We start from the raw sequence: 57,671 nt of genomic DNA, 5'->3' as shown, positions 1-57,671 counted from the left end.
TTAAATAGTGAAAAGGTATCCCGATGGCAAATTTGTAAGTTATTTTTATTTTTGCTTAAGAGACATTGCTGCATAATAAGCCGCTCCGAGTAAAGCTGTATTATCGTTAAGAATAACATTTATAGGAACCATTTGTAAAAGAGAATTCATACGTCCAGATTGCATAAAATTATCAGTAAATACTTCACGATTTATTCCTTTTATAATTTTAGGCATAATACCTCCACCAATATAAATACCTCCAGTAGCTTTGAATTTTAAAGCAAGTTGGGCAGATTCTATAGCTAAAAACCGAACAAAAAGATCTAAGGTTTCTCCGCAAATAGTATCCGCTCCTTCTAAAGCCGTTTTTGTAATTACAGCTGCAGGGTCTTCTTTAGCCATTTTCGCTTTAAAAGCATCAGTTTCTTTTTCTCCACTAATATTACGTAATAGCTGATAGGTGTCGCGTATGCCTTGGCCAGAAAGTAGACGCTCCCAACTTACGTGCCCATATTTTTGTTGAAAATATTTCCAGACTTCAATATCAAAATCATTTCTTGGGCTAAAATCACAATGGCCTCCTTCGGTAGCGAAAGGATGATAAGCCTCACCATCCCAATACATACCAGCTTCACCCAAACCAGTACCTGGAGAAATAATTACAGCATTGCCTTCTATTTTTGAACCATATTTTAAAGGATCTAAATCTTTTTCTTTTAACGAGGCCAATCCATAGGCATTAGCTTGCATATCATTTATTAAAAAAATGGATTCTAAATTTAGTGCACTAATAAGTTCTTCGGTATCAATTTTCCAAGGGAAGTTGGTACCATGTACTTTGCCATTAGTTATAGGGCCTGCAACACCAAAACAAATACTATCTATTTGATCCATTTCTGCAACTTCAAAATCTTTTATAATTTCTAATAGTGAAGTATAAGTTTTTGTTTTATATGAATTTTGTTTAATTAGATATAGGTTGCCATCCTTGAACTCAAAAAGGGCGAGATTTGTTTTTGTACCGCCTATATCGCCTGCGAGAATGTTTCCTTTTTTATGACTTAAATTCGTTTTAGACCCTACAGCTAAAGGAATCAAAGGTTCATGAAGTATGGATAATGGGTGGTTTTCCTGAATTTTCATGATGTTGTGTTTTTAAGCTATGGTTATCGATGGATCTAAATAAATATCTTGAATAAGGTTAAGTAGTTTAACACCTTCTTTCATAGGTCTTTGAAATGCTTTTCTACCTGAAATTAATCCCATACCACCAGCTCTTTTGTTAATAACGGCCGTACGCACTGCAGCAGCAAAATCATCCTTACCAGAAGCGCCACCAGAGTTAATAAGTCCTGCTCGTCCCATATAGCAATTCGCGACTTGGTATCTCGTTAAATCAATAGGGTGATCGGTAGTTAATTTGTTATAAACAAGGTCGCTAGTTTTTCCAAAGTTTTTTAAAGAAAGAAAACCACCATTATTACTTGGTTGTTTTTGTTTAATAATATCCGCCTCAATGGTTACACCAAGGTGATTGGCTTGGCCAGTTAAATCGGCACTAACGGAATAATCTTTATCTGTTTTAAAGGCATCATTACGTAGGTAACACCAAAGTACTGTGGCCATACCTAACTCATGTGCACGTTTAAATGCTTTGCTAGTTTCTTGTATTTGTCTATCAGATTCTGGAGAACCAAAGTAAATGGTGGCTCCTACAGCTACAGCTCCCATGTTCCAAGCTTGTTCTACTTCGGCAAAATAGATTTGATCAAAAGTGTTTGGATACGTAAGTAGTTCGTTATGATTCAATTTTACTAAAAAAGGAATTTTATGGGCGTATTTTCTAGAAACTGCTCCAAGTACTCCAAGTGTTGAAGCTACGGCATTACAACCGCCTTCAATAGCTAGTTTCACTATGTTTTCTGGGTCGAAATACTCAGGGTTTGGTGCGAAACTAGCCCCTGCGGAATGTTCTACGCCTTGATCTACTGGTAAAAGCGAAAGATGTCCTGTTCCAGCAAGTCTTCCGTTATCAAATAGCTGTTGTAAGCTTCCTAAAACACGGTTTGATCTATCAGTTGATGCCATAATCCGATCATTGAAATCAGGGCCTGGTAGGTTAATCTTATCTTTAGAAATGGTTGTACATTCATGATCGAGTAGATATGATGTTTCTTCTTTTAAATATTTTTCAAGTTCCATAACTTTTGTTTTAATTTGTTTTTGTAATTGGTTTTTGTTCATTTATCCAATCGTAGAGTTTATCTGCATCTTCTTTATTGCAAAGTTGTGTGCCGTGATGCATTGTAGCAGCAGTACCGCATGCTACGCCATACCTTACCATATCTCCTAAAGTTCTACCCCATATTAAGCTCATAACCATACCAGCAACCATACTGTCGCCTGCGCCAATAGTACTTTTTTGGTGAACTACAGGAGCTGGAACATGAACTATTTCATTTTTAGTGGCTAGTAAGGCTCCTTTTGGACCAAGGGATACTACAATAATTTCGCAATCATGATTTTCTAAAAACTGTTTAGCTAAGGGTTTCAAGTCTAGGTGAGTTATAGAAGGAACTCCAGTGAGTACTCCTAATTCTGCTAAGTTGGGTTTTAGCATATAAACATGTGATTTTGCAGCTTTCATAAGTGCTTCACCTGAGGTGTCAAGAATAAATCGAGCTTCTTTTTTTTCTGCTATTTGGCTTACTTTTACATAAAAATCGTCCGGTATATGAGGCGGTAAATTTCCACTAGCTACTAAATAATCTCCTTTATTAAGAATACCTTCTAATTCCTTTAGAGCATTTTGCCATTCTTTTTCTTTTATAGCTGGGCCAGGCATTCCAAATCTATATTGCTGATTTGTGGTTGTGTCTGTAACTGCAAGATTTTCGCGCGTCCAACCTTCAATAGAAATTATAGATTGTTCTATATTTTGTTCGTTTAAAAGTTTTTTTAAATTTTCTCCAGAAGGGCCACCGGCAAAGTAGATGCAAAGCGATGAGCCTCCTAATTTATGAATGGCTCGAGATATGTTAATTCCACCACCACCTGCATCGAAAGTAGGTTCGGAACAACGTAATTTTGTATTGGGGCCAATTCCTGCTACGGTTGTACTTTTGTCAATCGCAGGGTTTACAGTAAGAGTGATTATTTTAGTCATTTTAAATCCTGTTTTTTTTGTGCTCTATTTTAATTGATAATGATCTGTTACGTTCAATTTGCTGTCAAACTCATACATATGGGGAACTCCTGTAGCGACTTCAACTTTAGCAATCTCGTCTGATGATATATGTTCTAGGTATTCTATAAGAGCTCTTAGTGAATTTCCGTGAGCTGATACTAATACCGTTTTATCTTTAGCTATTTCTGGAGCGATGGCTTCAAAAAAGTAATTGACTACTCTTTTTGATGTATCTTTTAGGGATTCTCCTAAGGGTAAGCCAGATACATCTAAATCTTTATAATTTGGGTCGAATTTTGGATTTCGCTTATCATTGCAGGAAAGGCTAGGAGGAGCAGCATCGTAACCTCTTCGAACACTTAGAAAGTAATCTTCTCCTACCTCTTTTAGCACTTCATCTTTATTTTTGCCTTGCCAATCTCCATAATGTCTTTCGTTCAGTTTCCAGCTATATTGGCAGTTTACATGCATCATTTCTGCTGTTTCTAATAAAAGCCATGCTGTTCTAATGGCTCTTTTTAGGTATGAAGAAAAACAAATGTCAATATCAATATGATTTGATTTTATAAGTTTTCCTGCTTTTTTTGCCTCATTAATTCCTTCTGGAGCTAAGTCGACGTCTGTCCATCCTGTAAAAACATTTTTTACGTTCCATAGACTTTTTCCATGTCTTACTAATATTAATCTTCCCATAATGGTTGTATTTTAATTTTTTTAATTGAAGAATTAATCTTTATTATCGGGATTTACAAACGTTTTAGCTTCATCTAATTGAGAAATATCAAAATAACGTTCTTGTCTTCCTTTACTCGCTCTGGCGAAAAAAATGTTATCAATAGGAACCAATGCCTTCAAAACTTTATTATGAGCAACTATTGCTAATTGGCCTAATGCTTTATAATTTCTAAGTAGCCAAAGTGAATCTTCAAAAAAGGCTTTTATATTGCTATTTGAAATTTTCATTTCATCTAATTTTACCAATACATTTATCTGTTCAAAGCCCTGTTTTATTTTTTTATTAAAGAGCTTTTGGCAAAGCTTTTCGTCGGTTTCTGTAAATCCATCGATAACTTCAATGAATAGTACATTGTTATCGAATTTTTCAATTTGTTCTATCATGATTATTATATTTAAATCTACTTTCAGTTTTAAACTAAAAAGTAGATTCTTTTAATTTAAATACATTTAATTTCATTTGAACAGATTTGACCTTTTTCAAAGTGTCCCAAATTTTCAAAAGTAGTATTCGCTATATTTTTTAGTGCCGTATCTGTCAAGAAAGCTTGGTGACTACTAATTAAAACATTTTTAAGCGTCATCAATCGCGCCATGGAGTCATCAAGAAGAATATCGTCAGAATGGTCTTCAAAATAAAGTCCTTTTTCCTCTTCATAAACATCCATTCCAAAATAGCCAATTTTGCCAGATTTAAGTCCGTTGATAACATCTTGTGTTTTTACTAAACCTCCACGACCAGCATTGATTAGCATCACACCTTTTTTCATCGTTAAAATTCTCTCTTCATTTATTAAATGGTGAGTTACGGTATTTAGTCTAGCATGCAAGGTTATAATATCAGATTGTTTACAAAGTTCATCTAGACTGGTATAAGTCACGCCGTATTGTAGGGATAAAAGGGGGTCTTCTATAAAATCATAGGCGAGTAGTTTACAACCAAATCCATGTAAAATCTTGGCCACGATATGACCTATTTTACCCATACCAATAATACCAACCGTTTTACCGTTCATATCAAAACCGACTAGCCCGTTCAAAGAAAAATTCATTTCCATAATTCTATAGTGGGTACGAATTAATTTTCGATTCAGCGCAAGCATAATACCTACAGTAAATTCGGCAATAGCATAAGGAGAATATTCGGGTACTCGAGCCATGCGAATACCTAGTTTTTGTGCATGTGGTACATCTATATTATTATAACCTGCGGAACGTAGCGCTATATAACGAACACCAAGTTCATGCAATCGATCTAAAACAGGGGTAGATGCATCATCTTCGGTAAAAATGCATATAGCCTTACAACCTTTTGCTAGCTCAACTGTATCTTTAGATAAGTATGTGTCGAACATTTTTAAGGTATGCTTGCCATTATTGGCACTTTCTAAATATTCTTTTTCCCAATTGTGGGTATTAAATATGGCTATTTTCATTTTTAATTATTAGGTGCTCAAATTAAACAAACTAGAAACTAATACCCTGTAAGTGTTTTACGCAAAGCATGAAAACTGTAGGGTATAAGTGCTTTTTGTAATTTTTCTAAAGTGATTACTTTATTTGTGCTTACCGTCATTTCTTCTGGGTAAGCTTCTGTATTAAATATTACATCTGCTATTTCAGGCATTTTTAATAAAACTTTTTTCACTTTTGCTCTGTCTTTTTCATTTTTAGTGTTGATAGTAAAGACCATACCGTGAATGCCTGGTATTAAATTTTTTTCTAGAAATCCCATGACTTTGGTTTTTAAGGTTCTTAATTAAAGTGGTTTAGTTACTACTTTCTGCCATGCCAAATGTGGCTTTGTTTTTCTCTGCGCTATTAATGTTTTTAATACCTGAAATCAACGCATCTGGATTAAAGGATATAGAGTTTATTCCTTTTTCTACAAGAAACTGGGCAAACTCGGGAAAATCACTTGGTGCCTGACCACAAAGTCCAATTTTAGTGTTGGTTTTATGTGCGGATTCAATGACCATTGCAATCATTTTTTTAACTCCTATATCATTGATGTCAAAGATGTCACTCAATAATTCAGAGTCTCTATCTACACCTAATGTCAATTGTGTCAAATCGTTTGAGCCAATTGAAAATCCATCAAAGAATTCAGCAAATTGTTCTGCTAAAATGATGTTATTAGGTATTTCGGTCATCATATAAAGCTGAAGTCCATTTTCACCTCGTTTCAAACCGTTTTTTTCTAAAACCTCTACCACTTTTGCAGCTTCTTTTAGTGTACGGCAAAATGGAATCATAACTTTTACGTTGGTTAATCCCATAGTTTCTCGTACTCTTTTTAATGCTTTACATTCTAATGCAAAAGCATCTTGGTATTTAGGATTGTAGTATCTAGAAGCACCTCTAAAACCTAACATTGGGTTCGATTCTACGGGTTCAAACTCAGTGCCGCCTATTAAGCTGGCATATTCGTTGGTTTTAAAATCACTAGTACGAACAATGACGTCTTTTGGATAAAAGGCTGCTGCTATAGTTCCGATACCTTCAGCAAGTTTGTGTACAAAATAATCTGACTTGTCTGGATAGTGATGTGTTAGTTTCTGGATTTTATCCTTAACCGCTTGGTCTTTCAATGTATCAAAATGCTTCAAGGCCATAGGGTGAATTTGGATAGAGTTGTTAATAACGAACTCCATTCTCATCAATCCAACTCCTGCGGAAGGGTAAAACGAAAATTTGAATGCTTGGTCTGGATCTGCCAAAATAAGCATAGGTTGGGTTTTTGGTTTTCCTAAGGTAGTTAGGTCTATTTCGGTTTCATTCCATTCTAAAAGTCCATCGTAAACGATACCTGTATCTCCTTCTGCGCAAGAAATAGTTATTTCTTGTCCGTCTTTAATCACTTCTGTAGCATTGTTACTTCCTACTATTGCAGCCGCACCTACTTCACGAGCAACGATAGCCGCATGGCTGGTTCGTCCACCTTGATTTGTAACAATACCTGCTGCTTTTTTTAGAATTGGATCCCAATCGGGGTTGGTGCGTTCGGTAACCAATATTTCACCTTTTTGAAGCTTATCAGATTCTTTTGGGCTATGTAATATTCGGGCTTTACCCGATGCTATTTTGTTTCCCAAACCCATTCCATGAGTAATTTCTTTACCTTTTTTTAGTAAGGTATAGGTGTTGATTTTTAATTTATTCGTTTTGGCACTCTGAACAGTTTCGGGTCTAGCTTGAACAATGAAGAGTTCGTTTGTTTGTCCGTCTTTTGCCCATTCAATATCCATAGGGCGTTTGTAGTGATCCTCAATAATTAATGACCATTGTGCCAGTTTTATTACTTCGGCATCCGTAAGTACATATTGTTCTTGTTTCTCCATAGGAGTATCAAGATTTATTATTCCACTACCAGATTTATCATAAACCATGGTTTTTTCTTTGCTACCTAAATGTCTAGAAACAATTGGTTGTTCTACATCATTTTTTAAGGCAGGTTTAAAGACGAAATAATCATCAGGATTAATGCTACCCTGAACAATATTTTCACCAAGACCATAAATACTCGAAACCATTACTACTTGGTCGAAACCAGTATCTGGATCTAAAGTGAAGTTTACTCCAGAAGCTCCTAAATCTGAACGTACCATCATTTGTACACCAATGGAAAGAGCCACTTTGGTATGGTCAAAGCCATTGTCTTCTCTGTATTTAATTGCACGATCTGTAAATAGTGATGCGTAACATCTTTTACAGGCATCAATAAGATCTTTTTTGCCTTTTATGTTCAAATAACTCTCTTGCTGGCCAGCAAAACTGGCAGTGGGTAAGTCTTCGGCTGTAGCACTACTTCGCACCGCCAATGAAATATTACCTTTATATTTTTTAGATAGAGCATCGTACCCTTCTTCAATATCATCTTTAATATCTTGAGGAAGTTCTGTATCTAGAATAGCCTTTCTTACAGTAGCTCCAATTGCTTTTAAATTAGAAAATTTTTTGGTATCTAATTTTGCTAAGTAGCCAAAAATCTCATCTTGTATATGTACTTCTTGTAAAAAGTGCCAATATGCTTCTGCGGTAGTAGCAAAGCCATCGGGAACCTGAACACCTTTAGAGGTGAGCTTTTGAAACATTTCCCCAAGAGAAGCATTTTTGCCTCCTACAATTGGTACATCGTTAATGTCAATTTCGTCAAAGTAACGTATGTAATTTTTCATCTCTATTTTTTTTGGGGTCGTTCCCGACCAAGATTAACTATACGAATATCCGATATTTTTATGCCTACCAAAATGACCTAGGTCATTTAAGAAAAAATAAGTAGCATGACCTAGGTCATGCCTATTCGCCATTAAGAGCTATAATTTTACACTTCATTTATAAGTAAAAAAGTATGGCAACGGTCTTGAAAAATAACAGTAAGTCTATTTTAGGTAAAGTAGTTGCTGTGAGAGGAAGTGTGGTAGATATTTGGTTTGATAATAACCTGCCATCTATTAATACTTTAATTCACACAGGGCCAGATAACGCCATTGCTATTGAGGTTTTGGCTCAATTAGACGAGAATAGAATTCGGGGTATTGCTTTAACTCCAACACAAGGATTGGCAAGGGGTATGCAGGCTGAAACAGATGGCGAACAGTTGTCCGTTCCTGTAGGCAAAGAAATCATGGGGCGTATGTTCGATGTCTTTGGTAATACTATTGACCACGGAGAGGTTTTGCCAGAGTTGCCACGGAAAAGTGTACACCAACTGCCTCCACCATTATCTAAACGATCTACAAAATCTGAAATTTTTGAAACAGGAATAAAGGCTATCGATGTTATGGTACCCTTACAACATGGTGGTAACGCCGGTTTGTTTGGTGGTGCAGGTGTTGGTAAAACCGTATTGCTTACCGAGATGATACATAATATGGTAGGCTACCATCAAGGTATAAGTATGTTTTGCGGTATTGGCGAACGTTGCCGTGAAGGCCATGAGTTATACCACGATATGAAAAAAGCCAATGTATTGAAAGACATGGTAATGATGTTTGGACAAATGAACGAACCACCTGGAGCTCGTTTTAGAGTAGGACATGCCGCTCTGACTATGGCTGAATATTTTAGGGATGATGAGCATCGTGATGTACTTTTACTTATAGATAATGTGTTCCGTTTTATTCAAGCAGGAATGGAAGTTTCTGGTCTTATGGGGCAAATGCCATCAAGATTGGGTTACCAGCCTACTTTGGGTACAGAACTTTCTAAACTAGAAGAACGTATTGCAAATACTAATACAGGAGCTATTACTAGTATACAAGCGGTTTATGTACCTGCGGATGATCTTACAGATCCTGCAGCTGTGCATACGTTTTCTCACCTTTCAGCTTCATTAACCTTGTCAAGAAAAAGAGCAGGAGAGGGACTTTTTCCAGCTATAGATTTATTACAATCTAGTTCTAAAATGGCTACACCAGGAATTATAGGTGAACGCCATTATCATCTTTTACAGCAAATAAAGCAAACATTAGCTCAATATGAAGAGTTGAAAGATATCATTGCCATGTTAGGTTTAGAACAACTTTCCGTAACGGATCGTGCTACTGTAAACCGAGCAAGACGTCTAGAACGGTTCTTTACGCAGCCTTTCTTTACAACGGAACAGTTTAGCGGACTAAAAGGAAAAGGAGTGAAATTAGCAGATGCGCTTGACGGTTGCGAACGTATTCTTAAAGATGAATTTAAAGATTTGCCAGAGCGAGCTTTCTATATGGTAGGAACAATTGATGAAGCCATAGAAAAAGCAAAAAAAGAATCAAAGAAAGAAGAAACGAAACCTGATGAAGAAAAAACAAGCACTACTAAAAAGGAAACAGCTAAAGTATAAACTGAGAATTAAAAATAATGGATCTACATATATTACTTCCGTTTAAGATATTTCTGAAAATTTCAGGAGTACGGCGTATTGTGGTAGATACCAATGCCGGTTCATACGGTTTTTTACCAAATCGATTAGATTGTGTTGCTGCTCTAGTTCCTGGAATATTGATTTATGAAACAAAGGAAGGCGAAGAGCATTTTGTAGCCATGGATGAAGGTTTACTGACAAAGCGAGAAGGTTTTGTTGAAATATCTGTACGAAATGCAATTGCGGGAGCTAATCTAGGAAAACTTAGAGATGCCGTAGAAAGCGAGTTTGTAAACTTAGATGAAGAAGAAAGGGATGTACGGAAAGCTGTAGCCAAATTAGAAAGTGAATTTATTCATGGTATTAAAAAACTACATCAATCATGAAACCAAATACAGAAGATAAGAAAAGCGAAAAAGGCTTTTTAGAAGAGGTTAGAAATAAAGAACAATACATGCTGAATGCTCGAGAAGAAGAAAAAAGGAGTGAGTGGAGAGGTTTTGGGGTATTTGGTATTATAGGTTGGTCCGTATCGGCACCTACTGTATTTGGAGCTGTTTTGGGGATGTGGTTAGATAAGAACTATCCGCAAACGTTTTCCTGGACATTAACCTTGCTAATAGCTGGTTTATTTGTGGGTTGTGCTATTGCTTGGCAGTGGGTAGACAAAGAAAATAAATCAATGCACGAACATAAAAAAAATAAAGATGAATGATTTAGTTATAACAGTATTAGTCCTTTTTGGAGGCTCTTGTTTAGGATTTCTATTCTTTGGTGGACTTTGGCTCACTTCAAAAAAAATGTTGCATTCTAAAAATCCAGTATTATGGTATTTGGGAAGTTTCTTTGTAAGATTAAGTGTTACCCTTTTAGGGTTTTATTATATGGGTCAAAACAATTGGAAGTATATGGTATGCTGCCTTTTGGGCTTTATAACGGCACGTTTTATTGTTATTCGTTTAACGAAAACTAAAGTAATGAAACCCATTAATTAAAAAAATAATAAGATGGAACTAAGTCCCGACGAAACAATTTTTTGGCAACATGGTTTTATAACCATAAACCTTACGCTAGTAACCACATGGGTTTTAATACTTATATTGGTTTTAGCTTCTATTTTGGTAACCAGAAAATTGCGTACAGATTTAAAAATATCACGGTGGCAATGTGTTTTAGAAATGTTAGTAACCACTATGAACCAACAGATAAAGGAAGTGGGACTTAAAAATTCTGAAAAATTTCTTGGGTTTATTGGTACCATGTTCATTTTTATCGCCTTTTCGAATTTATGCATCATTATTCCAGGTTATGAACCTCCTACAAGTTCGCTTTCCACTACTGCAGCTTTAGCTATATGTGTTTTTCTAGCGACACCTATTTTTGGAATTTCAGAAAGTGGGATTTTAGGGTATTTAAAAACCTATATAGAACCCACATTTATGATGCTTCCGTTTAATATTATTAGTGAGCTGTCTCGAACGTTGGCATTAGCAGTACGTCTCTTTGGTAATATTATGAGCGGTGGTCTTATTATAACAATTCTTTTGAGTATTGCACCGCTGTTCTTTCCGGTTTTAATGACTGTTTTAGGACTTTTAACAGGAGTTATACAAGCTTATATATTTAGCATTTTGGCAACTGTTTATATCGCTGCAGCAACCGAAGAATCTGATAGGCATAAGGAGAGAAAAAATAAAATTAAGAATACATCTAAAATGGTAATTGAAGCTAAATAAGTAGTGGCTAAAATGGTCTTGAAAATTTAATTCAAAATAAAAATTTAAAAATAAAAAAAACAAATATTATGGATAATTCAACATTAATCGCGGTGGCCTCAATTGTTACTGCAGGTTTAACAACAGGCATTGGCTGTATGATTCCAGCTTTGGGGCAAGGAAAAGCTATTTCATCGGCCTTAAGTTCAATGGCTCAACAACCAGATGCAAGTCAAACGGTTACGCGGACTCTTTTTGTAGGGCTCGCCATGCTTGAATCATTAGCAATCTATTCTTTTGTGATCTCAATGATTCTACTTTTTGCAAATCCTTTCTGGAACTTTATTATCGCTAAATAATTAAAAATGGAAATTAACTGGTTTACGTTCATTGCCCAAATCATCAATTTTTTAGTGTTGATGTGGTTATTAAAACGCTTTCTTTATAAGCCCATTTTATCGGCAATCGATGAACGGGAAACTAAAATAAAGAACCAACTTTTAGATGCTGAATCTCAAAAGAGAGATGCCGCAAAAGAAAAAGATGAATTCAAAGTTAAAAATGAAACTTTTAGTATAGAAAAGGATGCATTAATGCAGAAGGCAGCAGAAGAGGCCAAAGCAGAAGGCGATAGACTTAAGGAAAATGCAAGACATGAAGCCAATAATCTTAAAGATGAATTAGAAAAAGCTTTTACAAAAGATCAAGCTGTAAAAAATAAGAACATGGCAAAACGTATAGGAGATGAGGTTCTTGATATTACAAGGAAAACATTGATAGATCTGTCTTCTGCGAACTTAGAAGAGCAAACGCTAGAGGTTTTTTTAAAAAAAATGAAGGGTTTAGATGGTGATGAGAAAGTAAGATTTTTAGAAGCTTTAAAAGGCAGTAAATCTATATTGGTACAAAGTGCTTTTCCATTGTCTACCAACCAACAAGCTTCGATTAAGAAATCTTTAAAAGAATTATTTGAAAAAGAAAATTCTTATGAATTTAAAGTTCAACCCGAATTGATTAATGGTATTGAAATTTTGGCAAATGGCTACAAATTGTCTTGGAGTATTTCTGATTATTTAAAATCTTTTGAAGACCATGCTGAAACAGGTAAAGCCTTAGAAATATAAATGAAATCTAAATAAAATGGGAGCGACAGATTATAATGGTTTATTAAACGATACGTTTGATGATCTAGCAAAACAGACGGAGAATCATAAGTTTAAACTAGCTCCAAAAGAAGTAGGGTGTGTTACTAGTGTTTCTGCGGGTGTTGTAAAAGTATCGGGCCTTCCCAACGCAGGTTACGAGGAGTTATTGAAATTTCCTGGAAATTTGTATGGTATTGCTTTCAATATTGAAGAAGATGAAATTGGAGCCATACTTTTAGGAGAGGACTCGGATATAAATGCTGGTGATCCCGTAGAGCGCACAAATCGTGTTATGGATGTCCCAGTGGGGAAAGCGCTCCTTGGAAGAGTTATTGGTCCTTTGGGGCAACCTATGGATGAAAAAGGAGCCATTTCTTATGAAAAAAGACTTCCTATAGAACGAAATGCCACACCAATTATGGATCGTTCCGGAGTAAGTGTGCCTTTACAAACAGGGATAAAAGTGATTGATGCATTGATCCCGATAGGGAGAGGGCAACGAGAACTGATTCTTGGCGATCGGCAAACAGGTAAGACTGCAATTGCAGTAGATACTATTGTTAATCAAAAAGATAAAGATGTTATTTGTGTGTATTGTGCTATTGGTCAACGGGCTTCTTCAGTAGCTAAAGTTATCGCAGATTTAAAAGAAAATGGTGCGATGGCATATACCATTGTTATGGTTACAGAGGGTAATAATTCCCCAGGACTTCAATATATAGCTCCCTACGCAGCCACAAGTATCGCTGAGTATTTTATGGAAAGTGGTAAAGATGTCCTTATTGTTTATGATGATTTAACAAACCATGCTAGAGCATATCGCGAACTTTCTCTTTTATTGAAAAGACCACCAGGTCGCGAGGCGTTTCCAGGGGATATTTTTTATATTCATTCAAGATTATTGGAGCGTTCTACACATTTAAGTGATGAACTTGGAGGTGGGTCTTTAACTGCACTTCCCATAACTGAAACTGAAGCACAGAATATTTCGGCTTATATACCTACCAATTTAATTTCAATTACCGATGGGCAGATCTACCTGTCTCCCAAACAATTTGAGTTAGGAATTTTACCTGCTGTTGAGGTTGGTAAATCGGTTTCTCGTGTAGGAGGTAAGGCTCAATTCCCTGCTTACAGAACTATTGCAGGAGATTTAAAACTTGGGTTTTCACAATTTGAAGAATTAGAGACTTTTGCGCGTTTTGGTTCTCATTTAGATGAAGAAACAAAACAAATTATTGAACATGGTAAGCGTATTCGAGAGATTCTTAAACAGAATGAATTACAACCTTTATCTGTAGTAGAGCAGATAGGTGTACTTCTAGCTTTAACCCATGGTCTTTTTGATACCATTTCATTAGAAAATATGCGTGAAGCCGAAGCTGTAGTTATAAAAAGTATGGCTGCTTTGCCTAAAGAAGTTCAGCAAAGTTTGTATTCCAGTAAAGGAATAGATGATGCGGGAGAAGAAAGTATTTTAACAGTAGCAAAAAAGGCCCTTACAACACTTCAGGAAACAGAGTAAATAAACAAAAAATAAACCATAATGGATTCCTTAGAAAGCTTAACAAGACAGATTGCAGGAGCCAAAGATCTAAACGGCATAGTGCGTACAATGAAGGCTATGGCGGCAGCTAATATTGGTCAATATGAAATAGCTATGGAGTCTTTAGGTGATTATTGGACAAACGTTTCTTTAGGACTTATTGCATATTTAAAACATATAAACTTAGAAAGCCCTATCATAAAAAAGAGTGAAAATTTTAAAAAAGAGCATAAATCTATTTGTGCTATTGTTTTTGGATCGGATCAGGGGTTTGTTGGTCAGTTTAATGATTCGCTTTCGCAATATGTCGAAAAATCTTTATCTAGTCACGAGGGTAAAATAGAAATTTGGACTGTTGGTGCTCGCGTGCCCTTGTTATTAGCGGATATGGGGATGGCGGTAACTAAGGAATTTAACCTTCCCAATTCTATTAATGCCATAACAGCTCTTATAGGATCCATTTTGATAGAGGTGGAGAAAAATCGAGAAAATGGAACTGTAGATGAGTATTATCTTTTTTATAATCATCTGGTAAAAGAAGGCTCTTATCAACAAGAAAAATTACGTTTATTTCCTCTAGATGCAAAATGGCTTCAAGAAAAAAAACAGTTAAAGTGGCCTACCAAAAAGCAACCCCAAGTTATAGGGGATAGTAGTAAACTAATACATCGTTTAATTAGAGAATATCTTTTTGTTACACTTTATAAAAGTTGTACGGAATCGTTGGCTAGTGAAAATTTTAGTAGGTTGAATGCTATGCAACGGGCAGAAAAAAATATAGAGGAGTTACTTGATGAAATAGGGCATACTTATCATCGATTAAGACAAAGTTCAATAGATGAAGAACTTTTTGATGTGATCTCTGGTTTTACCGCTTTAAAGAAAGAAAAACATAATAAAAAGCCTTTGGACTAAGTTTTTATTTAACCCAAGTAAAATTCTAATAGTCTTACAAGATTAATTGTTTAATAAAATGGTTCATGCTAAAAAGATATAGTTTAAAGTTTATTAATCGATGGAGCGCGGGAGAGTATAGCAATTATAAGCTTTTGTTTTATGCTTTTTTGGTTGGTTTAATTTCTGGTGTAGTGAGCTCTTTTTTTAGACTCATATTAACATATCTAGAGACTTTAAAAACTAATGTTTTTAAAGGTTGGCTGCATCACGATTGGTTGGGTTTGTTTTTATTATTTGTGTTTACCTTTCTAGCTATTTTATTCTCGTTATTTTTAGTTAAAAAATTCGCTCCAGAAACCGCCGGTAGTGGTATTCAAGAGATAGAAGGAGCGTTGGATGGCGTGCGACCAATACTTTGGAAAAGAGTATTGCCTATTAAATTTTTGTCATCTATTTTTTCTCTAAGTAGTGGTTTGTTATTAGGGAGAGAAGGACCAACGGTTCAAATAGGAGCCAATGTAGGTAAGATGGTAGAAGATGTTTTACATCAATCCAAAGATAATAATAATGCGCTTATTTCAACAGGAGCAGCATCTGGATTAGCTAGTGCTTTTAATGCCCCTTTTGCCGGTATTATTTTTGTTATTGAGGAGATGAATGGGCACTTTAAGTTTAATTTTTATTCGGTGGCCTCACTTATGATTGGTGCTGCTACTGCCGATTTGGTGGTAAGAGCCATGGTGGCTGGTGGTCCAATAATAAAAATATCGATTTTCACTTTTGATCACCTGTCGGGTATTTGGTTGTTTATTTTATTAGGCAGTATATTAAGTGTTATTGGTGTTGCATTTAATAAATTGTTAATTAAAACGTTAGACTTTGTTGAACAATTAAAGCTGAATTATTTTAAAATGGCATTAGTGTTAGCCTTATTAATCGTGATTTTAGGAAATTATTTTCCAGATATGATTGGTGCAGGATATGAAACAATTTATAACGTAACAACTAATTCGTTTACGCTTAAGTTTCTTTTATTGTTGTTTGTAGTAAGGTTTATATTATCCATTTTTAGTTATGGTTCTGGCGTTTCTGGTGGTATTTTTACGCCTTTAATAACTTTAGGTGTCATTTCCGGTATGTTATTTGGCGGGCTTGCACAATACTTTTTACCAGAGTTGGTTCAAGATCCTGCCATTTTCGCTGTTGCCGGAATGACCGGTATTTTTGCTTCCACAATTAGAGCTCCGCTTACAGGTTTGGCTCTTTCTGTTGAAATGACAGCAAACTATGATTTAATTTTACCATTGATTTTTACAGCAGTAACTGCATCTGTATGTACTGCAATGCTTGGGAATGGACCTATATATATGAAGTTGTTGAAACGAACATTGGACCATACTAGGACTTAATAGAAGTCGTTATTTTGATTTTTTAGAATTTAGTTTGAATACTTTTAAATTGTAGTACTTGTATCCATTTATTTTTATATAATGGAGTATTATGTGTACTGGAGTAAGCCAGTTTTTTTTGCCTTGTTTTTAAACTAAATTTCATGATGTATTTTGTTTCCTATTTCGCAAGTTTAAAAAGAGTTAGAGTTTGTTCAGGAATGGTTCTGAAATTTTTTATCTGGGAGTATTCATCTTTGTATTAAAAAGGATATTTCCATACTTTGCTTAAAAAAAGTAGGAGATAAAGAAGGTACATTAGTATCAATAAGCCGACAGGAGGGAATAATATTTATCCTTTTGTATGAGATGTGAAAAAAACGTATATAAAATCACAAGATTTATTTTTTAATGTATCATGCATAATAAAATGAGTTATAGGAGGGCGAGTTGTATAATGCCTTTCAAATCAGTAGTTTGTTTTTGAGTTGAGGCTGATGCAAAATAACAAGGGTTTCAAATAAATTATAAAACTATTATTAATTTGAAATTAAAAGCGATTTTTATTGTTTAGAACTCTAACTAATTATATATTTGCACCCGATAAAGTAAAACCCTTTACTTTTAAGTTCTTAAATAGCGCGTTTAAAACGTAAGTTATAGTTTAATTTTTTTAAATATAACCGTATAAATATAAGTTGTATTAGTAGAGTTTTTTTACTTTTGCACTGTTTTCGTAGAAACATAAAAACTACGGGCTCTTAGCTCAGCTGGATAGAGCACCTCCCTTCTAAGGAGGCGGTCGCAGGTTCGAATCCTGCAGGGCTCACTTAAAGCTTCACTAGAAATAGTGGAGCTTTTTTGTTTAAAAAAGGTTTTTAGAATTTCTCAAGCACTTTCAAAACATCCTTTTTATAACCCCTACTAATGGTTAACGATGTTTTATTAATAGTTACTTCTTCATTAGTAAACGATGTAATATAGTTAAGTGCAATAATAAACGATCTATGTATTCTTAAAAAGGCTTCACTAGGCAGTTTAGCTTCGATAGCACTAATAGTTTCCCGGGTTACAATGGTTTCATTTTCTAGATGGATTTTTATATAATCGCTATAGCTTTCAATATATAGAATAGAATCAAAATCAATCTTAATCATGCGCCTATCTGCTCTCACAAACATAAAGTTATGCAGTTCTTGTACAGGCGTTTTTAAGTGGTTATAAGTTGTGTAAATATCAAAATAAGTATTAACGGCTTTCAATAACCTATCAAAAGAAATAGGTTTCAATAAATAATCTACGGCTTGCAACTCAAAACCTTCAACTGCATAATCTCGATAGGCTGTGGTGAAAATAATTTTGATGTCTTTATTAATAGATTTAGCAAACGAAATTCCAGATATTTCCGGCATATTGATATCTAAAAACACCAAATCAATTTTATGCTTATTCAAACAATTAAACGCTTCAATAGCATTGTTACAACTCGCAACAATTTCGATGTTGTCAATTTCCGATAAATGTTTAGCTATAATATCTCTTGCTATACTTTCATCATCAACAATAATGCACGAAATGTTTTTGTTTTGCTGCATGTTTAATTCAATTTTAATTTCAAATTTACTTTAAAAAAATCTTCATTTTGTTCGATTTTTAATTCATATTGATTTGAATATAAGAGTTCTAATCGCTTTTTTATGTTTTCCAATCCAATCCCATTTGTGTTTGTTTCAGAAGAAGAAGAAGTGTTTTTAACGTGTAAGTTAATCTGATTTTTATGGCAATGTAAATTAATGTCAATAACTAAATTTCCATTCTTTATAACGCCATGTTTAAAACTGTTTTCAATAAAAGGAAGCAATAACATGGGGGCTATTTTTAATTCTTCGGAAATAGTATTGGTTTTAAAATTAATATTTAAAGTGTTATTGAAGCGCATTTTTTCTAGAGCAATATAATCTTGGATATGATGTATTTCTTCAGTTAAAGAAACAAAAGGTTTATCAGTTTGGTAAAGTAAATAATCTAGGAGATTAGATAATTTTAAAATCATATCAGGAGTTTCATCTGCTTTTTTTAGAGCAAACCCATACAATGTATTTAAGGTATTGAATAAAAAATGCGGGTGAATTTGCATTTTTAAATAGTTTAATTCTTGCTCCTTAAACTTAAGTTGAGTTTCAAGTATTTTTGTCTCTAGTTTTTTTGTTTCCTCGCTATGTTTTACATTTAGTTTAAGCAGTTTAAAAGCACTTACAACTATAACTACTAAATACACAGCTGTGGCTACGAGTAATAAGCTTTTACTAATAGGAGCCATGTTTTGAAGCTGAAAATGCGATAAATAAATGAGGCCATAAAAAACAGAAACTACAATTAAATATGCCGAAATTATGAACGTATACAAACTATACAAGCCAAATAAAGCATAACGCTTTTTTACAAAATAATCTGGAATAAGTTTATATATAGAAACGTATGTTGTAGCAATGGTTATAGGCATTAAAAACAAAGAAAAAGAGAATACATAATTAAAATCGGCACTATTGAAGCCAAAAAAATAAGTGTAAAATAGTAACACACCACACCAAAAAACACAATGGAGTAGTACTTGCCCAATTTTATTTAATATCAATTTTGTTATCATAACTTTGCTATAGCCTTACAATAATACTATATTTTTGATTTTAATAGGTGCTTTGTAGATAGATAACTGATTCTGTTAGGGATTTAACTTAAAGTTATATTAGGTGCTAATCTTGCCATCTATCGCATTTTAGTATTTAAAGATTGATAAGTGACTAGGTTTGTATTATGTTTAATTAAAACCATTAATTATGAAAATTTCTATGTATCTATTATCTACTTTTTTAGTGTCTAATGTTTTTGTCGATCGTTTTATGGAAGGCGGTCCACTTTTTATGTCTTTAATATTAATTTGTTTTTTGTTATCCTTATTTTTTGTAGTTAACGCTTTTTTAAATTTGAAAAAAGATTTAACGAAATGTAAAAAAATGACAACATTAGCATCAGAAATAAGTTTGTTAGGTCTCGTTTTTGGGTTTTTAGGCTCAATTATTGGATTAATTACAGCTTTTGATGCCATAGAAAGTATGGGAAGTATTTCGTCTGGTATGCTTGCGGCAGGGCTTAAAATATCTTTTTTAACAACAGTATTTGGTACGTTTACTTTTGTAATAACAAGAATTTGTATTGTAGTTTTAAAAGCGCTTCGAGCGGCATAATTTAAGTATAAAATATTTGTATTTTTAAACCTCTTTTTACATGATTAAAACGAGGTTTTTTCTTTTGAAGTGTTTTGTAATAGTTTAAAAATCAGTAGTTTTGTTCATTTTGGAAAAGAAAAATAAGTTGAAAAATTTAGGTGTGTCGAAAAAATATTTTTATATTGTTGTTAATCTTAACTAATATATTATAATATGATACGTGATTATCCATTAGAAAAATGGGAACACGTAGTTTTTGATGACAAAATAGCCGAATTTGAAAACTACAAGATTTCCAATTATGGTCGGTTAATTAATTGTAAAAAAGACCAAGAGAGACTAGTTGACCCTTCGCTAACAAATGGTTACGTTAGTATTTCATTAAAGCAGCGTGTTAACGGAAAAAGTACTGGAAGGTATATTCATAAATTAGTTGCACAACATTTTTTAGTAAAAGAAGACAATCAAATTTATGTAATTCATTTAGATTACGACAAAATTAATAATCGAGTCGAAAATTTAAAATGGGCAACTAAACGCGAAAAGGAAGTTCACCAATACTCTGGCGAAAACTATAAAAACAGGAAAATAGACCGTTCTTACGCCAAGCTTACAGAAAGTCGTGTTCGATTAATTAGAAGAAAAGTAAACGACCCAAACCGGCGTACACGCATTAAAATGATTGCTAAAGAATTTGGAATTTCGGAAATGCAATTATATCGCGTAGTATCTGGCGAAAACTGGAAACATATAACAGATTATTAAAACCAAAAGAGGTTAACTTTTCAGTTAACCTCCTTCGTTTTTTTTAGTAATTTCAATCTTATTTATTTTTATTACGCTTATTATAGTTTTTATCACCACGGGTTTTAGGTTTTTTGTACTTCGCAGCAATTTTAAATTTGTATGAACCACCTAAATTCTCTTTAGAGTTTTTTTCAGATTTATCATGGAAAGCGGGTCCAGGAGCATCTTCATCCTTACGTTTTATAGGATTGTAATGTTCTTTAATTTCTGCGCGTTCCTCGTCAATTTGCTCGGTAGAAATTTCAACAGTTTCGGGGATTTCCAAAACAGGAACTGTCATGTTCATTAAAGCTTCAATGTGCTCAACCAAGTTATTTTCTTTTACTGTAGAAAATAATAATGACTCACCTTGTCTTTCGGCACGGCCAGTTCTACCAATACGGTGCATATAGTTTTCTGGAAAATCTGGTGTATCAAAATTAATAACATGAGATACATTATCAATATCTAAACCACGAGCCATAACATCTGTCGCAATTAAAATACGGTTATTACCTTCCCTAAATTGCTCAATACTTCGTAATCTATAGTTTTGTGTTTTATTCGAATGAATAACACATAATTCATCATGAAAAATTTCATCTAATTGATCAAATAATCGATCTGCCATACGTTTATAAGCCACAAATATCAAGACTCTGCTGTATTTTTCAGTATCTTTCAATAAGTGCGCTAATAAATTTACTTTCGTATAAAAGTTAGGAACATTATAGCGTTGTTGAACAATATTATCTAGTGGTGTTCCAGAAATGGCAATAGAAACCCGTTCTGGATTTTTAAAGAAATCGTTAATTAAAACATCAACATCTTGCGTCATTGTTGCCGAGAACATGATGTTTTGTCTTTTAGGCGGTAAAATATCAAAAATGTTAATTATTTGATGTCTAAAACCTAAATCTAACATAACATCAACTTCATCAATAACTAATTTCTGAATTGATTTTAACTGTAAAACACGACTTAAAGCCAAATCGTACATGCGCCCTGGTGTGGCAACTAAAATATCAATACCTTCAGCAATAGCTTTTTTTTGTGTATTAATATTAGTTCCTCCATAAACACCTAAAACACGATTGTTAATATATTTAGATAGTTTTTCAATCTCATCTACCACCTGTACAACAAGTTCCCGTGTTGGTACTAATACCAAAACACGTGGGTTCTCATCAGTCGAAAATTTAAGGTTTTTCAAAATAGGTAACATGTAAGCAAACGTTTTACCTGTTCCTGTTTGCGCAATACCAACAACATCTTTACCAGAGCTTACAACATTAAAAGCCTCTGCCTGTATAGGCGTAGGGATAGTAAAGCCTAAGTCGTCTAGGGCATTATAAAGTGGTGTATTTAAATTTAAATCTTGAAAAATCACAGTGGAAAGTTTAAGCGGCAAAGTTACACCATTTTTTTATAATCTTAGCTAATTGAAAATCTCTTGTTTTATACATGTTTTCTATAAGGTTTTTAAAAACTTATAGTGGCTGTTTACTCTAAATGTGTTTTAGCTATTTTAACACTATAACTTGCCGAAAAATCATTTTTTGCTTCAAGTTTTAAAATGCCTTCTTTTGTTATCAAATCTTGATTTGTATTTTCATTATCCGCAATACCTAACCATGGCTCGATACAAACATAATCGCCTGTAGGTTTTGCCCAAACACCTAAGTACGTGAAGTCTGGATAGCTTACAGTAAGTATTTCGCCATTCAATTTACTTTTTAAAATAGCGCTTCTAGACTTTAAATCTTTAAAAACTAGGGCGTCTTCATTAAATAAATCATGTTTTAAAGGAAGCAAATTTGTGTTTTCAAAAACGGGTTTGGTGCTCGATGAAATTAAACCATTTTCCATATTAATACAATGCGTTTTAGAGTTTTCGGCATGCTCAAACTCTAAAAAATAATCATCATAAGTTTCATTTTTAAAAACTGGACATTTAAAAGCAGGATGGCCGCCTAAAGAAAAATATAATGCTTTATCATCAATATTTTTAATGGTATGCTTAATTTTAAGTGTATTTCCTTTTAAGGAATAAATGATGTAAAACTCAAATTTAAACGGATAAAGCTTCAATAAATCATCATTATAAATCAATTTAAAAGTTAAGCTGTTTTCAGTCTGCTCTACAACTTTTAAATCTTCACTATGGCGAATAAAACCATGTTTAGGTAAGTTATATGTTTTGCCCTCAAATTTATAAGTATCATTTTTTAAAGCGCCAATAATTGGGAATAGGTTGGGAGCAATACCAGCCCAAACATCTGGATTACCATCCCACATAAAATCGGTATTATGCTTAACCGATGTAATTTTGCAAAGTTCAGCGCCTGTTTTTTTTACGGCTATTTTCAGTAATTCATTCTGTAAAGTGTACATAGTTCCTTTTAAAATTGGTATTATGCTCAAAATTTACATTTTTTTATGGAAACTCATTAACTTTACCGAATAATATTTAAGGATAAAATATTTTTAATCGAAGGGATACATAATATTGTGTCAAAAAATAGCATACCAAAACATTCCATTGAGAGCAAAACAAACCCATAACCCAGAAAATATCGACGATTTTAAAAATCAAATACTGATTTGGGGGCAGCAATTCGACGAAGTTATTTGGTTAGATTCCAATCATTACGAACAGAAGTATGGCAGTTACGATGCTATTTTAGCAGTAGAAGCCTTTACAAGCATACAAACCGACTATCATCAGGGGTTCGATAAATTAAAAGAATATCAGACTCTTGTAAAAGATTGGGTTTTTGGTTACCTAACCTACGATTTAAAAAACGATGTAGAGGCTTTAAAATCTCAGAATACCGACGGGTTAGAGTTTTCCGATTTATCCTTTTTTCAACCTAAAAAACTTTTTTTATTTAAAGATAATCAAGTTGAAATTCAGTATTTAAAATGTGTAGACGATGAAATTGAAGCCGATTTAGAAGCCATTAGAAATGCAAAAGAAGCCGTTAAAGATCATCAAGAAAACAACATTAAAATTAAACTTAAAATCCATAAAGACGAGTATTTTAATAAAGTAGATACCGTTCTCAATCATATTCACAATGGTGATATTTACGAAGCTAATTTTTGTCAAGAATTTTACGCCGAAAACACACAAATTTCACCATTAGAAACCTACAATAAACTTAATAAAATTTCTAAACCTCCCTTCGCGGCATTCGTTAAATTATATGATAAATACGCTTTAAGCGCTTCGCCAGAGCGGTATATTAAAAAGGAAGGTAATCACATAATTTCGCAACCTATAAAAGGTACAGCAAAACGATCTTTAGATAAAAAAGAAGATAATCAGTTAATAAACAACTTGATTACAGATGAAAAGGAGCGAAGCGAAAACATCATGATTGTAGATTTAGTACGTAACGATCTTTCAAAAACCGCCACAAAAGGAAGTGTTAAAGTAGAGGAGCTTTGCAAAATTTATACCTTCGATCAAGTACATCAAATGGTTTCTACGGTTACTTCTGAGGTAAAACCAGAAACGCACCCAGTAGACATTCTAAAAAGTACATTCCCGATGGGAAGCATGACGGGCGCACCAAAAATATCTGCCATGAAAATTATAGAGAAACTCGAAGCTACCAAACGCGGGTTATACTCTGGAGCCATAGGTTATTTTACACCCAAAAACGACTTCGATTTCAATGTGGTTATCCGCACCATTTTGTACAATGCCACACAAAAATACGTATCTTACTCCGTTGGTGGTGCCATCACAGCAAAAAGTGATCCGCTTAAAGAGTACGAAGAATGTCTAGTAAAAGCCAAAGCTATGCGCACCGTTTTAGAGAATTAAATTACTTTGGGCGCAACCCGAAAAGGGTCGGGCTTTCACTACTCAATCTGCTTGTTTTTTAGGAAAACAAGCAGGATTTCAAACAAACCGTTCAATCCCTTACGCGTATATCCGTTAGGTTTAGAACAGCTTTGAACAATGGTTTATTTACGCAATTGATTTCTTTTTACTTCTTATAAGCTATGTAAATCTTTACGAATAATCAAAATAAACACTAAATTTGAAGTATGCTTAAAAATCTTCAAAACCATATAAATAAAAATCTTGCATTTTTAAACGAAAGCAAAATCCTAATTGCTATTTCCGGAGGAATCGACAGCGTTGTTTTAACACATTTATGCCATCAATTAAAACTCAATATAGCATTAGCACACTGCAATTTTCATTTAAGAGGAGAAGAAAGTAATGGAGATGAGCAATCGGTAAAAAAGTTCGCCGACAGTTTGGGTTTAGAAGTTTTTGTTCAAAATTTTGATACAGAAAATTATGCTAAAACCAATAAGCAATCTATTCAAATTGCAGCTCGAGAGTTACGTTACAATTGGTTTGAAGATTTGGCAAATCAATTAGAATTCGATTATATTTTAACAGCACATCATGCCGACGATAATCTCGAAACGTTTTTAATAAATTTTACACGAGGTACAGGTTTAGAGGGGTTAACAGGGATTCCTGAAGTCAACACAATTTTTGTTCGTCCGTTATTACCATTTTCGAGTGAAGCTATCGAGTATTATGCCAAAGCAAATAATATCGCTTGGCGAGATGATAGTAGTAACGCTTCCACTAAATATGTGCGTAATAAATTACGTCATAATTTAATACCTATTTTAAAAGAAATAAACCCGAGTTTACTTCAAAGTTTTCAAACAACGCTAAGTAATTTAAAGGATACTACAGATCTCGTTAAAGATAGTGTAGATCATCTTTTAAGTAAAGCTATTGTATCTCAAGATGATGATAAAACGGTATTTAAAATTTCAGAATTTAAAAGCTTAAGGAATCCAAAAGCTTATTTATTCGAAATTTTTAAGGAATATGGATTTACCGAATGGAACGATGTTTTAAATTTACTCGATGCCGAATCTGGAAAGCAGGTATTCTCTGCAACACATCGCTTAATTAAAAATAGAGAACACTTATTATTAAGTGAAATTAATAATGAAAAAGAAAAAAGTATTTTAATTTCAAAAGAGGAAAAACAGGTGGTAACACCTTTTGGAACATTATTTTTTGATGAAGCCGATTCTATTTTTGGAAAGCGAAGTGAGGTTATTTATGTCGATGCTGATACTTTAGAATATCCATTAACTTTAAGAAAATGGGAAGATGGCGATTTTTTTCATCCTTTAGGAATGTCGGGTAAAAAGAAAATTAGCAAATATTTAAAAGATGAGAAGCTATCGCTTTTAGATAAGGAACACGTTTCTGTGTTATGTTCTAATAATACTATTGTTTGGGTTGTAAATAGACGCGCAGACAATCGCTTTAAGGTTACCGAAAACACAAAAAACATTTTAAAAATTACATTACAATAGTTTATTCAATTAACTCCAAATAGCTTTTGGAGGTTTAATAAAACTATTAAAAAATATAAGTCATGATATTACAAGGCCAAATAGTCGATATAGAAAATAAGCGTATTTATAAAGGAGAAATTACCATTGAAAACGGGAAGATTTTATCAATAAAAAAAGCTAATCATAATATTAATCATTACATACTTCCTGGCTTTGTAGATGCACATATACATATAGAAAGTTCTATGTTAGTGCCTAGTGAATTTGCTAGATTGGCTGTTACTCATGGTACAGTTGCAACGGTTTCCGATCCGCACGAAATAGCCAATGTTTTAGGTGTGGAAGGTGTTGAATTCATGATTGAAAATGGTAAGAAAGTGCCATTTAAATTTAACTTTGGAGCACCATCTTGTGTGCCTGCGACTACTTTTGAGTCTGCCGGAGCTGTAATAGATTCCGATGATATAAAAGCACTTTTGGAAAATCCGGATATTAAATATTTGGCTGAAATGATGAATTATCCTGGCGTTTTATTTAATGACGATGAAGTCATGAAAAAGATAGCTTGGGCAAAATATTTTAACAAACCTATCGATGGACATGCACCAGGACTACGCGGTCATGATGTTTCAAAATATATTAGAGCAGGAATTTCTACAGATCACGAATGTTTTACTTATGATGAAGCTTTAGAGAAGCTTCAAAAAGGTATGAAAATTTTAATTCGAGAGGGAAGTGCCGCCAAAAATTTTGAAGCTTTAATCGATTTATTACCAGAATATTTCGAAAACATGATGTTTTGTAGTGATGATAAACATCCTGACGATTTAATTCTTAATCATATTAATAAATTATGTGCAAGAGCAGTTGCCAAAGGCATCGATGTTTTTAAAGTATTGCAAGCGGCTTGCGTAAACCCAGTGAAACATTATAATTTGGATGTTGGTTTGTTGCAAGTTAATGATGTTGCCGATTGTATTGTAGTAGAAGATTTAAAAGATTTTAAAACACTACAAACCTATATAAATGGTGAATTGGTTTCTAATAATGGTAAATCATTAATTAAGCCTGTTTCTTTTACAAATTTGAATAATTTCAACTGTACTAAAAAAGAAATTTCAGATTTTAAAGTCGCGTCATCGTCTGATAAAATAAGAGTTATCGAAGCTTTAGAAGGTCAACTTGTAACCAATGAATTAATTGAAGAATCATTAATTGAAAACGGGAACTTAGTTTCAAATACCGAAAAAGATATTTTAAAAATGACGGTTGTTAATCGCTACAACGATCAAAAACCAGCCATGGCATTTATTAAAAACTTCGGATTAAAAGAAGGAGCTATTGCATCATCAGTTGGTCACGACTCTCATAATATTATTGCTGTAGGCGTATCGGACGAAATGATTTGCAAAGCTGTTAATTTACTAATAGAAAATAAAGGTGGTATTTGTGCCGTGACTGCGTCCGAAGAAAAAATAGTGTCCTTACCTGTTGCTGGAATCATGAGTGATAAAGATGGTGAAACTATTGGAAAGCAGTATGCACAATTGGACGCTATGGCTAAAAAAATGGGTTCTAAATTAAATGCGCCTTACATGACGCTTTCGTTTATGGCATTGTTAGTTATTCCGTCTTTAAAATTAAGCGATAAAGGGTTGTTTAATGGTAAAGATTTTAAATTTACATCACTAGATGCTTAGAGTTTCAGCTGCTTAATAACAATCTAAATTTAACGTAAATCATTAAGTTATAATTTCTATTCAATGAAAAAAATATTAAGTTATATATGGCCTGTAACAGCTAAAACTATCGATTCTGATACCAATGGGAAGTTAGAAATAACCTATTATAATGGTAAAAAAATGCTCAATACTAAAGATGCTAACTATTCTTATGGATCCCTTCAAAAAATTCTAGAATATGCACTTTCTAAAATTGAGTTTGATAATGTTAAACATGTTCTTATATTGGGTTTGGGAGGCGGTAGCGTTATATCTTCTTTAAGAAAAAAGTTTGACTTTAATGGGTATATTCAAGCGGTAGATATTGACGAAAAGATTATAGCTATTGCTAAAAATGATTTTAATATTTGTACTTCGCACAACCTTACAATAAGTAAATATGATGCTTATAAATTTGTTAAAAAGAACAATAAAAAACATGACTTAATTATTATTGATTTATTTATTAATAACGAAGTTCCAGATCAATTTTATTCTGCTATTTTTTGTGAGAATATTTCAAAATTGGTTAACGAAAACGGATATTTCATTTTTAATTTAGGTTTAAAAGGAAAAATGACAGAGAAAACGGAGCAAGTAATTACTTATTTTGAAAAGTCAATTTACTTTGAAACATCACTTTTTAAAAATATTGAAGGAACAAATAGTGTGCTTATCGGTCGAAAAAGCAATAGTTAAACTTCTTTTAATTTATCCTGTGTTTTTTCATTCTTACTAAAGTTCTTCTAAGTTTTTTGTTTTATTTCTGTTGGGTTACTCATTTTTTTATTGACATAACAAACTATGTATAATCATTATTAAGAAATGCTAGAATAAAACTGTTTGTAATTTAACTACTTTTGTTCTTTAGAGTAAAAAATATTTGTTTTTCAGTAACAACTAATAACTATAAATAATGCCAATATTAACATCGACCTATAAACCTAAGTTTTATTTTAAAAGTGGCTTTGTTTCTACGGTATATTCTGGGCTTGTTCGTAAAATTTCTCTAGAGCAAGAGCGCGAACGTTTAATATTAAGCGATGGCGATTTTATTGATTTAGACTGGAGCTTTTCCGAAGAAAAAAGTAAAGCTTGTATTGTGTTGCTTCACGGTTTGGAAGGTCATGCCCAGCGTCCTTATTTAACAGGAGCTGCCAAACTTTTTAATGCTAATAATATAGATGCTGTTTCTGTGAATTTTCGTGGGTGTTCGGGAGAAGTGAATTCTAAATTTAGAAGTTATCACTCTGGAGAAACACAAGATTTAGTAGATGTTATTACGCATTTAATTTCAGAAAAAAAGTACTCGAGAATTTATTTAAAAGGCATTAGTTTAGGGGCCAATATTATATTGAAATATTTAGGAGAGCGAGATAGTGTTCCAAAGGAAGTTATGGCTGCAGTTGCTATATCGGCACCTTGTGATTTAAGTGGAGCTTGCGATGAGCTTCATAAATTAAAAAATGCAGCATTTTCTAATCGCTTTTTAACGCATTTAAAGGCTTCTCTAAAAAAGAAGATTGATAAATTTCCAAATAGTATGTCAATGGAAGCTTTTAATAGGATCAAAACACTTAAAGATTTCGACAATATATATACGTCTAAAGCACATGGTTTTATTGATGCAGCCGATTATTACGAGCAATGTAGTAGTTTGCAATTTCTTCCTAATATAAAGACGCCTACTTTAATTATTAATGCACTTAACGATTCGTTTTTGTCTCCAGAATGTTATCCTGTAAAGGAAGCAAAAAACAATCCGAATTTGTTTTTAGAAATGCCTGAATATGGCGGGCATGTTGGTTTTGTTTCTAAAAATAATGTCTATTATAATGAGCAACGCGCTTTAGAGTTTATACAAAGTTTAGCTTTTTGTTAAAATATGGTTTTATAGTCATGATTCTTTTTAAAAGTTTTAATTCTTCCAATAAAACATGTAGATTTAACTATAAAAAATAAGTTTATGAGCAGTTCAGCAAAAGATAAAGCAAAAACACCAGAGGGGTTTACCAATTTAAAAACGGAAGCTCCACCAAAAAACACGGTAGGTTTTGCCGCTTTAAAAGCAGCTGCAACACAGGTTAATAAATATATGAAAGCTTCTGATGCGTTGAAGCTATCATTAAAAATAAATCAGAAAGGTGGTTTTGATTGCCCAGGTTGTGCTTGGCCAGATCCAGATGATGAACGTTCTGCTATTGGTGAATATTGCGAAAATGGTATGAAAGCCATTGCAGAAGAAGCTCAAAATAAAACAATAAATCGAGACTTTTTTGCAAAATATTCTGTGGATGAATTGGCCGATTTTACCGATTTCGAAATTGGTAAATCTGGTCGTTTAGCAGAACCTATGTTTTTGCAGGAAGGGGCTAAACATTATCAACCCATTTCTTGGGAAACTGCTTTTGAGAAAGTGGGAAGCCATTTAAATGCGCTAGATAATCCTGACGAAGCTGCTTTTTATACATCAGGAAGAACGACGAATGAGGCGGCATTCTTATATCAATTATTTGTGCGAGAATTTGGGACTTCAAATTTACCCGATTGTTCGAATATGTGTCATGAAGCCAGTGGAAGTGCGCTTACTGAAACTTTAGGTATTGGTAAAGGTTCGGTGAAATTAGACGATTTATATAAAGCTGAAGTGGTTATGGTTATTGGTCAAAACCCAGCAACCAATCACCCAAGAATGCTTAGTGCTTTAGAGAAATGTAAAAATAATGGAGGTAAAATAATAGCGATTAATCCATTGCCAGAAGCGGGTTTAATTAAATTCACCGATCCTCAAAACCCTATAAAACTATTAACTGGAGGCACAAAATTAGCAGATGTATTTGTACCAATTACTATAAACGGCGATGTTGCTTTTATAAAGGCAATTCTTTTAAAATTATTAGAAAAAGAGGAGGAGCTAGGTAATGTTTTTGATAAACATTTTATTGAAGAATATACTAGCGATTACAACGCGTTTATAGCAGATTTAAAAACTTATAATTTTGATGAATGCCTAAAAGCTTCGGGTGTTTCTTTAGATATTTTTAATCAAACTTTCGATTTAATATTAAATAATGAAAAAATTATTGTGTGTTGGGCCATGGGTTTGACGCAGCATGAAAATGCGGTAGATAATATTCGAGAGCTTGTAAATTTACTTTTATTAAAAGGAAGTATTGGTAAGGAAGGAGCAGGAACTTGTCCTGTTCGTGGGCACTCTAACGTGCAAGGTGATAGAACAGTTGGTATATGGGAATCGGCTCCTCAAGCTTTTTTAGATAAAATTGAAAGCAAATACGGTTTTAAACCGAGTGCAAAACATGGTTTTTCAGTTATTGAAGCAATTAAAGCCATGTATGAGAAAAAGGTGAAAGTATTTTTTGGTTTAGGTGGTAATTTTATTTCTGCTGTACCCGATACAGGTTATTCTGCCCAAGGTTTGGCTAATTGCAATTTAACCGTGCATGTAAGTACAAAATTGAATCGTTCGCATTTAGTTACAGGTAAAGAAGCTTTAATTTTACCATGTTTAGGTCGTACCGAAAAAGATTATCAAAAATCTGGCGAACAGGTGCAAAGCGTAGAGAATTCAATGGGTGTAGTATCATCTACTAAAGGTATTCTAGAACCATGTTCTGATGCTTTATTAAGTGAGGTTGCTGTAGTTTGTGGAGTAGCGCATGCTACTTTAAAAAGTAAAACTAAAGTGAAGTGGTTATCTTATAAGGACGATTATAAATTGGTTCGTGATGATATTGCTGAAGTTGTTTCTGGTTTCGAGGATTACAATTCGCGTTTAAAAAATCCGTCAGGTTTTTACTTGCCAAATGGTGCTCGCGTTAGAAAATTTAATACCAAAACAGGAAAAGCTAATTTTTCTGTCAATAAACTTCCAGAATGGAAATTAAAGGATGATGAATTGATTATGATGACAATACGTAGTCACGATCAATTTAATACCACAATTTACGGAATGGATGATCGGTATAGAGGTGTTTTTAACGAGCGCCGTATTATTTTTATGAACCGTGAAGACATGAAGGTACGAGGCTTAACAGAACATCAGGTGGTTAATTTAAAGTCGGAATTTAAAGGTGTTAAACGTCATGCTAACAACTTTAAGGTTGTTGGTTATGATATTCCTAAAAACTGTTGTGCTACGTATTTTCCTGAAACCAATGTTTTAGTGCCGTTAGATAGTTTTGCTCATACCGCCAAGACTCCAGCGTCTAAAAGTGTGGTGATTACGGTAGAAGCATCTGTTTAAATCCTGATATTTTCATAATTCACAATCCTGTTTTTTGCCTAATACTTAATTAAACGATTGTCAATTTAGGAAATATGTAATTATTAAGGGGCTACGTAAAAAACTATGTGATTAAGTATTAAAATTAAGTAAAATTACTTAGTTTTGTATCAAATACGTAGTTTATGAAAAATATCATAGTTGTTGGAAATGGAATGGTTGGTTATAAATTTTGTGAAAAATTTGCAGCACAATCTGGAAATGAGTCATTTAAAGTAACGGTTTTTGGTGAAGAACCTCGCCCAGCGTACGATCGTGTACACTTAAGTGAGTTTTTTGAAAACCAAGATGCGAAAGCTTTAGAAATGGCGCCTGCCGAATGGTATGCTGAAAATGGTATAGAATTAATAACAGGTGAACGTGTTAGTGATATTCATCGTTCAAAAAAGACCATAACAACGGTTAAAGACCGTGAGTTTTCATACGACTACTTAGTTTTAGCTACAGGATCATCTGCTTTTGTACCACCAATAAAAGGTGTTGAGAAAGAAGGTGTTTTTGTATATAGAACTATTGAAGATCTAGAAGGCATGCTTGCTTATGCTGAAAAGGTTAAAAAAACAAATCCTAACCCTAGAGCTGCCGTACTTGGTGGTGGGTTATTAGGTTTAGAGGCTGGTAAAGCTGCCATGGATATGGGGTTAGAGCCACATATTGTAGAGTTTGCTTCCAAATTAATGCCAAGACAATTAGATTCACGTAGTAGCCAGGTGCTTCAATTAAAATTGGAGTCTATCGGTTTAAATATTCACCTAAGTAAGGCAACCAATCAAATTTTAGGAGATAAAGCAATTACCGGAATGGAGTTTGGAGAAGACGACGTTTTAAATTGTGATATGCTTATTATTTCAGCAGGAATTAGACCAAGAGATGAACTTGGAAAAACTTGTGGTTTAGAGATGGGCGTACGTGGTGGTATTGTAGTTGATAACAAGATGCAAACATCGGACGATAGTATTTATGCTATTGGTGAAATTGCACTTTATAACCAAATGATTTTTGGCTTAGTAGCTCCAGGTTATGATATGGCTGGTGTTGCTGTCGATCAAATTTTAGGTAAGGCGGAAAGTTTAATGCCTGCCGAAATTGATATGTCTACCAAATTAAAATTAATTGGTGTTGATGTGGCAAGTTTTGGTGAACCTTTTATGCCAGCATCAAAAGGACATTCGGTTATTTTTGAAAATAAAACACAACATTTATATAAAAGAATTAATGTCAGTCTCGACGGTAAAAGTCTATTAGGAGGGATTTTAGTTGGTGATGCATCTGATTATAATATGCTTCATCAAGTATACTTAAATGGCATGGCGATTCCTGAAGATGCCGCACAATTAATATTGCCAGCAACAGAAGGCGGTGCTTTTGGTAGCGCTTTAGATTTACCAGATACGGCACAAATTTGTTCTTGTGAAAATGTAAGTAAAGGTCAAATTTGTGGCGCCATTAAAGATGGTTCTTGCGAAGATTTAGCAGGTGTCATTTCATCTACTAAAGCTAGTACAAGTTGTGGAGGTTGTAAACCTATGGTTACCGATTTGGTAAATGAAACTTTAAAATCTCTTGGTAAAACGGTTAAAAATGTAATTTGTGAGCATTTTGAATATAGTCGTCAAGAATTATATGGCATTATAAAAATTAAAAAATTAACGTCTTTTGACGATGTTCTTGATACTTGTGGAACAGGGCATGGTTGCGAAACATGTAAACCATTAGTGTCTTCTATTTTTGCAAGTTTATATAATTTCACTCCGAATAAAGAAGATGTTACACAAGATACAAATGATAAATTCTTAGCCAATATACAACGTAACGGAACGTATTCTGTTGTTCCAAGAATTGCTGGTGGAGAAATTACACCTGAAGGTTTAATTGTTTTAGGTACAATTGGTTCTAAATATAATTTATATACTAAAATTACCGGAGGTGCTCGTATCGATTTCTTTGGTGCAGAGTTAAATGATTTGCCTGCTATTTGGAAAGAGTTGATTGATGCTGGTTTTGAAAGTGGACATGCCTATGGAAAATCTTTAAGAACAGTAAAAAGTTGTGTAGGTTCTACTTGGTGTCGTTATGGTTTAGATGAAAGTATTTCTTTTGCTATAGAATTAGAAAACAGATATAAAGGTTTACGCTCCCCACATAAATTAAAAGGTGGTGTTTCAGGATGTATTCGTGAATGTGCCGAAGCTCGTGGAAAAGATTTTGGTGTCATTGCTGTAGAAGGCGGATGGAATTTATATGTTGGTGGAAATGGTGGTGCAACCCCAAGACATGCAGAGTTATTAGCTGAGAAAATCGATAACGAAACGGTTTTAAAATATTTAGATCGTTACTTAATGTACTACATACAAACTGCAGCACCGTTAATGAGAACTGCTGCTTGGCTGGATAAATTAGAAGGTGGTATTGAGCAATTGAAAAAAATTGTTATTGAAGACAGTTTAAATATTGCTCCAGAATTAGAAAAGGAGATGCAGTTTTTAGTTGATGCTTACGAGTGTGAGTGGAAACAAGCGATAGAGAATGATAAAACTAAAAAACGTTTTAATCATTTTGTAAACTCAGATGATAGAGATGATAATTTAGTATTTGTTCCTTTACGTGATCAAAAAATGCCAGAACATTGGAAAAACTAAATTATATTAAGCAAAAATAACAACGGTTTATTTTTAAAATTCACAGTAATAAATAAAATAAAATTATGGATACAATACTTTCTCAATATAAAGCTACTGCAATAAGCGATGTTACTGTTTGGTTTAAGGCGGGTGCTGTTGCCGATTTTTTTGAAAACGGAGGAGGATGTGTAAAATATAAAGGAAAGCAAATAGCTGTTTTTAATTTTACAAGAACAAAACAATGGTTTGCTTGTCAAAATGTATGTCCACATAAAATGGAAATGGTTTTATCAAGAGGTATGTTAGGCGATGATAAAGGAGTTCCTAAAGTAGCTTGTCCATTACATAAAAAAACATTCTCATTAGAAACGGGTGAGAATTTAAATGGAGATTTAGATGCCATTGCAACTTATCCTGTTAAGATTGAAGAAGAAAATGTGTATATTGGCTTTTCAGATTAAAAAATGAAAAGATGAAACCTACAAGATTTGAAACTGCAATTGCTTTAATTGATAAAAAAAATACTGAAGATGTGAATACGTATTCCGTTTCGGGTATGGAGTATCCAAAGGAATTATTGTATTCGCAACGCATGAGTAGAACCTTGTTACAGTTTGATCCAAATGCTTCTAAAGCCTTGCAAATAGCAGCTAGAGCACAGCATATTTGCCGTTGGAAAAGTGCTAGAAATGAATATCCAATGGATCGTGCTGGTTATTTAAAATGGCGTCAAGATTTAAAACAAATGCATGCTGAATTAACTAGTGATATTTTGAAGGAAGTAGGTTATGACGATGAATTTATAGATCGTGTTAAGGCTATTGTTCTTAAAAAACTAATTAAGAAAAATAAAGAATCTCAGACTATTGAGGATGTTATTTGTTTAGTCTTTCTTGATTTTTACTTCGATGAATTTGCTGCTAAACACAGCGATGAAAAAATAATTGATATTCTACAAAAAACTTGGAAAAAAATGTCTGATGAAGGCCATGCCGAGGCATTGAAAATTAAGTTTTCCGAAAAGAGTTTGGCTTTAGTAAAACAAGCTATTTCTTAAAATTTTATGTAATATGACAAAAAACGGCAATTCTTTAGATCAACGTACGTTTGGTAAATTGAGTCGTTTATATATTATTGCCTTAAGTACCATTGCTTTATCGGTAATTTTAAGTAATATGTTTGTTCGCCAGCATTTAAAGGCGCAGCAAAGCGATTCTACTGTTATAAATGTGGCGGGTAGGCAACGTATGCTGAGTCAAAAACTTACCAAAGAAATTTTATTGCTTGCTACTGCAGAAACTCCAGAAGCAAGAACTGTTATTAAAGATCGGTTAAAGAAAACATTGTTGCTTTGGCAATTATCCCATAATGCTTTGCAGGAAGGGGATGCTGAGCTAGGTTTACCTGCGAAAAATAGCAAAGATATTTCCATAAAATTTAAAGCATTAAATGTTGTTTTTGAAGTTATAGAAGAAGCTGCACAGCGCATTATTTCTAGTGTTGAAAGTAATGAGGAGTTGACATCAGTAAGTTTTAATAAAGATGTTAATTTGGTAAGAGATAACGAGGGTGATTTCTTGTTAATCATGGATCAAATAGTGAATCAATACAGTTTAGAAGCGGATCAAAAAGTACGCTGGTTAGGCAAGTTGGAAACGCTTTTGATGGTTTTGACCTTAGTCATTTTATTAGGAGAATTACTCTTTATATTCTGGCCAACGGCAAAATCGGTTAGAGCAACGCTCGCCGAATTATTAAAAGCTGAAAAGCATGCAAAAAAAATGGCCTTCGATGCTGATGAGTTAAGCTTTGCAAAAGAAAAATCTATCAAAGAATTACGTGCTTTAAGTCAGGCAATGGATGAGACTCTGTTGTTTGCACGTATTCTATCTAGCGGACAAATTATTCACATTGGTAATAAGTTTTCAAGACGCTTTAAATTCTCTAGGTTTAATGATACGGCTATGTTTTGGAATGTTATGTCTTCTGTGGAAAGTGAAAAAATAGCATTTGAAAATTTAGTAACAAAATATAAAAAAACAGGTTGGCAAGGCGAAGTAAAGGCTACTACTAAAGAAGATGAAAGCGTTTGGTTAGAGATGGCAATTATTCCGTTTAGCCCAAATGATGAAAAAACGGAATTATTAATTATAGCTTCGGAAATTACAGAACGAAAAGCGGGACAATTAGAAATTGAACGCTTAAATAAAAAGAATTTTCAGGAAGAGATAAGTCAGCAAAAAATTATTTCTAGTAAAATTATTGAGAATCAAGAAAAGGAGCAAAACCGTATAGCTAAAGATGTTCATGATGGTATTGGACAAATGCTCACGGGTTTAAAATATAATTTGGAAAGCATAAATATTAATGATATAGAAAAAACGGCTTCCAAAATAGAACACCTTAAAGAACTTACCACTAATATTATAAAAGGTGTGCGTACGGCAACGTTTAATTTAACACCGCCGGAATTATCTGATCATGGTATTGTACCAGCAATAATTAAACTTACAAAAGAATTGGCAAGACTTACCGGAAAGGATATTGTGTTTTTTAATAAAACCGATTTTTCTGATCGGTTAGATTCTTTAGTTGAAATAAATATTTATAGAATAACTCAAGAAGCGATTAATAATGCCATAAAATATGCCGATTCCACTCATATTTTGGTGTCTTTAACTCATAGCAAAAATATACTAAGTATTGTTATTGATGATAACGGAAAAGGTTTTGATCCTCAAAATGTGAAAAACTTCAAAAATGCCGATGGAGGTATGGGTATGACTTTTATGAAAGAACGCATAAAGTATATCGATGGTCGTTTATTTTTAAGTTCAGAAGAAGGAAAAGGAACTCGAGTTACTTTAAATATTCCTTTAAATGATGATTGATTTTGTGTCTTTTTTGATATGTTAAGGAATCGAGATATCATGTACAATTAAAGTTTTTAATCACTATCACATTACTTGCTATCACACCTAACTAACAATCCAATTCAAAATTACGTAGCATTACTTAAAAAGTCTTACTTTTGTACTTATAATTGTTATTTATGGATATTATTAATGTTGTACTAGCAGATGATCATGTTTTAGTTCGCGATGGAATAAAAGCGCTTTTAGAAGATCAGTCTGGTATAGTTGTTATAGATGAAGCTTCGAATGGAAAAGAGGCTCTAGAGGTCATTAAAACCAATAAACCTCACGTACTAATTATAGATATACGTATGCCTGAAATGAATGGTATTGATGCCGTTAGAGAGGTTAATAGATTATATACAGATGTTCGAACACTGGTACTGTCTATGCATGATTCCGAAGAATATGTGTTACAAGCCATTCAAGCAGGAGCCGATGGTTACTTATTAAAAGGAGCAAGTAAAGAGGAGTTTTTAAAAGCCTTGAATAAAGTAGCTTCTGGTGGAAAATATTTTACAGGAGACGTATCGGCTATTATCATGAATAACTTTGTTAATGGTAATACAAATACTGCTGTTGCTCCAAAGGTAAAACCAATAGAAGATCCATTTAAACTTACAAAACGAGAAAAACAAATACTTAATTTAGTACTTCAGCTAAAAAATAACAAAGATATTGCAGATGAGCTAAACATTAGTAAACGCACAGCAGAGGTGCATCGTTTTAACCTGATGAAAAAACTGGAAGTTAAAAATTTAATGGAACTATCTAATAAAGCCAAGGAATTCGGGTTAGAATAAAAATATTAGTCATAATTACTTACTAGTTTTAAGTAGTGTTTATATATTAGAGTTGTTAAGTTTTTTTGATAAGCTTTTCAACTCTTTTTTTTGCTTTATTTTAATCAAAATTTAATTAATTTTTACTTATAATTATTTAATTATTATATGATTACGTGTTTTACTATCTTCTACTAATTATCATAATATAAGTTTCTTCTTAAATTTTAATATCATTTTACCAGATCCTCAAAAAGCTTAATCTAAAATTATCAATCTAGCATAAATTTATAAATACGTATATTTTTTCTTGTAAATTAAGTAATTATACTTAGTTTTGTAAGTATAAAATTATCAATTATGGCAAATTTAGCACAAGAAAAGTCAACAACACTAAGTTTATTAGATTTTAAAAGCGTTTCTACACGTACGTTTTGGATCACGTCAATATCATTTTTCATGTGTTTCTTCGCATGGTTTGGTATTGTTCCGTTTATGCCTGATGTGGTTAAAGATTTAGGTTTAACACCAGATCAAAAATGGAATTCTATAATTCTAGCTGTTTCAGGAACCGTATTTGCGCGTTTGCTTATTGGTAAATTATGTGATAAGTATGGCCCAAGATTATGTTATACTTGGTTACTTACTATTGGTGCTATACCAGTTATATTATGTGGTTTGGTTCAAACACCAACACAATTTTTAATTTGTAGATTATTTATAGGTTTCATTGGAGCCTCATTTGTTATCACGCAAGTACATACATCTTTAATGTATGCGCCAAATATTGTAGGTACAGCAAACGCAACATCTGCAGGATGGGGAAACCTTGGTGGAGGAGCAAATCGTTTAGGTATGCCGTTAATTGCAGCCGCTGTTGTTAGTTTTGGTGTAGCCGATGCCGATGCATGGAGATATTCTATGATTGTTGCAGGGATTGTTTGTTTCTGTATGGGAATTATTTATTTCTTCTTTACTAAAGATACGCTTAATGGAAATTTTAAAGATTTGAGAGCTTCAGGAGAGATGGTTTCAACTAAAAAAGATCAAATTGGGTTTTTAGAAGTTTTAAAAGATTATAGAGTTTGGATTTTATTTGTTGTTTATGCAGCAAGCTTTGGAATAGAATTAACGGTTTATGGTACTATGGATGATTATCTGCAAAACACCTTTCAATTAGAGCGTGTTACAGCAGGAAACATCGTGTTATCATTCGCATTAATGAATATTTTTGCTAGAACACTAGGTGGGTTTTTTGGAGATAAATTCGGAAAATTAAAAGGCTTAAGAGGTCGAGTTTTATTCTTAGCATTTATTTTAACAATACAAGGCTTAATGCTTATTACGTTCTCTACAACAACGAGTATTATGGTTGGTGTAACGTTCTTAATATTATTTAGTTTATCAGTTCAAATGGCAGAAGGCGCAACGTTTTCGGTAGTGCCATTTATTAATAAAAAAGCTATAGGTTCGGTTTCAGGAATTGTTGGAGCAGGAGGAAATGTAGGTGCCTTTTTAGCAGCAATGCTATTAAAATCACAATCGGCCGTAGCAGAAAAAGGCGCTATAATAGCCAGTCAAGGCTTAGGCGAAGAGGCCATTAAGGTCGCTCAATCAGCAGCATCAGCTACCGCAGTTTCTAGTGGCTATTTCATAATTGGTGTCACTGTGGTTTTAACTGCGGTAGTTTCTTTAACGATACGTTTTTCAACGGAAGATGAAAAGGTAGCGAAAGAAGAATCTATAGTAGAGCCCGAAAACTTAATTCTAGTGAAGTAAAAAGCTAGTTTTATTGTGGTATTTTTAATAAAAAAGTGATTAAAAGAATCTTTTTTAAAATATTCAGAATAATGAATAATTCATTTGTTTTCTGGAATTTATTAGTGTTACTTAGTGTAAAATGTGAATCTCAATGATTAAAAACGAAGTAAAAACAACGTGTTCATATTGTGGTGTAGGCTGCGGAATTATTGTTAAAAAAGATACCAATGGTAAAGTTTTGGTGGAAGGTGATAAAGACCATCCCGTTAACAAAGGTATGTTGTGCTCAAAGGGCATGAATTTACATTACGTGGCAAATGATGTTTCCGATAGAATTCTATATCCAGAAATGCGTTGGAGTCGTTCGCACCCTAGAGAGCGTGTTACTTGGGACGAAGGTTTAGATCGTGCAGCAAGTGTTTTTAAGTCTATAATCAAAAAACATGGTCCAGATAGCGTTGCGTTTTACGTATCGGGACAAAGTTTAACAGAGGAATATTACATTGCCAACAAACTTACTAAAGGGTTTTTAGGCACTAATAACATTGATACCAACTCAAGATTATGTATGAGTTCGGCAGTGGTTGGTTACAAAAAAACATTTGGAGAAGATAGTGTTCCAGTATCTTATGAAGATATTGAATTAGCTGATTGTTTTCTAATAACAGGAGCAAACCCAGCATGGTGTCATCCTATTTTGTTTCGTCGTATTGAAATGCGAAAAGAAGCGAATCCTGAGGTTAAAATTATTGTTATTGATCCTCGAAAAACGGATTCAGCAAATTTTGCCGATTTACATTTACAATTGCTTCCAGGAACCGATGTTGTTTTATACAATGCCATTGGAAGATGCTTGTATAAACGTGGATTAATAGATGAAGAATTTATAAAAAAACATACTGAAGGTTTTCAGGATTATAAAGAATTAATATTTAAAACATCATTAAAGCAAGCCTCAAAAATTTGTGGTGTAGAAGAAAAGGATATTAGGAAAGCGGCTGATATTATTGGTGTTTCTAAAGGTTTTATAAGTATGTGGGCCATGGGACTCAACCAAAGTGTTGTAGGTACCGATAAAAATGTGTCTTTACTTAATTTATCTTTAATTACTGGCCAGGTTGGAAAACCAGGTTCGGGACCTTTCTCATTAACAGGACAACCAAATGCTATGGGTGGTCGTGAAGTAGGAGGTATGGCTAATTTACTTGCTGTACATAAGGATTTAGGTAATGAAGAACACCGTCGAGAAGTGGCTCAGTTTTGGGGTGTCGATAAAATTTCACCTAAACCAGGTTTAACGGCTACGGAACTATTTGATGCTTTAGAAAGCGGAAAAGTTAAGGCTGTTTGGATTGCTTGTACCAATCCTTTGGTAAGTATGCCTAACACACATAGTATTGAAAAGGCTATGAAAAAAGCTAAATTTGTGGTTGTTCAAGAAATTTCTCATAAAGCGGATACTTTAGAATATGCCGATTTAGTATTGCCAGCTGCTGGTTGGTTAGAGAAAGAAGGTACTATGACGAATTCTGAGCGTCGTATTTCATATTTACCGAAAGAAATAGAAGCTCCAGGAGAAGCGAGACCAGATGTCGAAATATTTTGTGATTTCGCACAACGAATGGGCTTTCGTGGGTTTAATTTTAATAATACTTCGGAAATTTACGATGAATACGCTGCAATGACAAAGGGAACAAATATTGATGTTTCTTATTTAAATTACGATAGATTAAAGAACGAAGGTACTTTTCAATGGCCAGTTCCAGAATATAGACATAAAGGTACACCACGTTTATTTGAAGATAAAAAATTCTATACGCCATCACAAAAAGCGATATTCAATTTACCATCAACGATCGAAAATAATTCGGTAAAACCCGATGGAGAACACCCTTTAATTTTAACAACAGGAAGAGTACGTGACCAATGGCACACCATGACAAAAACCGGGAAGGTATCACGATTAAAAACACATTACCCAACTCCCGTTTTAGAGATTAATCCGGTGGATGCTTTCTTAAATAAAATTAAAGACGGTGATATTTCAGAAATAAAAAGTACAAATGGCGTAGTTCGCGTTCGTGCTAAAGTAACCGATACTATTAAAAAAGGTGTTGTGTTTTTACCAATGCACTGGGGAAAACAGCTTCAAAGTAATTTAAATCGTGCAAACAATTTAACTAATACGCTTGTAGATCCAGTATCTAAAGAACCTGATTTTAAATTTACTTGTGTATCCGTTAAAAAATATAAAAAACCAGTCGATAAAATTATTATTGTTGGAGCAGGTGCAGCGGCATTTAGGTTTGTACAAAACTATAGAGAATCTAACGAGGTTGATGAGATTCATGTGTTTTCTAAAGAACCTAATTTATTCTATAACCGTGTATTATTACCTGAATATATTACTGAAGAATTAACATGGGACGCACTTCTTAAAATAAAACAAATAGAATTAAAAAAACTCAAAATAACCGTTCATCCAGAAACGTCCATTTCAAATATAGATTCTAAACATAACGTTGTTACAGATAGTAATGGTGAAGAGCATACATACAGTAAACTTATTTTAGCTACAGGAAGTCGCGCCTTTATACCAAAAGGAGTTCAAATTGATTTACCAGGTCGATTTACGATGAGAAACAAGAGTGATGCCGATAGTTTTAAAGCCTATTTAGATGCAACAAACTTACCTCCAGAAGAGCAACATGTTGTTATTGTAGGTGGTGGTTTGTTAGGTTTAGAGTTGGCAGCAGCCATGAAGCATAAAAATGTGAAAATCACTATTATTCAGCGTGCATCACGTTTAATGGAACGCCAATTAGATAAGGTTTCTAGTAAACTTTTAGCTTTAGATGTGCATGAGCGTGGTATTCAACTTTATTTTGATAATGAAGTTAGTACTGTTTTTGATGACGATGATACAGGCGAGATTAATATCACGCTTAAAAGTGGTAAATCTTTAACAGCAAACGCTATTGTGTATGCTATAGGTACGCGTCCTAATATAGAAATAGCCAAAGAAAATGGTATTCTTTGTGGTCGTGGTGTAAAGGTAAATCAGCATTTACAATCGTCTGTTCCAAATATATTTGCCATTGGTGAAATTGCAGAATTCAATAACCAGTTATTCGGAATAACATCGGCAGCAGAGGAGCAAGCTAATATTTTAGCTAACTTTATAGCAGGCGATATTAGTGTATCATACAGCGGTTCTGTTTTAATGAATATTTTAAAATTCAACGATTTAAACCTTTGTAGTATTGGAGAAATTAATATTCCGGAAAATGATTTAAGTTACGAGGAAATTATATTTACAGATATATCTAAGCGTTATTACAAAAAATGTATTGTAAAAGATGATTTACTAGTTGGCGCTGTTTTAATGGGTGATAAAAACGAATTTGCCGAGTTTAAAACCATGATTGAAAGTAAAATTGAAATGGCCGATAAACGAAATACGTTGCTTCGTGGTGCTTCAAACGATGTTCCTGTTATAGGTAAATTAGTTTGCTCTTGCAGCCAAGTAGGCGAAGGGAATATAGTAGAAGCTATAGAAAAAGGCTGTAACGATTTTACCGAGCTTTGTAACAAAACAGGAGCGGGCTTAGGTTGCGGAAGTTGTAAAACAGAGGTTAAAGAAATTTTGAATAACACCAAAGTATTAGCATAATTATGGAACCATATAGACTTAGAATTAACGGAGGTGTTTTATCACCAGGTGAATTAAAATATATTTGTGAGGCCGCAGAAGGCTTAGGTTTAGATGCTATTTCTTTTGGATCTCGACAAGATATTATTTTCCCGGAAAAGATAGATAAAGATAAGTTTTCTCAATTCGATAAAATTCAGTTTATACAACCCAAGCACGATGGTATAGAAAATATTGTATCATCTTATGTTTCGGCCGATATTTTGCCAAGCACCTCATGGCTTACCAGCGATCGCTACCTATATATATTAGAGCAATTTAAGCACGATTTAAAATTGCGAGTAAACATTATAGACCCCAAACAGCGCTTAGTACCTTTATTCACAGGAAATGTGAATTTTATAGCTTCAGGAAGTGAAGATTATTGGTATTTATATGTGCGTTTACCAGAGTGGCAAAAAACGGAAATGTATCCCGCATTAATTTATAGTTGGGATATGGATAAAATAGAATTGGCTATAGAGCAGGTATTACAGGAAGAGCCAGAAACCATGGAAACGTTATTCGATTTGGTTAACGATGCCGTTGAAACAAATAACCGTACCGTAGATAAACCACTAGAAGTTCCATTTTACCCATTTCCATATTACGAGGGTATGAACCGTTTTGGTGATAAATATTGGTTAGGTTTATATTGGAGAAATAACCGTTACGATTTAAATTTTTTAAAGGATTTGTGCGATTTATGTGCCGAAAGTAAAATAGGTAAAATATGTATTACGCCATGGAAATCCTTTATTGTAAAAGGAGTGCCTGTAGATTCTAAATTGCAATGGGAAAAGTTTTTGGGTAGCTACGGTATTAACGTACGCCACTCCATGTTAGAGCTTAATTGGCATTTACCGGTAAATGATAAAGATGCGCTAAACCTAAAAAAGTATTTGGTAACAAACTTCGATCAAAACGATATAAGTACTTATGGTTTAACATTTGGGATTTCAAATTTCGAAAGTAAAGCCTATCATTTTACATCTGTAGTTATAGAAAAAAATAAAAAACCTGAACTTTTGGGTGATTTCGTAATTCGTGATACTTACAATTTGTTGTATGCTAAAAATTTCGACCCAAACACAGGGGAATACATTATGCATGTACAAGACGTTGATAAAGTTGAGCTTCCCGGACTTTTAATGGAGTTAAGTAAACTCTATTTTAAGCAATTAGGAACGCAACGCGAAGAGATTAAGGCCAAAGAAATTAAGAAAGAAGCCACCGAGGAAAACGTTTACCAATGTCAAGATTGTTTAACCATTTATAACGAGGTATTTGGAGATATTACTCAAGATATTGATCCTAACACACGCTTTGAAGATCTCGATGAAACTTATGAATGTTCCCTTTGCGAAGCTCCTAAAAGCCATTTTCAAAAAAAGACTTTAGTTAAATAATATTTTTTAGAAGCTATTTCCTGCTATCCGCTATATCTTTTTTTTGCGGACAAATTCTTAGTGGTTTTTCATCTAAAAAATTATTTTTACAATATCAATTTAGCGATATCAAATAACTCAAAAAAGGATGCCGCTACTATCAGGGCTAAGCTATCAGCCAAAGCTATTTTTAATCCAATATTCTTATAAGTTTTATAAAAATAGTAGAAAATTCAACTTCAAAACTATATTGTTTTACAGTGATAAAACCTACAAGAAAAATAGCTTAGTTTAAAAGCCCTACAAGGGTTTTCAGGGTTTGTCGAGCAATTAATTAGATATCAAATTAAATCGTAAATTTTCGTTTAACCATTCGTCGATACTTAATCGTTATTGAACTTCATTAAAATCCAATTTATCGAATTACAAATTTAAATTTAGAGTTTATAATTACTTTTACTCCAAATCTAAGAAAAAGAAGGAATGCTAATGAAAACTTTAAATATATTATTAATAGAAGACGACATGATTGAGGTGATGAAATTTCAACGTACAATCTCGTCGCTTAAACTTGACCATAAAATTATAGAAGCCAATAACGGAGAAGACGCTTTAAAAATTTTAGAAAAAAAAGACGAATTACCTGACATAATTTTGTTAGATTTGAATATGCCAAAGATTAATGGTATAGAGTTTTTAAACATTTTAAAATCTGATGATGTACTAAAGTATATACCTACTATAATTTTAACAACCTCCCAAAATCAAAAAGATTTATTAGAGTGTTATAAAATAGGTATAGCAGGTTATGTTTTAAAACCCTTGAAATACGAAGATTATGTTTCCAAAATAGAGAAACTTTTGGCATACTGGAGTATTAATGAATTAAAACAAATATAGATGAAAGGTATCGTTTTTACTGAATTTTTAGATTTAGTTGAAGATAAGTTTGGGTTAGAAATGGTTGATAGAATTATAACCAGTTCAACCTTAGATTCAGAAGGTGTTTACACAGCAGTAGGAACGTATAGTTTTTCTGAAATGCTACAATTATTGCAGCATTTAAGTGAAAACACAGGTATTTCAATAGATAATTTATTATTGGTTTACGCAGAACACTTTTTTAGTGTTATCGAGAAAAGTTATCCAGGACTTTTAGCAACATACAAAGACCCGATTGAAATGATTTCTTCCGTAGAAAATCATATTCATGTAGAGGTTAGAAAAATTTATCCAGATGCAGAACTGCCGACTTTTGAGGTGGTTGAAAAAACAGAAAACTCTTTAATTCTTATATATAAATCAAGTAGAGCGATGCATCATTTTGGTTTAGGGTTAATGAATAAAACTTTTGAACACTTTAACTCTACAGCTAAAATTGATTTAGAAAATATTAAAGAAGACGGAACGGAAGTTAGATTTATTATTCAAAAAAATTAATGAGTCAGGATCAAAGTGAAATACTAAAACGTGCTTTAAAACGAGAAAAGGCTGCTAGAAAAGCGGCAGAGGCTATTCTTGAAGAGAAATCAAGGAAGCTCTATTTTACTACCCAAAGGTTAGAGTCTTTATTAGACGAAAAATCCTCAGAATTAGAAGGAGTTTTTGTAAACATAATAGATGCATACGTTGTAATGGATCTAAAGGGCAACATTCTTAAGTTTAATGAATCTGCAACAAAATTATTTGGTTACGATATAGATAACGAAGAGATAAATGTCTCTAAACTAATCTATATTGAAGATTATGAATACGCCATAACTTCCTTTATGGAGTTAACGGAAAAAGGTTTTTTTAAGGATTATGAGGCAAGAGTATATACCAAATCTAAAGAGGTTAAATGGGTACATATTAATGCTAGTATTATTTTTGATAAAGATAAAAACCCCGTAGCTGCTCAAGGTATTGTTAGAGATATTACAGATCAAAAAAAATCTGCAGAAAAATTAATAGAGTCAGAAAACAGATTATCTACACTTATTTTAAATTTAGATAGTGGTATTGTTTTAGAAGACGAAAATAGAAATATAGTACTCACAAATAATAAATTTTGTGAGCTTTTTGGTATAAATGCAAATCCTAAAGACCTTGTAGGTATGGATTGCGCTAAAGCATCAGAACAAAATAAGGTTTTATTTAAAGATCCAGTATCGTTCATGGAGCGAATGCGCGCTATTGATGCAGAAAAAAAAACAGTAATTGGAGACGAACTAGTAATGCTAGATGGTAAGATACTAGAGCGTAATTACATGCCAATAATAATAGAAGGAGAACGTAAAGGGTATTTATGGACCTTTACAGATATTACCCTAAAAAGAACTTACAGAAAAAGTCTAGAAGTACAAAAACAAAAATATTACAGCATTATTGCTAACATGAACCTTGGTATGGTTGAAGTTAATAATAAAGAGGAAATTTTGATGGTAAATCAAAGCTTTGAGAAAATGTCTGGTTATACTGAAGCAGAAATTTTAGGAAAAAATGCAAGAAAGCTTTTCTCTATCGAAGATCAATCTGGTATTATTATAGAAGAGAGTAAAAAGCGTAAAAATGGAGTATCAAGCTCTTATGAGTTTAAAGCCATTTGCAAAAAAGGAAAGACTAGACATTGGTTAATAAGTGGAGCACCCAATTATAATTTAGATGGTGAAATAGTTGGTTCTATAGGTATACATTTAGATATTACGGAACTTAAGAATCTAGAGCTTCAAAAAGAAAAATTACTAGAAAAGCTAGAAAAAAGTAACGATGAGTTACAAGAGTACGCACACATTGTATCTCATGATTTAAAATCGCCATTACGCAGTATACATGCTTTGGTTAGTTGGTTAAAAGAAGATAATCAAGGTAAGTTAGATGATGTAAGTCTTCAAAATTTTGGTCTTATTGAAACCACTTTGGAGAAAATGGAAATGTTGATTACCGATGTTTTAAATTACTCGAGTGTTGGATCGGACATTTCAGAAAAAACAGATGTAGATTTAGATAGTTTAATAAGCGAGTTAATAACAATTCTATACATTCCGGAGCATATTAAAGTTGAGTTTTTAAATCCATTACCGATTTTAAAAGGAGATAAAACGAAGCTCCAGCAATTATTTCAGAACCTAATAAGTAACTCTGTTAAGTTTATAGATAAGGAACAAGGAAGTATTATAATTGGTTTTGACGATTTAAAAAGTCACTACAAGTTTTCAATAAAAGATAACGGAATAGGTATTGATAAAAAGTATCATGATAAAATATTTAAAATATTCCACTCATTAAAGAAAAGTAAAGATTCTTCAGGAATTGGATTATCCATCGTTAAGAAAATTGTCGATTTACATGAAGGTGAAATATGGTTAGATAGTGAACCAAATGTAGGGACCACTTTTTATTTTACATTAAAAAAATAACAATGAAAACAGTACAATTAGTTAAACATAAAAATAAAGATTGGGAATATGTAATCGAAAATCAAGAATTAAGGGAGCCCTTAGTTTTAGTATTTGGAAACAGATATATGTTGGAAGACGATTCTATTTATGAAGAAATTAGACAACAGTTTCCTGATGGGCATATTATTTTTGGTTCTGCTTGTGCCGAAATTTCATCGAATACGGTAAATGAAGAAAGTATTACGGTAACAGCTATAGAGTTTGAGAAAAGTGAATTTTTAATTAAAACCAGTAATGTTTTAAATACAGATTTAGATAGTTTTAAAACAGGAAACGATTTAATTAATCAATTTCCGCAAGAAGGATTAAAATATGTGTTTGTAGTATCCGAAGGTAGTTTTGTTAATGGTAGCCAACTTACAAAAGGCATGAGTGCTTCAACAGATGATAATTTGGTTATTACTGGCGGATTATGTGGTGATGATGCTCGATTTGAAAAAACATTAGCCTCTTACAACGAAAACCCAAAAGAAGGAGAGCTAGTAGCTGTTGGTTTTTATGGAGAAACGTTGGAAATATCTTTTTCTATTCATGGCGGATGGACACCTTTTGGACCAGAACGTATTGTTACAAAATCTGAAGGTAATATACTTTACGAACTAGATGGTTTACCAGCTCTAGATTTATACAAAAATTATTTAGGAGAAAAAGCTAAAGATTTACCTGGAGCTGCCTTATTATATCCTTTTAGCGTTACAACAGAAGGAGAAAGACAATCTATTGTGAGGTCTATATTAAATATTGATGAAGAAAAGAATGCCGTTATTTTAGCTGGCGATATTATAGAGAAAGCTAAAGTGCAACTCATGATGACTAATGTAGATAATATTGCAAATGCATCGGAGCGTGCTGCAAGACAAGCCTTAGAATACAGAGTAAACAAGCCTCAACTTGCAATACTTATTAGTTGTATTGGTAGAAAATTAGTACTCGACCAACGTGTAGAAGAAGAAATAGAAGAAGTTATTGAGGTAATTGGTAAAGATGCTGTAATTACTGGTTTCTATTCTTATGGAGAAATTGCTCCTTTTCATGGAGAATCGGCATGTCAATTACATAACCAAACTATGACGATAACGCTTATAAGTGAATAATGAATTCATTACTGAAAAGACAAATACGTAAATTTTTAAGTGAAGAATTAAAAAACGATGAAGGTTTAACAGCGTTTTTTGAAGCTGTAGATTTGTCTTATAATAATTTTGACGAGCAATCTAATATGATTCAAAGAGCTATGTCTATTAGTTCAGAAGAATTGTATACAGCTAATAGAAAGCTGCAAAATGAAGCCAATGAGCAAAAAGAAGTTATTGAAAAACTAAAAAAAGTAATAAATACTTTAAAATTTTATGATTTAAAGGAAGATGAAAAACCTAAAAACATTGAATTAACAGGTTCTAATTTAGTAGATTTTATTGATAATCAAACCAAAGAGATTATCGAAATGAATAAGCAAAAGCAAGCGCTTTTAAACGAACTAGCTCACCAAAACCAGGAGCTTAGCGATTATGCGCATATGGTATCTCACGATTTAAAATCTCCCTTACGTAGTATAGATACTTTAACATCATGGTTAAAAGAAGATTATCAAGATTCGGTTGATGATAATGGTAAAAAATCACTTGATCTTATTAGGTCTAATGTAGAAAAAATGGATACCTTAATTAGTGGTATTTTGGAGTATTCTACCATAGGTAAAAACCAGATTGAAGTTTATGACGTTAATTTAAATAAACTCATAAAAGATATATTAATAACGACTCCAATTCCCGAACATATTAGTATTACAAAAACTATTTTACCAACAATAAAAGGTGATAAGTACAGGTTGCAACAACTGTTTCAAAACTTAATTGGTAATGCTGTAAAATATAACGATAAAACCCACGGAACTATCGAAATAGGGGTAGAAGACCAACTCGATTATTGGCAATTTCATGTAAAAGATAACGGAAAAGGTATTGAAGAAACCTACTTTAATAAAATATTTAAAACCTTTATTAAGTTAGAAAACAATCCGGAATCCTCAGGTATTGGATTATCTATTGTTAAAAAAATAGTCGAATTATACGGTGGTAAAATATGGCTAGAATCTCAAGTTAATATTGGAACCACTTTTTATTTCACTTTAAAAAAATCTATAAATGGAACAACCCAACCAAACTTACATAAATAGCTTATCTGGAGATGATGAAGCTTTTAAGCAAAAATTAATAAATATTATTAAAAAAGAGTTTCCAGAAGAGAAACAAGAGTACTTTGATAACTATAATGCTAAAAATTTTACATTAGCAGCAGATAATGTACACAAACTTAAACATAAAATTAGTATTTTAGGCCTTGAAAAGAGTTATGATGTTGCTGTAGCTTACGAAATGAATTTATTGGAAGGTTCAACCGACCAAAAAGATGAATTTGAAGCTATTTTAAATGCCATAACTAAATATCTTGAAGACATCTAAATATTATTTATGAATTGTATTGTTATTGATGACGAAGCTACAGCTAGAATGATTATTTCTCAACTATGCTCAAATGTGCCGAGTCTTAATGTATTAGAAGATTTTCCTAATGCCATGCAAGCCATAAAATATTTAAACCAAAATGAAGTAGATTTAATTTTCTTAGATATACACATGCCAGATTTTACAGGTTTCGATTTTATTGATACCTTAAAAAATCCACCAAAAATAATTTTAACAACATCAGATCCTAACTTTGCAATTCAGGCATTCGAGTACGATTGCATTGTAGATTATTTGGTGAAACCAATATCTCAAGAACGTTTTGATAAAGCGATATTAAAAGCCGAAGCAAAGCAAAGTACACCTATTAAAACTATTTCAAAATCTGAAAAAACAGAAACGACTTCGGGTAATGATTTATATGTAAATATTGATAGGCGTTTGATAAAAATAGATATCCCAAGTATTTATTTAATTGAAGCAAAAGGGGATTATATTCAAGTTAAAACAGAAGGCAAAAACTACACAGTACATTCTACATTAAAGAAGATCGAAGACAAATTACCTGATGATTTGTTTTTAAAAGTACACCGATCTTACATTATAAACATCAAAAAAATTATCGATATTGAAGATAATAGTGTACTTATTAAAAAAGATGTTATTCCTGTAAGTCGTTCTAACAGACCAGAACTTATGAAGCGTTTGAACTTGCTTTAATTGCTGTAAATCAAAATATTAAATATTTTTTATCTAATTTATTCTTTCATAAACATGAAAGAATGTTCTTTTTTTCTTCATTTCTAGTGATTAGATCGGTGAAATGTAGATAAAAGTATTCATCTTTTAAGTTTTACCATTCGTCGATACTTCAAATTCAGCTAATCGAAAAATGTAAAATTCAACTGTCTTTCCTTATAATTTTGTCATCAAATTAATCCAATTACGATGAAGAAATTATTACTTATCACTGCAGTTTTATTATCCGCTTTTTTAACCTCTTGTTCTGTAGAAGAAGATGTTACAGCGCCAGAGGAATATAATTCAGAAACCATAAATGTAACATATACCCAAATGGATTATGATATTGCTGAGTTAATTAATGAACATAGAACTTCACAAGGATTAGTAGAATTAAATATTTTAAATAAAGCCTCTAAAGAAGCTATTTCTCATAATACCTATATGGTTAAACAAGGAACTCCGAGTCACGATTTTTTTTATGTGCGTTCCGAGAATCTAAAAAAGGATGCTAAAGCTATAGTGGTTTCCGAAAATGTAGGATATGGTTTTAGTACGGCAAAAACTTTAGTTAAAGCTTGGTTGGAAAGCGAAGAACATAGAAAAAATCTAGAAAATCCTAACTTTACAGATATGGGGATTTCTTCTAAAAAAGATGAAAATGGAAGAAATTACTTCACTAATATTTTTGTAAAAAGATAACTACAAAATTGGTTTAACTACATTAATCTACCATTCGTCTACACTAAAATCGAAGTAAACGAAAAACAAAATTTTCAACGTATTTATAAAGTAAATTTGTTCTATCATAAAAACCCAAATCATGACAACAGCATTACCTTTCTTAAAAAACAAAATACTTGTACTTATTGCGCTGATATTTAGTTTAATTAGTTCTTCACAAAACACACCTTTTAATTGTGATTATAGTGCTTATCTTTTTCAATATAACGATGTTTACGCGATTGATTTAGCTTCTGGAAATTCGTTTCTTGCTGCGGAGAATATCACTTCTGGAAATATTAATGCAACTGCCTACAATCCTGCAGATGGTTATATTTGGGGATATTTAAGTACACCTTCTCAAACTATTGTTAGAATAGGAAAAGATTTTAAAACTACATCTTTTAATATTCCTGAAATTGATACTAAAAATAAATATATTGGAGATGTTAATCCAGATGGTATATATTTTTTGAAAGGTGGCGGAAGCACTTATTATAAAGTAGATTTAAATCCAGAATCTGCTAATTATTCAAAATATTTATCTACAGAAACATTATCGCAGAATATTAGTATTCATGATTGGGCTTTCAATGCTGTAGATGGTAACTTATATGCTTTAGAAAAAACGTCTAATATTTTATATAGAATTAATCCGGTAACTAGTAATGTTGAAAGTTTGGGTGAAGTTCCAATTTTAGCGGGATTAAACTATACATATGGTGCTGTTTATTTTGATGCCGATGGTCGTTTTTACGTATCAGCCAATCAAACAGGAACTATTTACGTAATACAAAGTGTTCAAGATTTAACCCCCGAATCTACCATGGACTCTAACTTATTCGCATTTGGACCTTCAAGTGCAAGTAACGATGGAGCGCGTTGCCCTACAGCTCCAGTTGCTCAAGAAATTTGTGATAACGGAATTGATGATGATGGAGATGGATTAATAGATTGTGAAGATCCATCATGCTCTGGTTATACAGGTTGTCCTGTGGTATCTTTCTCCTCAACTTCTAGCGGAAACGATGGTGGTTTGGAAAGTAATAATAGATTATCACAACAAATTAGCCAAAGAAATTTTAATAGAGCTAAAAGTAATTATAAGTTTAATCAAACTACAGCAAAACGTTTTGCTAAGTCTAAACAATACGGAAGATCTACGGCTAGTAAAAATGGTGTTTTTCAATTGTCAGATTTAATGCCTTTAGATGTTATTAATGAAGATGATGTTATCGAATCTTCTCCAACAGATTTAATAGGTATTACAAATGCAACAGAGGTGTATTCTGTAGATTATATGAGAAATAATGAGTCTGTAGCTTCAATACTTTTATTAAAAACAGAAAATGGTGTTTATGAGCATACAAAGTACATTTGTGATCGTTTATTAGGAGCGCAATTAATTTCAGTTTCAACTATAGAAATCAACGACCACCAATTTATTAAATCTTTAATTAGAACCATTGAAGGTACTGTCGAGTTTGTATTAAGCCTTTCTGCAAAATCAATAAATAACGATCAAAACTTCGGAATTGAAAGCCACTGGAATTTAGATAAATATGAAGATAATATAGGGTTTTATAACTTTCAAATCTGGTCTAATTCGTTAGACGATTTATTAAAATTAGGAGAAGAAGTTGTTCAGCTTTTAGATGTTCAAAAACCAATTGATAATTATAATAACTCAACACCTCCAACGGTATTTGTTAGAACAGGTCATTATAACAACGGTAAATTAAATCTTCAAATTGTAAATACAAATAGGAGTGAAGCGGTTGTTTTTGATGGTGGTGTAAGAACAACAGAAACACACGAGGTAGAGTATGTTTCAACTAATATTAATTTAACCGGTGATTATATTTCTAATATTGAAGTTGATGCAGGAAGCTTATTCGATATTGGATTTAGAATAGGTGATGGCGTTCAAACTCCAGACGATTTATTTATGTCGGACGGTCCATGGGGTTATGATGATGCTGCTCCTAGTACTCAAGTTACAGAATATACAATAGCCGCAAACACAGAAGCACTAAGTGATGAAGATTTTAATATAGAACGTAACATTACGTTAAAAGCTAAAACTAGCGAATACATAGCTGCTTATCGCGCTTTAACTCCTAAGTTTAATCCAATTGATTTAACAGACTATAAAAGTTTTAAATTTGAAGCAAAAGGCACAGGAACACTTATTGTAAGATTAGTAAAAGAGAGTGTTACCAACTGGGAAACTCAATATAAAACCTCAGTTAATTTAACTAACGATATAGCAAGCTACATATTACCATTTTCAGAATTTGAATCTAGTAATGGAGAAGCATTAGATGCTAGCGATGTTACATCTATTGTATTTACTATGTTGGCCGAAAATGGAGAAGAAGTTATAAAGGAAATGACTTTAGAGCAACTTCGTTTCTCAACAGCAGGAACGTTATCTGTGTCTAAAATATCAGAAGATAATGGTTTAATTACAGCAGCTATACCTAACCCAATGACTTCTAAAACAGGTATTCAATTTACAGCAGAACAAGCAGAGAATGTTGAACTTTTAGTTTATAATCAGTTAGGTAGTTTAGTAAATAAAATTCCTTTTAGTTCAAAACTAGGTAAAAATGAAATTGTACTTCACCGTGGAAATTTAAGCAATGGCATCTATTTCTGTAAAATAAAAAGTAGTACATCTACATACAAAACCACAAAACTACTTCTAGAATAATTAATAGCAAATTAATCTTGTAGTATGGTAAAAGACGTAAGTTTTTTACCATTTTTTTGTTTAAATAAGTTCTAGTTTAACCGATTAAATTAGGCGTACTTTTAAATTGTTGTCTTTACTTTAATAAATCAGGTTTTGTTCGCTACCAACTTAATACAAAAGGATTTTATGGGTTTACTTTAAGTGAGATTTTGAAGGTTAGTATTGTTGTTGTTCTTGTTTATTAATAATTGTGTTAAGTGTATTGAAAGATTTATGACTATTAAAATGAAATAGAGTTGGATTTGCTTAACTGATAAAAGAGTAAGATAGGCAGTTAATGATTAAAATAGTATTCTTATTAACTAAAAGAGCCGAATTTGTGACTCTATTTATTGCATATTAATTAAGAAGTGTTTTAGTGAGAACTTCTTTGAGTATATATTAGATGAAGCATAGTTTTTGATTGCGAACCTTTTTAATTTGATTAACTTTTTTTAGACAGAATTTTTATAACAAAAAAAGACACTATTTAATAGTGCCTTTTTTCATGAATTCATATTTAAGTAAGTCTATTCTCTAAAAATGGGTTTATCAAACAATAGCCATTTAAAGCGTAAACCAATTTCGTTAAATGTAAAACCAGCAGCTGTTGCCGAAGCAATATTACTTCGTGTACCATAAAAATTCAGTAAGGCACGCTCAGAAAATTTATAACCTAATTTTCCTTGTATGCGGTAAGTACTTTGGCTACCACCATCTTCAATATACTGTATACCTGTTGCAGCAGTTAACTCATAAAACCATTCTTTTGGTTTCGTTATGCTTTCATCCTTTATTATGTTCGCAAATACTTCGACTGCGTTAAATGTTTCCGGACTAAAATATATAGTTGGTACCTGGTTTTTAAAGGTAATATATTGGTAATTTAAACCTGCTTTTAATGCCGGTTTACTCATTATGTTGTAGTAAAGTGATGTGAATAATAAATTTCTAGCATTATCATCGTTTTGCCATGTATAAAAATACTGTGTAAACCAACCTAAGTTAAAATTAGTACTTAAGTTATAGTTGGCGTAAAGATTATTCATAACGATTTCTCGATCTAATAATTCAGCATTAAAGCTTTGAATTTCACTTTTAAATCCAATATCTAAAACCTGAAGTTTAAAAGGTTTTATGTTTAATGAAATATCGCTTACTAATTGCGTATAATCACTCGTATTAGCTTTCGCGGAAGTAACTCCGGCCAAACCTTTAAACGTAATATTTGGTAGTAACTGATAGGAGAGACCTAATGAAAAATCGTTAGAAGTTGCATCATTATCCGTTACTTTATTACTAGTAGTTCTATATGAATAGCTGGCCAACCATTTAAATTTTGTTGAAGTTGGGAATTCAATATTTGTATTAACAGAGAAGGCTTTGTTATCTCCATTATCAAAGGAATAAGATGTTTTAGTTTCCCAAAAAGGAGTAAAGGTTGTATTTAATGTTTTAATGAAATTGGTAGCATCTTTTTGCTTATCGTAAAAGGTTAACGTGTTTTCGGCAGATTTGTACGCTGCACTATATTTTCCAATAGCTTTTAACGCATTGGCTTTCCCTAAGTTTCCATCGAAAGAACTGTCGTCATTTTCTAAAATACTGTTATAATCTGTAACGCTATTTTTAAAATTACTTTTGTAGATATTTAAAGTGGCTCGTAAGGCTAAAATCCAGTTTTCATTGGGGTGTTTTTCAATCAAAGTATCAATTAAAACTTGAGCATCTTTATATTTTTTATTCCAAATTAAAGCTTGAATATAGCGTACTTGGGTTTGTTGTATTATTGAAGCATCGGTTAATTTAGGGATAGAACTATAAGCTTCTTCACTTATTATAAGCGCTTCCTTTTCTTTGCCTTTTAAGTGTTTTACTAAAGCTAAACCGTTTAAAGCAATTGTTTTATTATCTGGGTTTTTAGCTATGGTGTTGTATGTAGTTTCGGCTTCTTCAAAATTTTCTGAAATTAGATAAAGGTTGGCTAAATTTAGTAAAGTGTCCTTATCATCTTCAAAAAGGACTAAGTTTTCTTTTAATAGACGTTCGGCTTCATCATAATTTTGAGCTTGTTGATTTTGATATGCATATCCTAAATAGATATATTTTTTTGAGGTTAAAGCATTTTGATTTCCTGGTAAAACTTCTAAAGCTTTGTTTACATAAGTTAAAGCCTCTTGGTATAATTTAAGGTTTGATAACGTATTGGCATAACCTAAAAGAGCTGGAAAGGATTTAGAATCTTCCTTTATTAAAATTTCATAAAAAGCCTTGGCATCGGTATAATTTTTATCCCAAAGTAGGGATTCTGCATAATTCAATTTTATTTCAAAATCGTTTGGATATAAACTTAACAATTCTGTAAATATATTAACAGCCTTGTCCGATTCTCCAAGTAATCCAACCGCACGGCCATAGCATAATTTTGCTGTTTTATTATCTGGATAATCCTTTAAAATTATTTCGAAAAACGTTTCTGCTTTTGCGTATTTACCAGTTTCTAGATAGGTAAAACCTTCCTTCATATCCTGTGCATAGGTAAGCGAGGATATAAATAAGGCAAGTAATA

At 32.8% G+C, this 57,671-nt stretch carries 48 protein-coding genes and 1 tRNA gene (1 of these 49 only partly in view); 36 read left to right on the top strand and 13 right to left on the bottom strand.

Going from position 1 to position 57,671, the window contains the following annotated elements; all coding sequences use genetic code 11:
- Nucleotides 1–45: 45 nt before the first annotated feature.
- The 8 genes from glk to ppsA are packed head-to-tail and all read right to left on the bottom strand — an operon-like array spanning nt 46 to nt 8,082.
- A complete protein-coding gene (glk, locus tag M4I23_RS07405) occupies nt 46–1,125 on the bottom strand; it encodes a glucokinase (RefSeq protein ID WP_249753972.1) in 1,080 nt (359 codons plus the stop codon).
- A gap of 12 nt (nt 1,126–1,137) precedes the next feature.
- A complete protein-coding gene (locus tag M4I23_RS07400; RefSeq protein ID WP_158849233.1) occupies nt 1,138–2,184 on the bottom strand; it encodes a class I fructose-bisphosphate aldolase in 1,047 nt (348 codons plus the stop codon).
- Nucleotides 2,185–2,194: 10 nt separating this feature from the next.
- The gene (locus M4I23_RS07395; protein WP_249753971.1) at nt 2,195–3,148 is read right to left on the bottom strand and encodes a 1-phosphofructokinase family hexose kinase; all 954 of its coding nucleotides are present in this window, start codon (nt 3,146–3,148) and stop codon (nt 2,195–2,197) included.
- Nucleotides 3,149–3,172: 24 nt separating this feature from the next.
- Nucleotides 3,173–3,862 carry a 2,3-diphosphoglycerate-dependent phosphoglycerate mutase gene (locus M4I23_RS07390; protein WP_249753970.1) on the bottom strand — a complete coding sequence of 230 codons (690 nt, stop codon included), beginning with the start codon at nt 3,860–3,862 and terminating at the stop codon, nt 3,173–3,175.
- Between the two features lie 33 nt (nt 3,863–3,895).
- Nucleotides 3,896–4,288, bottom strand: a complete 393-nt coding sequence (locus tag M4I23_RS07385; RefSeq protein ID WP_249753969.1) for an STAS/SEC14 domain-containing protein — start codon at nt 4,286–4,288, stop codon at nt 3,896–3,898.
- Between the two features lie 56 nt (nt 4,289–4,344).
- Entirely contained in the window at nt 4,345–5,340 is a 996-nt protein-coding gene (locus M4I23_RS07380) for a 2-hydroxyacid dehydrogenase (protein WP_249753968.1), read from the bottom strand.
- Nucleotides 5,341–5,378: 38 nt separating this feature from the next.
- Nucleotides 5,379–5,639, bottom strand: coding sequence for a heavy metal-associated domain-containing protein (locus tag M4I23_RS07375; RefSeq protein WP_249753967.1), 261 nt, complete (start codon nt 5,637–5,639; stop codon nt 5,379–5,381).
- A 34-nt stretch (nt 5,640–5,673) separates the two neighbouring features.
- Entirely contained in the window at nt 5,674–8,082 is a 2,409-nt protein-coding gene (ppsA, locus tag M4I23_RS07370) for a phosphoenolpyruvate synthase (protein ID WP_249753966.1), read from the bottom strand.
- Nucleotides 8,083–8,255: 173 nt separating this feature from the next.
- Here ppsA and atpD point away from each other — a divergent pair, with 173 nt between their 5' ends.
- From atpD to M4I23_RS07315, 11 genes are all read left to right on the top strand, one after another.
- Nucleotides 8,256–9,734, top strand: coding sequence for a F0F1 ATP synthase subunit beta (gene atpD / locus M4I23_RS07365; protein WP_158849247.1), 1,479 nt, complete (start codon nt 8,256–8,258; stop codon nt 9,732–9,734).
- Nucleotides 9,735–9,751: 17 nt separating this feature from the next.
- Nucleotides 9,752–10,141, top strand: coding sequence for a F0F1 ATP synthase subunit epsilon (locus M4I23_RS07360; protein ID WP_249753965.1), 390 nt, complete (start codon nt 9,752–9,754; stop codon nt 10,139–10,141).
- Nucleotides 10,138–10,470 carry an AtpZ/AtpI family protein gene (locus M4I23_RS07355; protein ID WP_249753964.1) on the top strand — a complete coding sequence of 111 codons (333 nt, stop codon included), beginning with the start codon at nt 10,138–10,140 and terminating at the stop codon, nt 10,468–10,470. The genes M4I23_RS07360 and M4I23_RS07355 overlap by 4 nt, the downstream gene beginning before the upstream one ends.
- Nucleotides 10,463–10,750, top strand: coding sequence for an ATP synthase subunit I (locus tag M4I23_RS07350; protein WP_249753963.1), 288 nt, complete (start codon nt 10,463–10,465; stop codon nt 10,748–10,750). The genes M4I23_RS07355 and M4I23_RS07350 overlap by 8 nt, the downstream gene beginning before the upstream one ends.
- Nucleotides 10,751–10,762: 12 nt before the next feature.
- The gene (locus tag M4I23_RS07345) at nt 10,763–11,491 is read left to right on the top strand and encodes a F0F1 ATP synthase subunit A (RefSeq protein ID WP_158849256.1); all 729 of its coding nucleotides are present in this window, start codon (nt 10,763–10,765) and stop codon (nt 11,489–11,491) included.
- A gap of 68 nt (nt 11,492–11,559) precedes the next feature.
- A complete protein-coding gene (locus M4I23_RS07340; RefSeq protein WP_158849258.1) occupies nt 11,560–11,829 on the top strand; it encodes a F0F1 ATP synthase subunit C in 270 nt (89 codons plus the stop codon).
- Between the two features lie 6 nt (nt 11,830–11,835).
- Nucleotides 11,836–12,594, top strand: a complete 759-nt coding sequence (locus tag M4I23_RS07335; RefSeq protein ID WP_249753962.1) for a F0F1 ATP synthase subunit delta — start codon at nt 11,836–11,838, stop codon at nt 12,592–12,594.
- Nucleotides 12,595–12,610: 16 nt separating this feature from the next.
- Nucleotides 12,611–14,140 carry an alternate F1F0 ATPase, F1 subunit alpha gene (locus tag M4I23_RS07330; RefSeq protein ID WP_249753961.1) on the top strand — a complete coding sequence of 510 codons (1,530 nt, stop codon included), beginning with the start codon at nt 12,611–12,613 and terminating at the stop codon, nt 14,138–14,140.
- A gap of 21 nt (nt 14,141–14,161) precedes the next feature.
- The gene (locus M4I23_RS07325) at nt 14,162–15,076 is read left to right on the top strand and encodes a F0F1 ATP synthase subunit gamma (RefSeq protein ID WP_249753960.1); all 915 of its coding nucleotides are present in this window, start codon (nt 14,162–14,164) and stop codon (nt 15,074–15,076) included.
- 65 nt (nt 15,077–15,141) lie between these two features.
- On the top strand, nt 15,142–16,467 hold the full coding sequence (gene clcA / locus M4I23_RS07320; RefSeq protein WP_158849266.1) for a H(+)/Cl(-) exchange transporter ClcA: 1,326 nt from the start codon (nt 15,142–15,144) through the stop codon (nt 16,465–16,467).
- A 734-nt stretch (nt 16,468–17,201) separates the two neighbouring features.
- Nucleotides 17,202–17,275, top strand: a tRNA-Arg gene (locus M4I23_RS07315).
- Between the two features lie 49 nt (nt 17,276–17,324).
- On the opposite strand, the gene M4I23_RS07310 is transcribed toward M4I23_RS07315, so the two are convergent.
- Nucleotides 17,325–18,041: a LytTR family DNA-binding domain-containing protein gene (locus tag M4I23_RS07310; RefSeq protein ID WP_249753959.1), complete on the bottom strand. Its 717-nt coding sequence runs from the start codon at nt 18,039–18,041 to the stop codon at nt 17,325–17,327.
- Between the two features lie 2 nt (nt 18,042–18,043).
- Entirely contained in the window at nt 18,044–19,081 is a 1,038-nt protein-coding gene (locus tag M4I23_RS07305; protein WP_249753958.1) for a sensor histidine kinase, read from the bottom strand.
- A gap of 202 nt (nt 19,082–19,283) precedes the next feature.
- On the opposite strand from M4I23_RS07305, the gene M4I23_RS07300 reads away from it, so the two are divergent.
- A complete protein-coding gene (locus tag M4I23_RS07300; protein ID WP_249753957.1) occupies nt 19,284–19,691 on the top strand; it encodes a MotA/TolQ/ExbB proton channel family protein in 408 nt (135 codons plus the stop codon).
- 195 nt (nt 19,692–19,886) lie between these two features.
- Complete coding sequence (locus M4I23_RS07295; RefSeq protein ID WP_249753956.1) at nt 19,887–20,438, top strand: HNH endonuclease; 552 nt, start codon at nt 19,887–19,889, stop codon at nt 20,436–20,438.
- Nucleotides 20,439–20,496: 58 nt separating this feature from the next.
- Here the strand turns inward: M4I23_RS07295 and M4I23_RS07290 are convergent, their stop codons facing one another.
- Nucleotides 20,497–21,849: a DEAD/DEAH box helicase gene (locus M4I23_RS07290; protein WP_158849282.1), complete on the bottom strand. Its 1,353-nt coding sequence runs from the start codon at nt 21,847–21,849 to the stop codon at nt 20,497–20,499.
- A gap of 113 nt (nt 21,850–21,962) precedes the next feature.
- Nucleotides 21,963–22,883, bottom strand: a complete 921-nt coding sequence (locus M4I23_RS07285) for an aldose 1-epimerase family protein (protein WP_306799988.1) — start codon at nt 22,881–22,883, stop codon at nt 21,963–21,965.
- 118 nt (nt 22,884–23,001) lie between these two features.
- Here M4I23_RS07285 and pabB point away from each other — a divergent pair, with 118 nt between their 5' ends.
- The 23 genes from pabB to M4I23_RS07170 all read left to right on the top strand — a co-directional run bounded on the left by pabB (nt 23,002) and on the right by M4I23_RS07170 (nt 55,081).
- On the top strand, nt 23,002–24,294 hold the full coding sequence (pabB, locus tag M4I23_RS07280) for an aminodeoxychorismate synthase component I (RefSeq protein ID WP_249753955.1): 1,293 nt from the start codon (nt 23,002–23,004) through the stop codon (nt 24,292–24,294).
- 227 nt (nt 24,295–24,521) lie between these two features.
- A complete protein-coding gene (tilS, locus tag M4I23_RS07275; protein WP_249753954.1) occupies nt 24,522–25,832 on the top strand; it encodes a tRNA lysidine(34) synthetase TilS in 1,311 nt (436 codons plus the stop codon).
- Nucleotides 25,833–25,894: 62 nt separating this feature from the next.
- The gene (ade, locus tag M4I23_RS07270; RefSeq protein ID WP_249753953.1) at nt 25,895–27,514 is read left to right on the top strand and encodes an adenine deaminase; all 1,620 of its coding nucleotides are present in this window, start codon (nt 25,895–25,897) and stop codon (nt 27,512–27,514) included.
- A 63-nt stretch (nt 27,515–27,577) separates the two neighbouring features.
- On the top strand, nt 27,578–28,234 hold the full coding sequence (locus M4I23_RS07265; protein ID WP_249753952.1) for a spermidine synthase: 657 nt from the start codon (nt 27,578–27,580) through the stop codon (nt 28,232–28,234).
- 217 nt (nt 28,235–28,451) lie between these two features.
- A complete protein-coding gene (locus M4I23_RS07260; RefSeq protein WP_249753951.1) occupies nt 28,452–29,417 on the top strand; it encodes a YheT family hydrolase in 966 nt (321 codons plus the stop codon).
- Nucleotides 29,418–29,501: 84 nt separating this feature from the next.
- The gene (locus tag M4I23_RS07255) at nt 29,502–31,799 is read left to right on the top strand and encodes an FdhF/YdeP family oxidoreductase (protein WP_249753950.1); all 2,298 of its coding nucleotides are present in this window, start codon (nt 29,502–29,504) and stop codon (nt 31,797–31,799) included.
- A gap of 164 nt (nt 31,800–31,963) precedes the next feature.
- Nucleotides 31,964–34,477: a nitrite reductase large subunit NirB gene (gene nirB, locus M4I23_RS07250; RefSeq protein ID WP_249753949.1), complete on the top strand. Its 2,514-nt coding sequence runs from the start codon at nt 31,964–31,966 to the stop codon at nt 34,475–34,477.
- A 65-nt stretch (nt 34,478–34,542) separates the two neighbouring features.
- Nucleotides 34,543–34,920: a nitrite reductase small subunit NirD gene (nirD, locus tag M4I23_RS07245; protein ID WP_158849299.1), complete on the top strand. Its 378-nt coding sequence runs from the start codon at nt 34,543–34,545 to the stop codon at nt 34,918–34,920.
- A gap of 11 nt (nt 34,921–34,931) precedes the next feature.
- Nucleotides 34,932–35,516 (top strand): DUF4202 domain-containing protein, encoded by a 585-nt coding sequence (locus M4I23_RS07240; RefSeq protein WP_249753948.1) that lies wholly within the window; start codon nt 34,932–34,934, stop codon nt 35,514–35,516.
- A 13-nt stretch (nt 35,517–35,529) separates the two neighbouring features.
- Nucleotides 35,530–37,350 (top strand): ATP-binding protein, encoded by a 1,821-nt coding sequence (locus tag M4I23_RS07235; protein WP_249753947.1) that lies wholly within the window; start codon nt 35,530–35,532, stop codon nt 37,348–37,350.
- Between the two features lie 161 nt (nt 37,351–37,511).
- Entirely contained in the window at nt 37,512–38,177 is a 666-nt protein-coding gene (locus tag M4I23_RS07230) for a response regulator transcription factor (RefSeq protein ID WP_158849306.1), read from the top strand.
- A 339-nt stretch (nt 38,178–38,516) separates the two neighbouring features.
- Entirely contained in the window at nt 38,517–39,935 is a 1,419-nt protein-coding gene (locus M4I23_RS07225; protein ID WP_158849308.1) for an MFS transporter, read from the top strand.
- Nucleotides 39,936–40,068: 133 nt separating this feature from the next.
- The gene (locus tag M4I23_RS07220) at nt 40,069–43,590 is read left to right on the top strand and encodes a nitrate reductase (RefSeq protein WP_249753946.1); all 3,522 of its coding nucleotides are present in this window, start codon (nt 40,069–40,071) and stop codon (nt 43,588–43,590) included.
- 2 nt (nt 43,591–43,592) lie between these two features.
- Nucleotides 43,593–45,017 (top strand): rubredoxin domain-containing protein, encoded by a 1,425-nt coding sequence (locus tag M4I23_RS07215; RefSeq protein ID WP_158849312.1) that lies wholly within the window; start codon nt 43,593–43,595, stop codon nt 45,015–45,017.
- Between the two features lie 468 nt (nt 45,018–45,485).
- Complete coding sequence (locus M4I23_RS07210; RefSeq protein ID WP_249753945.1) at nt 45,486–45,896, top strand: response regulator; 411 nt, start codon at nt 45,486–45,488, stop codon at nt 45,894–45,896.
- Entirely contained in the window at nt 45,897–46,436 is a 540-nt protein-coding gene (locus tag M4I23_RS07205) for a heme NO-binding domain-containing protein (RefSeq protein ID WP_158849316.1), read from the top strand.
- A complete protein-coding gene (locus M4I23_RS07200) occupies nt 46,436–48,394 on the top strand; it encodes a PAS domain-containing sensor histidine kinase (RefSeq protein WP_249753944.1) in 1,959 nt (652 codons plus the stop codon). Before M4I23_RS07205 ends, M4I23_RS07200 begins: the two co-directional genes overlap by 1 nt.
- 2 nt (nt 48,395–48,396) lie before the next feature.
- The gene (locus tag M4I23_RS07195) at nt 48,397–49,530 is read left to right on the top strand and encodes an FIST signal transduction protein (protein WP_249753943.1); all 1,134 of its coding nucleotides are present in this window, start codon (nt 48,397–48,399) and stop codon (nt 49,528–49,530) included.
- Entirely contained in the window at nt 49,530–50,612 is a 1,083-nt protein-coding gene (locus M4I23_RS07190) for an ATP-binding protein (protein WP_249753942.1), read from the top strand. The genes M4I23_RS07195 and M4I23_RS07190 overlap by 1 nt, the downstream gene beginning before the upstream one ends.
- Nucleotides 50,581–50,898 (top strand): Hpt domain-containing protein, encoded by a 318-nt coding sequence (locus tag M4I23_RS07185; protein WP_158849324.1) that lies wholly within the window; start codon nt 50,581–50,583, stop codon nt 50,896–50,898. Before M4I23_RS07190 ends, M4I23_RS07185 begins: the two co-directional genes overlap by 32 nt.
- A gap of 9 nt (nt 50,899–50,907) precedes the next feature.
- Nucleotides 50,908–51,621, top strand: a complete 714-nt coding sequence (locus tag M4I23_RS07180) for a LytTR family DNA-binding domain-containing protein (protein ID WP_158849326.1) — start codon at nt 50,908–50,910, stop codon at nt 51,619–51,621.
- A 228-nt stretch (nt 51,622–51,849) separates the two neighbouring features.
- Entirely contained in the window at nt 51,850–52,344 is a 495-nt protein-coding gene (locus tag M4I23_RS07175; protein ID WP_249753941.1) for a CAP domain-containing protein, read from the top strand.
- A gap of 121 nt (nt 52,345–52,465) precedes the next feature.
- The gene (locus M4I23_RS07170; protein WP_249753940.1) at nt 52,466–55,081 is read left to right on the top strand and encodes a T9SS type A sorting domain-containing protein; all 2,616 of its coding nucleotides are present in this window, start codon (nt 52,466–52,468) and stop codon (nt 55,079–55,081) included.
- A 551-nt stretch (nt 55,082–55,632) separates the two neighbouring features.
- On the opposite strand, the gene M4I23_RS07165 is transcribed toward M4I23_RS07170, so the two are convergent.
- Nucleotides 55,633–57,671: the 3' portion of a tetratricopeptide repeat protein gene (locus tag M4I23_RS07165; protein WP_249753939.1), read on the bottom strand. Its footprint extends 22 nt past the window's final position; the window shows 2,039 of its 2,061 coding nt (coding positions 23–2,061); the start codon falls outside the window, past its right edge; its stop codon occupies nt 55,633–55,635.

The organism is Algibacter sp. L4_22 (assembly GCF_023473045.1).
In the GTDB taxonomy this organism is placed as follows: domain Bacteria; phylum Bacteroidota; class Bacteroidia; order Flavobacteriales; family Flavobacteriaceae; genus Algibacter.
This window is presented reverse-complemented; position numbering and strand designations above follow the sequence as displayed.

Bases quoted from the DNA above. Each gene is read 5' to 3' on its own strand.
- glk (WP_249753972.1), bottom strand. From the start codon at position 1,125: ATGAAAATTCAGGAAAACCACCCATTATCCATACTTCATGAACCTTTG.
- M4I23_RS07400 (WP_158849233.1), bottom strand. From the start codon at position 2,184: ATGGAACTTGAAAAATATTTAAAAGAAGAAACATCATATCTACTCGAT.
- M4I23_RS07395 (WP_249753971.1), bottom strand. From the start codon at position 3,148: ATGACTAAAATAATCACTCTTACTGTAAACCCTGCGATTGACAAAAGT.
- M4I23_RS07390 (WP_249753970.1), bottom strand. From the start codon at position 3,862: ATGGGAAGATTAATATTAGTAAGACATGGAAAAAGTCTATGGAACGTA.
- M4I23_RS07385 (WP_249753969.1), bottom strand. From the start codon at position 4,288: ATGATAGAACAAATTGAAAAATTCGATAACAATGTACTATTCATTGAA.
- M4I23_RS07380 (WP_249753968.1), bottom strand. From the start codon at position 5,340: ATGAAAATAGCCATATTTAATACCCACAATTGGGAAAAAGAATATTTA.
- M4I23_RS07375 (WP_249753967.1), bottom strand. From the start codon at position 5,639: ATGGGATTTCTAGAAAAAAATTTAATACCAGGCATTCACGGTATGGTC.
- ppsA (WP_249753966.1), bottom strand. From the start codon at position 8,082: ATGAAAAATTACATACGTTACTTTGACGAAATTGACATTAACGATGTA.
- atpD (WP_158849247.1), top strand. From the start codon at position 8,256: ATGGCAACGGTCTTGAAAAATAACAGTAAGTCTATTTTAGGTAAAGTA.
- M4I23_RS07360 (WP_249753965.1), top strand. From the start codon at position 9,752: ATGGATCTACATATATTACTTCCGTTTAAGATATTTCTGAAAATTTCA.
- M4I23_RS07355 (WP_249753964.1), top strand. From the start codon at position 10,138: ATGAAACCAAATACAGAAGATAAGAAAAGCGAAAAAGGCTTTTTAGAA.
- M4I23_RS07350 (WP_249753963.1), top strand. From the start codon at position 10,463: ATGAATGATTTAGTTATAACAGTATTAGTCCTTTTTGGAGGCTCTTGT.
- M4I23_RS07345 (WP_158849256.1), top strand. From the start codon at position 10,763: ATGGAACTAAGTCCCGACGAAACAATTTTTTGGCAACATGGTTTTATA.
- M4I23_RS07340 (WP_158849258.1), top strand. From the start codon at position 11,560: ATGGATAATTCAACATTAATCGCGGTGGCCTCAATTGTTACTGCAGGT.
- M4I23_RS07335 (WP_249753962.1), top strand. From the start codon at position 11,836: ATGGAAATTAACTGGTTTACGTTCATTGCCCAAATCATCAATTTTTTA.
- M4I23_RS07330 (WP_249753961.1), top strand. From the start codon at position 12,611: ATGGGAGCGACAGATTATAATGGTTTATTAAACGATACGTTTGATGAT.
- M4I23_RS07325 (WP_249753960.1), top strand. From the start codon at position 14,162: ATGGATTCCTTAGAAAGCTTAACAAGACAGATTGCAGGAGCCAAAGAT.
- clcA (WP_158849266.1), top strand. From the start codon at position 15,142: ATGCTAAAAAGATATAGTTTAAAGTTTATTAATCGATGGAGCGCGGGA.
- M4I23_RS07310 (WP_249753959.1), bottom strand. From the start codon at position 18,041: ATGCAGCAAAACAAAAACATTTCGTGCATTATTGTTGATGATGAAAGT.
- M4I23_RS07300 (WP_249753957.1), top strand. From the start codon at position 19,284: ATGAAAATTTCTATGTATCTATTATCTACTTTTTTAGTGTCTAATGTT.
- M4I23_RS07295 (WP_249753956.1), top strand. From the start codon at position 19,887: ATGATACGTGATTATCCATTAGAAAAATGGGAACACGTAGTTTTTGAT.
- tilS (WP_249753954.1), top strand. From the start codon at position 24,522: ATGCTTAAAAATCTTCAAAACCATATAAATAAAAATCTTGCATTTTTA.
- ade (WP_249753953.1), top strand. From the start codon at position 25,895: ATGATATTACAAGGCCAAATAGTCGATATAGAAAATAAGCGTATTTAT.
- M4I23_RS07265 (WP_249753952.1), top strand. From the start codon at position 27,578: ATGAAAAAAATATTAAGTTATATATGGCCTGTAACAGCTAAAACTATC.
- M4I23_RS07260 (WP_249753951.1), top strand. From the start codon at position 28,452: ATGCCAATATTAACATCGACCTATAAACCTAAGTTTTATTTTAAAAGT.
- M4I23_RS07255 (WP_249753950.1), top strand. From the start codon at position 29,502: ATGAGCAGTTCAGCAAAAGATAAAGCAAAAACACCAGAGGGGTTTACC.
- nirB (WP_249753949.1), top strand. From the start codon at position 31,964: ATGAAAAATATCATAGTTGTTGGAAATGGAATGGTTGGTTATAAATTT.
- nirD (WP_158849299.1), top strand. From the start codon at position 34,543: ATGGATACAATACTTTCTCAATATAAAGCTACTGCAATAAGCGATGTT.
- M4I23_RS07240 (WP_249753948.1), top strand. From the start codon at position 34,932: ATGAAACCTACAAGATTTGAAACTGCAATTGCTTTAATTGATAAAAAA.
- M4I23_RS07235 (WP_249753947.1), top strand. From the start codon at position 35,530: ATGACAAAAAACGGCAATTCTTTAGATCAACGTACGTTTGGTAAATTG.
- M4I23_RS07230 (WP_158849306.1), top strand. From the start codon at position 37,512: ATGGATATTATTAATGTTGTACTAGCAGATGATCATGTTTTAGTTCGC.
- M4I23_RS07225 (WP_158849308.1), top strand. From the start codon at position 38,517: ATGGCAAATTTAGCACAAGAAAAGTCAACAACACTAAGTTTATTAGAT.
- M4I23_RS07220 (WP_249753946.1), top strand. From the start codon at position 40,069: ATGATTAAAAACGAAGTAAAAACAACGTGTTCATATTGTGGTGTAGGC.
- M4I23_RS07215 (WP_158849312.1), top strand. From the start codon at position 43,593: ATGGAACCATATAGACTTAGAATTAACGGAGGTGTTTTATCACCAGGT.
- M4I23_RS07210 (WP_249753945.1), top strand. From the start codon at position 45,486: ATGAAAACTTTAAATATATTATTAATAGAAGACGACATGATTGAGGTG.
- M4I23_RS07205 (WP_158849316.1), top strand. From the start codon at position 45,897: ATGAAAGGTATCGTTTTTACTGAATTTTTAGATTTAGTTGAAGATAAG.
- M4I23_RS07200 (WP_249753944.1), top strand. From the start codon at position 46,436: ATGAGTCAGGATCAAAGTGAAATACTAAAACGTGCTTTAAAACGAGAA.
- M4I23_RS07195 (WP_249753943.1), top strand. From the start codon at position 48,397: ATGAAAACAGTACAATTAGTTAAACATAAAAATAAAGATTGGGAATAT.
- M4I23_RS07190 (WP_249753942.1), top strand. From the start codon at position 49,530: ATGAATTCATTACTGAAAAGACAAATACGTAAATTTTTAAGTGAAGAA.
- M4I23_RS07185 (WP_158849324.1), top strand. From the start codon at position 50,581: ATGGAACAACCCAACCAAACTTACATAAATAGCTTATCTGGAGATGAT.
- M4I23_RS07180 (WP_158849326.1), top strand. From the start codon at position 50,908: ATGAATTGTATTGTTATTGATGACGAAGCTACAGCTAGAATGATTATT.
- M4I23_RS07175 (WP_249753941.1), top strand. From the start codon at position 51,850: ATGAAGAAATTATTACTTATCACTGCAGTTTTATTATCCGCTTTTTTA.
- M4I23_RS07170 (WP_249753940.1), top strand. From the start codon at position 52,466: ATGACAACAGCATTACCTTTCTTAAAAAACAAAATACTTGTACTTATT.